The sequence below is a fragment of the Chryseobacterium sp. FR048 genome (genome assembly GCF_056844665.1).
In genome coordinates this window covers 175,159-232,829 of record NZ_JBXDSE010000004.1, presented here as the reverse complement: position 1 = coordinate 232,829, position 57,671 = coordinate 175,159, and the positions used below count along the sequence as shown (strand labels likewise).

At 34.6% G+C, this 57,671-nt stretch carries 52 protein-coding genes and 1 pseudogene; 13 read left to right on the top strand and 40 right to left on the bottom strand.

Annotation, left to right across the window (positions count from 1 at the left end):
- Positions 1-147: 147 nt before the first annotated feature.
- The 4 genes from AC106K_RS13550 to AC106K_RS13535 are packed head-to-tail and all read right to left on the bottom strand — an operon-like array spanning position 148 to position 2,255.
- Positions 148-765, bottom strand: coding sequence for a conjugal transfer protein TraD (locus AC106K_RS13550; RefSeq protein WP_123871821.1), 618 nt, complete (start codon positions 763-765; stop codon positions 148-150).
- A gap of 6 nt (positions 766-771) precedes the next feature.
- Positions 772-1,068 carry a DUF3408 domain-containing protein gene (locus AC106K_RS13545; protein ID WP_076351002.1) on the bottom strand — a complete coding sequence of 99 codons (297 nt, stop codon included), beginning with the start codon at positions 1,066-1,068 and terminating at the stop codon, positions 772-774.
- Between the two features lie 6 nt (positions 1,069-1,074).
- Positions 1,075-1,476 carry a DUF3408 domain-containing protein gene (locus AC106K_RS13540; protein WP_123871822.1) on the bottom strand — a complete coding sequence of 134 codons (402 nt, stop codon included), beginning with the start codon at positions 1,474-1,476 and terminating at the stop codon, positions 1,075-1,077.
- 11 nt (positions 1,477-1,487) lie between these two features.
- Complete coding sequence (locus AC106K_RS13535) at positions 1,488-2,255, bottom strand: ParA family protein (protein ID WP_123871823.1); 768 nt, start codon at positions 2,253-2,255, stop codon at positions 1,488-1,490.
- A gap of 705 nt (positions 2,256-2,960) precedes the next feature.
- Between AC106K_RS13535 and mobA the strand changes: the two genes are divergently transcribed.
- Both mobA and mobB read left to right on the top strand, forming a co-directional pair.
- Positions 2,961-3,386 carry a conjugal transfer protein MobA gene (mobA, locus tag AC106K_RS13530; RefSeq protein ID WP_076350994.1) on the top strand — a complete coding sequence of 142 codons (426 nt, stop codon included), beginning with the start codon at positions 2,961-2,963 and terminating at the stop codon, positions 3,384-3,386.
- Positions 3,386-4,663 carry a conjugal transfer protein MobB gene (gene mobB, locus AC106K_RS13525; RefSeq protein ID WP_123871825.1) on the top strand — a complete coding sequence of 426 codons (1,278 nt, stop codon included), beginning with the start codon at positions 3,386-3,388 and terminating at the stop codon, positions 4,661-4,663. The genes mobA and mobB overlap by 1 nt, the downstream gene beginning before the upstream one ends.
- Before the next feature lie 36 nt (positions 4,664-4,699).
- On the opposite strand, the gene AC106K_RS13520 is transcribed toward mobB, so the two are convergent.
- Both AC106K_RS13520 and AC106K_RS13515 read right to left on the bottom strand, forming a co-directional pair.
- A complete protein-coding gene (locus AC106K_RS13520; RefSeq protein WP_123871827.1) occupies positions 4,700-4,987 on the bottom strand; it encodes a hypothetical protein in 288 nt (95 codons plus the stop codon).
- A gap of 64 nt (positions 4,988-5,051) precedes the next feature.
- Complete coding sequence (locus AC106K_RS13515; RefSeq protein WP_076350988.1) at positions 5,052-5,306, bottom strand: hypothetical protein; 255 nt, start codon at positions 5,304-5,306, stop codon at positions 5,052-5,054.
- Positions 5,307-5,537: 231 nt separating this feature from the next.
- Here AC106K_RS13515 and mobC point away from each other — a divergent pair, with 231 nt between their 5' ends.
- Positions 5,538-7,523, top strand: a complete 1,986-nt coding sequence (gene mobC, locus AC106K_RS13510; protein ID WP_482446065.1) for a conjugal transfer protein MobC — start codon at positions 5,538-5,540, stop codon at positions 7,521-7,523.
- Between the two features lie 116 nt (positions 7,524-7,639).
- The gene (locus AC106K_RS13505; RefSeq protein WP_123871831.1) at positions 7,640-8,482 is read left to right on the top strand and encodes an ADP-ribosyltransferase-containing protein; all 843 of its coding nucleotides are present in this window, start codon (positions 7,640-7,642) and stop codon (positions 8,480-8,482) included.
- Between the two features lie 50 nt (positions 8,483-8,532).
- Here the strand turns inward: AC106K_RS13505 and AC106K_RS13500 are convergent, their stop codons facing one another.
- The 16 genes from AC106K_RS13500 to AC106K_RS13425 form a co-directional block, all read right to left on the bottom strand.
- On the bottom strand, positions 8,533-13,146 hold the full coding sequence (locus AC106K_RS13500; RefSeq protein ID WP_482446063.1) for a helicase-related protein: 4,614 nt from the start codon (positions 13,144-13,146) through the stop codon (positions 8,533-8,535).
- A gap of 19 nt (positions 13,147-13,165) precedes the next feature.
- Entirely contained in the window at positions 13,166-13,867 is a 702-nt protein-coding gene (locus AC106K_RS13495; protein ID WP_482446061.1) for a DNA methyltransferase family protein, read from the bottom strand.
- Positions 13,854-14,291 (bottom strand): DUF1896 domain-containing protein, encoded by a 438-nt coding sequence (locus AC106K_RS13490; RefSeq protein ID WP_123871835.1) that lies wholly within the window; start codon positions 14,289-14,291, stop codon positions 13,854-13,856. Before AC106K_RS13490 ends, AC106K_RS13495 begins: the two co-directional genes overlap by 14 nt.
- Positions 14,292-14,466: 175 nt before the next feature.
- Entirely contained in the window at positions 14,467-16,551 is a 2,085-nt protein-coding gene (locus tag AC106K_RS13485; protein ID WP_482446059.1) for a type IA DNA topoisomerase, read from the bottom strand.
- A gap of 11 nt (positions 16,552-16,562) precedes the next feature.
- Entirely contained in the window at positions 16,563-17,975 is a 1,413-nt protein-coding gene (locus tag AC106K_RS13480; protein ID WP_123871839.1) for a DUF3945 domain-containing protein, read from the bottom strand.
- Positions 17,976-18,047: 72 nt separating this feature from the next.
- Positions 18,048-18,347, bottom strand: a complete 300-nt coding sequence (locus tag AC106K_RS13475; protein WP_076350974.1) for a helix-turn-helix domain-containing protein — start codon at positions 18,345-18,347, stop codon at positions 18,048-18,050.
- A 317-nt stretch (positions 18,348-18,664) separates the two neighbouring features.
- A complete protein-coding gene (locus AC106K_RS13470; protein ID WP_076352060.1) occupies positions 18,665-19,507 on the bottom strand; it encodes an RteC domain-containing protein in 843 nt (280 codons plus the stop codon).
- A 1,433-nt stretch (positions 19,508-20,940) separates the two neighbouring features.
- Entirely contained in the window at positions 20,941-21,105 is a 165-nt protein-coding gene (locus AC106K_RS13465; RefSeq protein WP_482446056.1) for a PTS sugar transporter subunit IIBC, read from the bottom strand.
- Positions 21,092-22,582, bottom strand: coding sequence for a recombinase family protein (locus AC106K_RS13460; protein WP_482446054.1), 1,491 nt, complete (start codon positions 22,580-22,582; stop codon positions 21,092-21,094). Before AC106K_RS13460 ends, AC106K_RS13465 begins: the two co-directional genes overlap by 14 nt.
- A 90-nt stretch (positions 22,583-22,672) precedes the next feature.
- Positions 22,673-23,005 (bottom strand): hypothetical protein, encoded by a 333-nt coding sequence (locus AC106K_RS13455; protein WP_482446052.1) that lies wholly within the window; start codon positions 23,003-23,005, stop codon positions 22,673-22,675.
- An 85-nt stretch (positions 23,006-23,090) separates the two neighbouring features.
- Positions 23,091-25,415 carry an ATP-binding protein gene (locus AC106K_RS13450; RefSeq protein WP_482446050.1) on the bottom strand — a complete coding sequence of 775 codons (2,325 nt, stop codon included), beginning with the start codon at positions 25,413-25,415 and terminating at the stop codon, positions 23,091-23,093.
- Entirely contained in the window at positions 25,402-26,118 is a 717-nt protein-coding gene (locus AC106K_RS13445; protein ID WP_482446049.1) for a hypothetical protein, read from the bottom strand. Before AC106K_RS13445 ends, AC106K_RS13450 begins: the two co-directional genes overlap by 14 nt.
- Positions 26,115-27,404 carry a hypothetical protein gene (locus AC106K_RS13440; protein WP_482446047.1) on the bottom strand — a complete coding sequence of 430 codons (1,290 nt, stop codon included), beginning with the start codon at positions 27,402-27,404 and terminating at the stop codon, positions 26,115-26,117. Before AC106K_RS13440 ends, AC106K_RS13445 begins: the two co-directional genes overlap by 4 nt.
- A 321-nt stretch (positions 27,405-27,725) precedes the next feature.
- Positions 27,726-28,091, bottom strand: a complete 366-nt coding sequence (locus AC106K_RS13435) for a hypothetical protein (RefSeq protein ID WP_482446045.1) — start codon at positions 28,089-28,091, stop codon at positions 27,726-27,728.
- A gap of 92 nt (positions 28,092-28,183) precedes the next feature.
- Entirely contained in the window at positions 28,184-30,592 is a 2,409-nt protein-coding gene (locus AC106K_RS13430; RefSeq protein ID WP_482446043.1) for a hypothetical protein, read from the bottom strand.
- Between the two features lie 755 nt (positions 30,593-31,347).
- The gene (locus tag AC106K_RS13425; RefSeq protein WP_482446041.1) at positions 31,348-31,893 is read right to left on the bottom strand and encodes a hypothetical protein; all 546 of its coding nucleotides are present in this window, start codon (positions 31,891-31,893) and stop codon (positions 31,348-31,350) included.
- A 485-nt stretch (positions 31,894-32,378) separates the two neighbouring features.
- Here AC106K_RS13425 and AC106K_RS13420 point away from each other — a divergent pair, with 485 nt between their 5' ends.
- Positions 32,379-32,660: a helix-turn-helix domain-containing protein gene (locus AC106K_RS13420; RefSeq protein ID WP_482446039.1), complete on the top strand. Its 282-nt coding sequence runs from the start codon at positions 32,379-32,381 to the stop codon at positions 32,658-32,660.
- Positions 32,661-32,778: 118 nt separating this feature from the next.
- Positions 32,779-33,558, top strand: a complete 780-nt coding sequence (locus tag AC106K_RS13415) for an HNH endonuclease (RefSeq protein ID WP_482446037.1) — start codon at positions 32,779-32,781, stop codon at positions 33,556-33,558.
- 199 nt (positions 33,559-33,757) lie between these two features.
- Here the strand turns inward: AC106K_RS13415 and AC106K_RS13410 are convergent, their stop codons facing one another.
- The 5 genes and pseudogenes from AC106K_RS13410 to AC106K_RS13390 all read right to left on the bottom strand — a co-directional run.
- A complete protein-coding gene (locus AC106K_RS13410; RefSeq protein WP_482446036.1) occupies positions 33,758-34,078 on the bottom strand; it encodes a flavodoxin family protein in 321 nt (106 codons plus the stop codon).
- A complete protein-coding gene (locus AC106K_RS13405) occupies positions 34,075-34,290 on the bottom strand; it encodes a hypothetical protein (RefSeq protein ID WP_482446034.1) in 216 nt (71 codons plus the stop codon). The genes AC106K_RS13410 and AC106K_RS13405 overlap by 4 nt, the downstream gene beginning before the upstream one ends.
- A 366-nt stretch (positions 34,291-34,656) precedes the next feature.
- On the bottom strand, positions 34,657-35,871 hold the full coding sequence (locus AC106K_RS13400; RefSeq protein WP_482446032.1) for a hypothetical protein: 1,215 nt from the start codon (positions 35,869-35,871) through the stop codon (positions 34,657-34,659).
- Positions 35,872-35,945: 74 nt separating this feature from the next.
- Positions 35,946-39,029 carry a hypothetical protein gene (locus tag AC106K_RS13395; RefSeq protein ID WP_482446030.1) on the bottom strand — a complete coding sequence of 1,028 codons (3,084 nt, stop codon included), beginning with the start codon at positions 39,027-39,029 and terminating at the stop codon, positions 35,946-35,948.
- A gap of 760 nt (positions 39,030-39,789) precedes the next feature.
- Positions 39,790-39,949, bottom strand: a pseudogene (locus AC106K_RS13390) (IS982 family transposase); the annotation flags it as partial.
- Between the two features lie 136 nt (positions 39,950-40,085).
- Here AC106K_RS13390 and AC106K_RS13385 point away from each other — a divergent pair.
- Entirely contained in the window at positions 40,086-40,607 is a 522-nt protein-coding gene (locus AC106K_RS13385; protein ID WP_482446028.1) for a DUF6624 domain-containing protein, read from the top strand.
- A gap of 348 nt (positions 40,608-40,955) precedes the next feature.
- Here AC106K_RS13385 and AC106K_RS13380 read toward each other — a convergent pair whose 3' ends face one another.
- From AC106K_RS13380 to AC106K_RS13340, 9 genes are all read right to left on the bottom strand, one after another.
- Positions 40,956-41,510, bottom strand: coding sequence for a hypothetical protein (locus tag AC106K_RS13380; protein WP_482446026.1), 555 nt, complete (start codon positions 41,508-41,510; stop codon positions 40,956-40,958).
- Between the two features lie 151 nt (positions 41,511-41,661).
- The gene (locus tag AC106K_RS13375) at positions 41,662-42,522 is read right to left on the bottom strand and encodes a hypothetical protein (RefSeq protein ID WP_482446025.1); all 861 of its coding nucleotides are present in this window, start codon (positions 42,520-42,522) and stop codon (positions 41,662-41,664) included.
- Between the two features lie 104 nt (positions 42,523-42,626).
- A complete protein-coding gene (locus tag AC106K_RS13370) occupies positions 42,627-42,878 on the bottom strand; it encodes a hypothetical protein (RefSeq protein ID WP_482446023.1) in 252 nt (83 codons plus the stop codon).
- 119 nt (positions 42,879-42,997) lie between these two features.
- Complete coding sequence (locus AC106K_RS13365) at positions 42,998-43,246, bottom strand: hypothetical protein (protein ID WP_482446021.1); 249 nt, start codon at positions 43,244-43,246, stop codon at positions 42,998-43,000.
- 49 nt (positions 43,247-43,295) lie between these two features.
- Entirely contained in the window at positions 43,296-43,865 is a 570-nt protein-coding gene (locus tag AC106K_RS13360) for a hypothetical protein (RefSeq protein ID WP_482446019.1), read from the bottom strand.
- Positions 43,866-44,261: 396 nt separating this feature from the next.
- Positions 44,262-44,579 (bottom strand): hypothetical protein, encoded by a 318-nt coding sequence (locus AC106K_RS13355; RefSeq protein ID WP_482446017.1) that lies wholly within the window; start codon positions 44,577-44,579, stop codon positions 44,262-44,264.
- Between the two features lie 250 nt (positions 44,580-44,829).
- Positions 44,830-45,297, bottom strand: coding sequence for a hypothetical protein (locus tag AC106K_RS13350; protein WP_482446015.1), 468 nt, complete (start codon positions 45,295-45,297; stop codon positions 44,830-44,832).
- A gap of 117 nt (positions 45,298-45,414) precedes the next feature.
- Entirely contained in the window at positions 45,415-45,741 is a 327-nt protein-coding gene (locus AC106K_RS13345; RefSeq protein WP_482446013.1) for a hypothetical protein, read from the bottom strand.
- Between the two features lie 192 nt (positions 45,742-45,933).
- Complete coding sequence (locus AC106K_RS13340) at positions 45,934-46,206, bottom strand: hypothetical protein (RefSeq protein WP_482446011.1); 273 nt, start codon at positions 46,204-46,206, stop codon at positions 45,934-45,936.
- A gap of 583 nt (positions 46,207-46,789) precedes the next feature.
- On the opposite strand from AC106K_RS13340, the gene AC106K_RS13335 reads away from it, so the two are divergent.
- Positions 46,790-47,158 carry a hypothetical protein gene (locus AC106K_RS13335; protein ID WP_482446009.1) on the top strand — a complete coding sequence of 123 codons (369 nt, stop codon included), beginning with the start codon at positions 46,790-46,792 and terminating at the stop codon, positions 47,156-47,158.
- Positions 47,159-47,182: 24 nt separating this feature from the next.
- A complete protein-coding gene (locus tag AC106K_RS13330; protein ID WP_482446007.1) occupies positions 47,183-47,707 on the top strand; it encodes a hypothetical protein in 525 nt (174 codons plus the stop codon).
- A 167-nt stretch (positions 47,708-47,874) separates the two neighbouring features.
- Here the strand turns inward: AC106K_RS13330 and AC106K_RS13325 are convergent, their stop codons facing one another.
- Complete coding sequence (locus tag AC106K_RS13325; RefSeq protein WP_482446005.1) at positions 47,875-48,906, bottom strand: LamG-like jellyroll fold domain-containing protein; 1,032 nt, start codon at positions 48,904-48,906, stop codon at positions 47,875-47,877.
- A 133-nt stretch (positions 48,907-49,039) separates the two neighbouring features.
- On the opposite strand from AC106K_RS13325, the gene AC106K_RS13320 reads away from it, so the two are divergent.
- From AC106K_RS13320 to AC106K_RS13305, 4 genes are all read left to right on the top strand, one after another.
- Positions 49,040-49,576: a hypothetical protein gene (locus tag AC106K_RS13320; protein WP_482446003.1), complete on the top strand. Its 537-nt coding sequence runs from the start codon at positions 49,040-49,042 to the stop codon at positions 49,574-49,576.
- 77 nt (positions 49,577-49,653) lie between these two features.
- Positions 49,654-51,027 (top strand): sensor histidine kinase, encoded by a 1,374-nt coding sequence (locus AC106K_RS13315; RefSeq protein ID WP_482446001.1) that lies wholly within the window; start codon positions 49,654-49,656, stop codon positions 51,025-51,027.
- 4 nt (positions 51,028-51,031) lie between these two features.
- Positions 51,032-51,658, top strand: a complete 627-nt coding sequence (locus AC106K_RS13310; RefSeq protein WP_482445999.1) for a response regulator — start codon at positions 51,032-51,034, stop codon at positions 51,656-51,658.
- 22 nt (positions 51,659-51,680) lie between these two features.
- On the top strand, positions 51,681-51,821 hold the full coding sequence (locus AC106K_RS13305) for a hypothetical protein (RefSeq protein WP_482445997.1): 141 nt from the start codon (positions 51,681-51,683) through the stop codon (positions 51,819-51,821).
- Positions 51,822-51,980: 159 nt separating this feature from the next.
- Here the strand turns inward: AC106K_RS13305 and AC106K_RS13300 are convergent, their stop codons facing one another.
- The 3 genes from AC106K_RS13300 to AC106K_RS13290 all read right to left on the bottom strand — a co-directional run bounded on the left by AC106K_RS13300 (position 51,981) and on the right by AC106K_RS13290 (position 56,831).
- Positions 51,981-52,499 (bottom strand): DUF2911 domain-containing protein, encoded by a 519-nt coding sequence (locus tag AC106K_RS13300; RefSeq protein ID WP_482445996.1) that lies wholly within the window; start codon positions 52,497-52,499, stop codon positions 51,981-51,983.
- Positions 52,500-52,534: 35 nt separating this feature from the next.
- Complete coding sequence (locus AC106K_RS13295; protein ID WP_482445994.1) at positions 52,535-54,226, bottom strand: sodium:solute symporter family protein; 1,692 nt, start codon at positions 54,224-54,226, stop codon at positions 52,535-52,537.
- 100 nt (positions 54,227-54,326) lie between these two features.
- Positions 54,327-56,831 (bottom strand): PIG-L family deacetylase, encoded by a 2,505-nt coding sequence (locus tag AC106K_RS13290; protein WP_482445992.1) that lies wholly within the window; start codon positions 56,829-56,831, stop codon positions 54,327-54,329.
- Positions 56,832-57,671: the final 840 nt, after the last annotated feature.

Here is a 57,671-nt window from a genome sequence, read left to right as displayed (position 1 = left end):
AGTTTTTCTTAATTCCAAGACTGCTAAAATCTGCGGAAACAGGAAAAGGATGCACAGAATGAGATAATGAAGTACTAATTATTCCTATAGTGTCCCATTGATGCATTGTTTTCGTCAAGCTCTACCTTGCAATCGAAATTGATACTATCATAAAAAATTACCAATATCAAAATCGTCCAACTGGCCTTCAGATGGTGCCACAACGTTCAAGTTCTTGCTATCTAAAGTTTTATCAAGTAAAATTGCTACCCTTTGGGAAGCACCTTCAATTGTATTCTCTAAAACATTGTATAAATCCGTCCCCTGTATTTTTTGCATAATATCAATTACCTTATTTTGCTGCTCCGATTCGAGATCATTTTGCTGGAGAAGTTTTCCTACCGTCAACAACTCTTCAAGGGAAACACCCTGACTGAATCTTTCATCATAAGGTGGAAATTCATCCTCCAACCATTCTTCATCTTCGATCGGATCAATAGGTACTTCGTCCTCCAGTTGTGCATTTAATTGATTTTCCAAAACTTTGTTAGGTTGATCCAATTCATCAGTTTTAGGTTTTATCAATGGCCTACCGCTAATTCTGTCTTCATTTAACCTATGATCTGTGTCCTTATGGGTTTTGCCCATAACATCAGGTAATCGGGAAGAAACCGCCTTCGGTTCCGGTGTTTTCACGGACTTAACTATTTTAACCTTATCAATAGCAAGCAAAACGATAATTGTAAAAAGGCAGACCAGGATCACAATTTGTATTAAACCTTCCATAACACATCAAAAAAGAGGTTTACAGTTAGCTTCAAATTCCTCAATTATCATCGACTCAAATAGGTCAAAATGATGTGAAAGTATATTGTCGAGGTAGGCATAGAGAGGGATCTTATCTCCGCCAATGATTTGGGCAATCCGGGATAAACGTTGGTGGTACTCTTCCCGCAAATAGATACTTTTTTCACCTCTTTTTTCCATATTTTTTTTGTCTAGGAACAACTTTTCATACGTTCCCTTAGCAATTCCTGTTTCTTGATTTACCTTAATCGTAACTTCAACTTTGTTTTGTGTCTTTTTCATTGTCAATTATATTATTGGTTTAAATCGGTCATTGAAGTAATCAGTGATGTCACCCCCAAATTCCCTGAAATGATATTCCAAAATATTGTCTATGTAAGAGTACAGCGTTACTTTATCTTCCCTTGTCAATTGTACGATCCGAAGCAACCGTTCATGGAATTCCGATCGAATGTATACAACCTTACCACTTCTTCCCGAAGGAAAACGGTTGACCAGAAACGTTTCTTCATAATCAACTTTCTTAGCTAATGATGATTTTGCCCGTTCGCGGGGTTTACTCTCTTTTTGTTCATCCTGTTTAACGATAATCTTATCTGGAGCTGGCTCATCTCCACTCATAATCTGCATGAGATAATCTTCATCGACGACAGGTCTTTCAAAACTTTTTCGTTCCTTTCCTCTTGTCATTTTTTTAAAATTTATAAGTGAATGATCTTTAGAAACTCAGCTATAAAAAGGTCAAAGCGGGTAACCTTCAATAGCTGCAACTCAGCTGGTAGCAGACTGGATCTAAAAACGTAATTAATCGTGTCATCCGTCTCTTTTCTAAACCGCTTACTATCCCGAATACCTGCTTTCATTATAAGTAGACTAAGCTCCTCAATCACCTCTTGGTATGCTTTGTAGAGACCTGTCTTTTCACGACCGTCAACCTGGTTCCAAAACAGCCAGAGGGCTAACCCTTCATTGTGATCATCTGAGGTAGGAAGCTGAAGAAAGGCCTTACTGAACGCAAGTGTACTCTCCACAACAAGACGATCAGCTGTAATGGGAGAAAAAATAAAATCCATAGACTTTAACGCGGTTAACACGCCTTTTGTATTGGCTGTACCCGGTAAATCAAAGAATATAATATCTGGCTCAACAGAAAGCTGACTTATATTCTCTAAAGCTGTTTCCAGAGCTATATCCGCCTTACTTTTTATAATCGGGTACGCTTTCTTATTAATGGTCTGGAACTGCTTCATAGCTGCCTTCTTGTGATATTCACTATTCATGATACTTACTCTATCTCTTTCTCGCATATTACTCAGACTATGCTGTGGGAAGTCACAGTCCATAACCAAAACATTAAAACCTAATCGATAATGCAGCACACTTGCCAGCAAAGTTGTGATTGTGGACTTCCCCACTCCTCCTTTTTGCGTATAAATGCTGACCTTTAAAGTTTTCTTCTTTTTTTCCATTGCTTATATATTATTAATCATTTTACCATTTAACCCCAAAAGCGGGAATGCAGAAACATATTTTATCTCTTTACTTCGACAATTGCAGTGTGTAATACCTTGTATACAAGTTGTTATATTACTTTTTATATGATTACCAAGGTGGAAATATGACCATAAATGAAAATGTAAAACCATTCACAGGTAGATACAAAAGACATTTTGCCAACTTTACCGCTTTTACGCTTTTACACTTTTATGTTTTTATGTTTTTATGTTTTTATGTTTTTATGTTTTTAAAACCTAATACTTTTATTACCTACTTATTGACATGTTACATTCCTGACCAAAATGCAGGTTTACCAATCTTCCCCATTTGTTGTAAAGGAAAACAGTTTTAATAGGTATTAATGCTATCAGGGACATACTAACCTATCTTTTCCGAAATTGACTTAATCCTTTTAGGATTAACTTCTACTGTAGTATTTTTTTTATTTCTGTTCCCGTGAACAGAGCAAGTTGTGTTTTGAGTGCCTCAAAACTCGTTTTGTGCCCCAAAACGACTTGCTCCTGCCGAGAGCTCAGTACATCCTCCGAAGTCGGATGTACTATTTGAATATTTTATTAATTATTGTATTCCTTTCGGCTATCAAACGCCGACTTAGGAAAGAATAAGCAAAAACCTGGTTTGTTGCTTTCAAAACAGATAAGTTTTGTCAAAAAGATATGAATGCACAACACAAAGGCGGGAGAAATCCAAAATTAAACAGGGCGGTACACCGCTATGTTTTCAGATTAACAGAAACCGAAAACACAAGGTTTCTATCACTTTTTGAGCAGAGCGGATTGGATACAAAAGCAAAGTTTATTGTATCACTATTATTTGAGAGACGCATAAAATCAATTAAAATAGATGCTGGCGCAAATGAATACACAACCAAATTATCGCATTTCTTCGCACAATTCAGAGCCATCGGTGTAAATTACAATCAGGTAGTGAAGGTGATACATACGAACTTCAGTGATAAAAAAACGATACTATATGTTGGTAAATTGGAAAAGTACACCCTTGAATTAGCCAACTTATGTAAGGAAATACTGATTCTCACCAAACAGTTTGAAACAGAGTACCTGCTAAAAAAAGAAAATTAATGGTCGCAAAAATAGGAAGAGGAACTAATATCTATGGCGCTTTACAGTACAACCACGGCAAAGTTCTCAATAATAATGGCGAGATTTTGCACCTTCATCATATGAAGGAAACTGCTGACGGAAATTATACGGCAATGCAACTCTTAACTTCTTTTGCCCCTTATTTACTGGCAAATAAAAACACCGAAAAAACAGCCCTTCATATTTCACTTAATCCAGATCCAAACGATAGTATTTCTGATGAGGACTATATAAAGATTGCTGAGGAATACATGCAGAAATTGGGCTATGGCGAACAACCTTATGTCGTCTTCAAGCATACTGACATCGAACGTACGCATATACACGTTGTATCAACAACAGTTGATTGTAAGGGTATTAAAATTCCGGATTCATTTGAAAAGAAAAAATCAATGGATATCTGTAGAGAACTCGAAACAAAGTTTAACCTATCGCCTGCACCTGAAAAGCAGTTTGGCGATCCCAGCATCCCATTAAATCCAGTTCATTACATGACAGGAAACATTAAAGCTCAGATCGCATCTATTGTTCGTTATCTTCCCAAGTACTACCATTTCCAGACCTTAGGAAGTTATAATGCATTGTTGTCACTTTTTAATATAACGTCTGAGTACATCAAAAAGGAACACCGAGGGGAAATCAAAGAGGGATTGGTTTATTTCGCTACAGATGAAAATGGAAATAAAGTAAGCAATCCCTTTAAATCTTCATTGTTTGGTAAACAGGCAGGACTAAAAGAACTCAGGGCTCATTTTGATAAAAGTAGACCGAACAGCGCATCAGCTAAATCTTCCATTACAGAAGCTATCCAGCAGGCAATGCAGCTAAATTCAAACGAAAAGACCTTTAAGGAATATTTGATCCAACATGGAATTAACACTGTTATCAGGAGAAATGAGCAAGACCGAATTTACGGCATTACCTTCATAGACCATAATACAAGGAATGTGTTTAACGGTTCCCAACTAGGAAAGCAATTCTCAGCGAATGTCTTTCAAGAACTATTTTCTAGTCACGACTTAAAACTGAACCAAAATAAAATAGTACAGCCAATTATTATAAATCAGACAAATTCAACTAATAATACGGCCACATCAGATAACTTACATCCGTTTTTTGATTTTATGGTAAATCTTCCTAACATTGATGGTTTTGGGTTCCTCGAATCACTACTCACTGGCACATTTGCCGAAGATCCCGAAGAGCAAGCCTTTGAATATCAGATGAAGAAAAAACGAAAAAAACGCCCCACCTGATAATCGCCAGCAAAAGCGTCAGAAAGATGGTACAACCTACAAAAAACCGTAAGTGGCCCAGATTTCCTGAATACGGTCTTCTAATCTCTCTGCCATATATGAACTTATATAGACGCGATCCTGCCAAATTTCAACGCACCAATATCCCAGTTCATCATTCCACCATACAAGCCCGTGAAAATTACTGGCCGTAAATTCAGCACAGTAATTCTTTCCCTGTATCCACGATGCCACATTATGATCCACCTCATTATCAAAATTTGAAAAGACCGACCATTTTTGGTATATAACAAACTTTTTAGGTATCCTCAAATCTACTTTCATAAATGACCTATAATTTTTATTGACTGAATTCCCAAAAATGTAGACGATTAGGCTAACTTGGATATCATAACCTATAACGAAGAGCTATTTGGCGCCAGATGTCTTCTGCCAGATCCTTATCTTCGCCATGTGCAAAATGCCATTTTCCATCTCGCTTAATAAGAGTCTGAACCAGCCCATCTAATAAAACGGAAAATTCTTCTTGGTCCTTCGTTAAATCTTTTTTCAATAAAACAATCTGGAAATCACGGTTTTTAAATGTAATCCTAAAAGTCTGCTTATTAAAATGTTCTTCATATTGTCCGATTGTATCCAGCATGATAATATATTTACTTTCGAAATTCTTTTTAATAATATGAATTTTGTCTCAAAATAGAAATTCTCTGAAAATATTCCAATTTTAAAAACCCACATTCAAACCAATTTTTCGTGTCTCTAAAAACTTGTTTTTATCCTTGATATAAGACATTACAGGACAACTTATACCGCTTGGAACAACTTCCCAAATTTTCATCCGCAGAGATAATATCTATGGTGAAAATTTTCACTTATGCAAGAAGACGATTTGCGAGGATTAGCCAAAATTATGGCCTTTATGCGTGCAGTTAGTATCCTATTGGTACTTATGAATTTCTACTGGTTCTGTTATTCTTTTTTCTACGACCAGGGATGGACACTTGAGGTTCTGGAAAGGATATTAAAGAACTTTCAAAGGACAGCCGGCCTGTTCGACAATTCGCTATATAGTAAAGTATTTGCGTTGATCTTATTAGCGCTCAGTTGCCTTGGGACCAAAGGTGTAAAAAATGAAAAAATTAAATGGAAAAACATTTACATATACCTGATATCCGGTTCAGTTCTTTTTCTTTTAAATTTTCCACTCCTTAAAATTTCAAATCCTCTTTATATACTTACTACTTCAGCGGGATTTATCCTGCTGATGGTAGCTGGCTTATGGATGAGCAGGCTACTAAAAAACAGGTTAATGGACGACCCTTTCAACAACGAAAATGAAAGTTTCATGCAGGAAAGCCGTCTTATCGAAAATGAATACTCCGTTAATCTACCTACACAATTCTATTATCAAGGAAAATGGAACGATGGATGGATAAATGTTGTTAATCCTTTCCGTGCTGCAATAGTCGCCGGTACTCCTGGATCAGGAAAAAGTTATGCTATTATAAACAATTATATCAAGCAGCACATTGAGAAAGGATTCTCTATGTATGTATTCGATTTCAAATTCGACGATCTTTCATTAATCGTATATAACCATTTGTTAAAACATTATGATAAGTATAACGTCAAACCACAGTTTTACGTCTTAAACTTTGATGATCCACGTCGCAGTCATCGATGTAATCCGTTAAGCCCCTCATTTTTGAGTGATATTTCCGATGCGTACGAATCTGCATATACGATAATGTTAAATTTAAACAGGACATGGATTCAGAAACAGGGAGATTTTTTTGTAGAATCACCCATCATTCTGCTCGCCTCCATTATTTGGTTCCTCAAGATATATCAAAACGGTATCTATTGTACGTTTCCCCATGCCATTGAACTTCTGAATAAGAAATACTCCGATCTATTTACGATTCTGACAAGCTATCCAGAACTTGAGAACTACTTAAGCCCTTTTTTGGATGCGTGGGAGGGTGGAGCGCAAGACCAGCTACAGGGTCAGATCGCATCCGCAAAAATACCATTATCAAGAATTATATCTCCAAAATTATATTGGGTAATGACCGGAGATGATTTTTCACTTGACATAAATAATCCAAATGAACCCAAGATCTTATGTGTTGGTAGTAACCCGGACAGGCAAACTATATATTCCGCTGCGCTAGGACTTTATAATTCAAGAATTGTTCGTCTAATAAATAAAAAAAAGCAGCTAAAGTGCTCCCTGATTATCGATGAGCTTCCCCAAATTTATTTTCGAGGCTTGGATAACTTGATTGCCTCCGCCAGAAGTAATTTAATATCCGTATGCTTGGGATTACAAGACTTTTCAATGTTAACGAGAGATTATGGCGATAAAGAATCTAAAGTAATCCAAAATATAGTAGGTAATATTTTCGCGGGACAAGTGGTTGGCGACACTGCAAAAACATTGTCAGAAAGGTTCGGGAAAATTGTACAAAAAAGACAATCCATCAGTATAAACAGAAATGATACCAGTTCTTCCATTTCCACACAGCTCGATAGTCTGATTCCTGCATCAAAGATTTCAACCTTATCACAGGGCATGTTCGTCGGAGCCGTAGCGGACAATTTTGGTGAAAAAATAGAACAAAAGATATTTCACGCCCAGATCATAGTCGATACAGAAAAGGTAGCTAATGAAACGAAAAATTATAAGCCTATTCCACAGATACGATCCTTTCTATCCGAATCTGGGGCAGATATTATGGAACAGGAAATTAACGAAAATTACCGGCAGATAAAATTGGATGTTTCGATTATAATTTCGAACGAATTGACGAGAATTGAAAATGATCCTGAACTGGCTCATTTAATCCGACAGGAATGATTTCAATACGATGAAGGATAACCCGAGAGCATAGGCTGAGAATGTACCCTCCTATCTCCCACTGATCATAACGAACCTACCATTTACTAATAGAAATTAAAAAAAATAAATTTAATATGGATTCAATCAAACCTAAACAATCTACAACTAAAATCTTATATCACGGAACCAACAGCGATTTTAATGAATTTTCACTAGAATATCTAGGCCAAAATACAGATAGAGACAATTGTCATCGGGGTATTCATTTAACGGAGGAAATTGGTATAGCACAACTTTTTGGTGAAAAAGTTTTTGAGTGTCAGGTTCACCTAAAAAAATGCCTGAATTTGGATGATGTCTTTGGCTGCACTGACCAAGCACCCGACATTGTTAATATTATATTTGAAGAGGATATTACCGATCCTAATGAAGCTTTGGAATTTATAGATGATAATATCGGATTAGGGGAATATATGGAATTTATGGAAGCCTTTAACTCACAAGATAACCTCAATATGTTTAAAGAACGTGGTTACGATCATATTATAGCTGGATTCGCCAGGGATAAAGTAGAATATTGCATTTTTGAACCTGCTGAAATTTCAATTCTTAATAAGGATTTTATTTCTCTTTTTCCAAAGAATGCGTACCTTTCCGTATTGCCAGCGAATTCCCGTCAGATTGAAAATATTTTAAAAGCTCTACAATCAACGAATGATCGGGAATTAAATATACTGTATAAGCAACTGTTTAAAAATATCAATAGTATTCCCAACAAAATAGACGGTTTTGAAATAGATAATATTAAAAAACTAAAGATACTGGCTGGGAAAGATAATACAGAAGGTTCTCTGTGCTATTCTATAAATAAGGGGAAACTATATCGAGAGTTGCCTGGTACGCTGGACGGAAAATCACCGGTTCTAAAGCTGTCTGCCGATAAAGTCAAAAAGAACGGCTTAGGAATCTCACGATAAACCATTAATTGTACAGCAATTCACATTTTTCTTCTAAAGGAACTTTAAAATTAGATCTTATGCTTATTGACTACTTTAGTATTTTCTATTTTGTTTTGTCCGTCTTCTGAATTAACAATTCTGTTTTTGCTTTCATCCAACGAAATCTGAATGTTACGCTCCACTGCTGCAAGTTCAGTCTTTAAACCAGCTAGATTCTTTTCCTTATTCCACTCACCATTTACAATATCATCCAGTATAGTTTTGTCCTTTTTTATGACTTCTATCTGTACATTTTCTTCGTCAATTAAACGTGGTATTTTTTTTAGGGCATTAAGAAAATTCAAGCTAGCCTTTTCAGGATCTGCAGCAATAATTCCATTGTTATGAGTGTATTTTATATTCCCCTCTCCACAGATATAAAAACGGTTATCCCTTTCCATTATATTCTCCTTTTCCCGAATCTCCGTTTTTACAAGAATACGAAAACCATAGAGAGAACCAATTTCTTCGTAATCACCGCCTGTTCGGGCGTTTGAAGCAATTTTATTAAGATATGAACCAATTTCGGTAATTCCTGCATTTTTTGCCAGCCCATTTAATTGTATAGGATTTAATAGAGTACCGTCAGAAGATTTAAGAATACGATTTTGAAGATTATCCCTATCAACTATAAATCTTTCCAACTTTGAAATTCGCCCTTCCAGCTCCTCTTGCAACAATCCAAGTTTGGAGCCTGCACTCCATTTAGACCGTAAAAAAGCATTTTTTTCATTTTCCATCGCCACAATCTTCTTTTCTACTTTTGCCTTTTCCAATAGATCAGTATTTCCTGAGAGTAAGGCAACATACTCCGAAAAGTTCATCCCGGAAACCTCATCCATCCCTCCCTCATCGATAGTACGCACACTTAGACTATTACTTTTTAACTGACCAACAAATCGCTGTTTGTTAGCAAGCGTATTAAACTTATAAGCATCAAGCGATTTTTCAACAGCATAAATAAAGACATCCACCGTATTATTGGCAAAGAATTTCGCGATTTCATTTCCTTTGCGGACAGCGCGGCCATTGCGCTGTTCAAGATCTGACGGTCGCCATGGAATATCCAAGTGATGTACTGCAACTGCTCTTTTCTGTGCATTAACACCAGTTCCGAGCATATCTGTAGAACCAAAAAGAACTCTTACCCTTCCATCATTCGCGGCCTTTATCAATTCATTACGTTGATCCTCCGTCTTGGCCTCCTGTATAAACCGAATTTGATCAACTGGAATATCATGATCCTGCATAAGCTTTCGCTTTATCTCGGAATAGATATTCCATTCACCAGGCTTGTAGGTTCCTAAATCTGAGAAAACGAACTGCGTACCTTTCTGAGCATTATACTTTCTGTAATATTTAGCTATGTTTGCGGCACATACAGAGGCTTTATTTCCAGCATCATCGGCATATTTAGATGAAATCAACCTCATATCCAGCGACATTTTTCTCGCGTAATCTGTAGCAATCAGCATTTTGGCTTTTTGTTCTGTCGGACTTAATGGTGGCCTTCCAAGCAATTCTGCATTTCCAGACTTAGCAAATTCCATCAATTTTTTGATGAAAATCTCCTGATCCGGAGTTGGCGGGATATTATACAATATCTCATTTTTTACAGGCCGGTCAATACCAATGTCTTCAGCAGTACGGTAATCGGTTATCTCTGCATAGAATTGTGCCAGCTCGGGTACTTTGATAAAATGACGGAATCTCTCTTTTTGCACAATATTATTTGCAACAGAAAATTCATAATCAATGGACTTTCGCGCAAATATCGCAGCCCAGGCATCGAAGCAATTAATACCCTGACGTTCCAATGCTTTTGGACGTAGATACTTAAAAAGACAGTATAACTCGGTCAGTGAATTGGAAATGGTCGTTCCCGAAAGAAAAGTTGCCCCTAAGTCCTTACCGCTTCTTTCCTGGATTGTTCTTATGGCAAAAAGAAGATTAAGTGCTTTTTGACTGCCTTGCGAATTGCCCAGACCGGCAACACGCTCATGTCTTGTATTGAACATAAGGTTCTTGAATTTATGGCTCTCGTCCACAAAAAGGTGATCGATCCCCATCATTTTGAAGTCCACAACATCATCTTTTCGGTTTTCTATATCATGTTCTAAGGTCTTTAGTTTAACATTCAGGTTTTTCTTACGGATTTCTACTCCTTTAAGCATAGCACCCGAAATATCTTTACCCTGACTTCTTAAGACTGAAAGATTTTGCTCCACGCCATCCTGTTCAGCCTGTAGAATATCCTTTTGAAGTTCTGACGACTGGGGGATCATCCCAAATTGATCATGCGTAAGAATAATGCAGTCCCAATCGTTATTCTTGATATCGCCAAAAATCTTAAGTCGCTTTTGTGGGGTAAAGTCCTTTTTTCCGGGATAAAGTATTTTTGCATGGGGATAAGCTTCCCGATAGGTCTTGGCAATATCATGCACATTTGCCTTTAATGCAATAATCATCGGTTTATGGACAAGCCCTAATCGTTTCATCTCCTGGGCCCCTGCACACATAATCAGCGTTTTGCCAGCTCCCACTTCATGATCACAAATTCCTCCGCCATTGGATTTTATCATCCAGATAGCATCTTTCTGGCTGTCATAGAGGTCCTCAATGTTCACCGCCCTCCGATCCAGTCCGGGAAATCTCTGATGGCTACCATCATATTGCGGTCGTACATAACAGTTAAATAATTCATTATACCGTTCTGTCAGTTCATTTTTGAACGCATCGTCCTGCTGATAGAGCCATTCTGTAAATTCGTGACGGATTTCATCTATCTTCGTATTGGCAACCTGAATAGTCTCCATATCCCGCACCTTCACAGCCGTACCATCAGCCAAATATTCTGTTTTTGTAATATCTGGGGTAGTATTAACAAGTGCATGTCGCAATAAATTCAAACCGTCAAAACTGCGGCTTTCGGATTTCACCGCATACTTTTCTGTGATCTTCAGATTGCTGGATTTTGCACTGACAGAATAGTCATCACTACTTTCAGAATAATGAATACTAATCGTTGTGTCAAAAAGATGGGTAGCAAAACGATTATAGATATCGGTTCCGATCCAGCGTTCTCCCAGATTAAAGTCAAGAGCCTCAAACTTAATAGGCTCAGGCCGTACCTTTTCAAGCGCTTCAAGACTTACTAGAGCTTCCTGATCATTAGGATTATCGACAATGTAAGCTTTTACTTGTTTTGCTTTTTCAACGACATCACCAGAAAGAAATTTTTGAGAGACTTCCTGCTCGCCACTTATCGGATTATAGTAAATACTTCCCTGTAGGCTTTCTCTTAATGCATCGGAAGACAGACCACTGATCTGTTCCATATACCTCATATCAACATTACCGGAGCGGTTCAAAGAAGCCGACAAAGCTTCTTGCGGAGAAGCCTCAGAGATTTTCATTCTTGCAAAACTAACCGGATGGTCAAAAATATCCGACTTATGGATTACACCTCCGACAACCCGTTCAAGTGAGGGAATTTCATTGCCCGAGGGATCCATTTTTATAACCTTAATATTTTCGGCAGCATTTAGATGACCATATTTTCTGACAAAATCATCATAGAGCTTATTCAGAAGTCCCCGATTGGTACTATCCTCTTCCTGATTTTTAGCTTCGTAATGATACAGGTCATTATAACAGTCCCTTACTTTTATATAGGCATCAATTCGTTTTCGCTGGATCTCGCTAAGCGCTATTGGTTTAAAACTATGATTTCCCTCGTGTGCATTTCGTTTGATCCTGCCAACATGTCCCCTATAATAAACTAGGGTATCCTCTCGATAGTAGCTTTTAACTTCAGCATCAAAAACCTGCGGTTCCAAACTACGCTGTTCCTCATTATCTTGAAATAAGGAAAGCATGGAAACTGCTTTAACGTGTTTGTTCCCGCCATCTTGCTTCTTATCTACGCTGGAAGGCTTTATTTTTACTGTAGTATTCTGTGACCGCACCTGTTCATCCAAATTCTCCGCGAACAGTGACAACTGTTCAGTCACCATGGGCTTATTTGGCGTATTGCTTCGCTTTTTCCTATTTGTTGGTGACTTTGTAGACTGAGCAACCTCATCTTCTGTAAAAAGGTTGAGCTGAACTGCATTTGATGTGGTCGTATCAAGTAGATTGTATGATAATTTATCTCTTACCGTAGAAGTTATTTTTTTCTCCGAACCACTGACATCTGATAATTTGGCTCTTTGAAATTTTCTGTACAAATCAGGATTAAAATAATTTTTAAAATCAGCTTCAAGCTTTTTCGCAAGATCTTCACCGATACCAGCCAGTCCGCCTTCATGTAGATATACTGTGCCGGGTTTACCATATTGATCGGTACCGACAACAGCTTTTGTATAAACAATGTGATTAGGATTATAGAAAAGTAGATTGCAGTTTTCTCCGCCCGGTTTGACTCCGCTTTTTATAAAATCTCTGGCCCTTTGGGACAATTCCCTGTTTTCAGTTCTTTTCTGTAAAATAAGGAGGTCCGTTCCAACTGATGTGCCAGCCTCATCAAATAGGTTATTTGGCAATCTTACCGCAGAAACCAAATGATGTTCTTTCATCAACACTTCCCGGATCGGTTGATTGGAGGGACTATCCATCACTCCCTGAGAGGTGATGAATGCCAAAATTCCTCCTTCTCGTAACTTATCTGTGGACTTTAAAAAAAAAATAATTGTGAATTGCTGAAATAGAAGCTTTTCGGGCCAGATCCGTTCCTTTTGAATAAGAAAGATCAAACACAGAAGTTTTTCCAAATGGAATATTCCCAAGAATCACATCGTACTTACTATCTTCCTCTATACCTATATTTTCAAAACCTTCGACATTGACCTTAGACTGTGGGTACAATAATTTTAGGATCAAACCTGTGAGTGGATCTTGTTCATATACTGTAATTTCAAGATCACGAAGGTTTGAAAATGGTTTGATGAATGAACCTACACCCGCTGATGGTTCCAACAATGTCTGAATCTCTACATCATTATTAATTAAAACCTTTGAAATCGTTTCTGAAATGGGTACAGGGGTATAAAAGGCATCCAGAATTGATGCCTTTATTCCATCTATATATTGCTTATATGTTCTGTCATTCTCGCTGTTCTCCAATATCAGATCGTAGAGTGTCTTCGTTAACTCAAAAAGAGGTCGGTCAGCCACACTCCACTTCTCAATGTCATCAACAGACTCTGCTGGATTTAGGATAAATTTCAGTCCTCCAAATCCGGCATACAACGACATTTGTCTTAGCTCCTCCGAACTTCCTTCCCTTTTTTCTTTGTGCAACAGAAAAGCAATTTTCAGGGCATCAATATTCTGCTGGAGGTGCTGCCTCTTATTGAATGCCATTCTTTTCGATCCATATGGCGATGAAACCTGTCAGTTCCGTATATAGCAGGTCATAATCATTTGAATATGCAAAATCATCGCTTAGATCATACTTTGCAAAAACCTCTGCACAGATAGGAAGTATTTTTAATGCAAAGTCCCGATATTCAAAGTCAAAGAACAGATCTGTAAACTCATTGGTCAGGACATCAAATAGACTGTCGTATTTTGAAAAATGTAGACCTTCATACAAAATATAGTCGGCTATTTCATCACATTTGTGAACGCCATTGCCAGACCTGAATGCTCCTTCATACGCATTAGCTGCCCACCGCGCCCGTTGGCCGATAAATTTCGTATCCTCTAATTTCTCAGGAAAACTCGCTTCTATATGTTCCTGTAGCTTTAATTGGTAGTAGGAAAAATCCTTTTGCACTTTTTTCATGTGTCAATTGTTTACTTGTTAGGTAAACCTAGCCACAGAAGCCCTCGTAATGCAGTTTAGGGGGTATTCTAACCTAAGAAGTCCGTCATTTTCCTAATTGAAAAAATGAGTTAAAAAAAAAGAAGCCTGAAATCACCGGGGATCTCAGGCTTCACACCAAATCACATCATGAAAATTATCTGAACTTTCGTTTCTTTTTCTGCTCAAATTCAAAAGAAGTAGTACCGTCCTCCGATAACACAATATAGGCATCAAATGGCTTTCCACTGTGACCGACCATCTTGCGGATCAATGGTGTTCTTTTCTTGGTAAGCAAAGCTTCTACAATTTTATATGTTAATTGTATTCCGCACACCTTTCGAAAAAGTATCCATCCGCATTCATCACTACAGCATTTGATTACCTTTTCACGCAAATAGGCTTTACTACTACATTTTGGGCAGTATAGATCTTGAGGACCCGCTTCCGTAATTTTCTCGGTCAGGAGCTCCTTGGTAACCTCTTGTGTTAGCTTCTCAAGTTCAGCATGAAATTCCGTAGCAGACATTTCATTATTCTGTATCTTTTCAAATGCAAGTTCCCATTGCGCCGTCATAGCAACATCTGCTATCTTTTTATCCGCTACGATCTGATAAACAAGAAGGCCCTTCTCAGTAGGAATGATCGACTTCTTCTCCCGGCGGATATAATCCCTGTCGAAAAGCGTTTCAATAACCGAAGCACGGGTAGCTGGTGTACCTATTCCAATGGTTTTAAGTGCCTTTCTCTCCTCAATATCCGCAATGGTATTACCGGCATTTTCCATTGCTGATAAAAGTTCTGCTTCAGTATATAATGCAGGTGGCTTTGTTTTTTTGGAAAGAAGCGTCGCAGCGGTTACCTGTAAGAGATCGCCATTGTGGAGTTCCGGCAGGTCAAAAACATTGTCCTCCTCGTCTTCATTAAAATTTCCATTGATCAGCTTCCAGCCTGGGGAAGTAATCTTTATTGCTTTAATTGCAAAATTATAATGTAGGATTTCTAACGTTACCGAAGTAGTTTCCCTATGGCAGGCTGGTGAAATAGCTTCAAGAATTCGGCAGGCGATCATATCATACAGTGCATTTTCCTGCGCATTCAAAATACTAGGTATATTCTCCGTTATTAAAATTCCATGATGGTCAGTCACTTTCACATCATTGACGATATGTTTGTTATATCTCTCCCATTTAACTTTTTCAACCTTTTCTTTAAAAGCGTTGGAAGCCCCTAAAGCGACAATCAGATTTGGAATTTCGCTCCAGACATCTTCGGGAATGTACTTTGATCCCGTACGGGGGTAACTTATCAATTTCTTCTCATACAAGATCTGCGCTATTTCCAGTGTTTTTTCCGCGGAAAAACCCAGCTTCCTGTTGGCCTCTTTTTGTAAGCCTGTCAAATCAAAAAGTAATGGTGCCTGCAAGGAACCGGATTTCTTTTCAACATCCACAACAAGTACAGTTCCTGCACGCTCAATAGATCTTATTGCAGATTCTACTCTAGTTCGTTCTTCCCATTCATCAACCGATAAACTCTTGAAAATAATCCCCTCTTTTTGATGTTCCAGCTCAATCTGGAAATAGCTTTTTACTTCAAACGATTTATGATCTATATATCTTTTGCAGATAAGCGATAAAGTAGGTGTCTGAACACGTCCTAAAGAATATAAACCATCCCCTAAACTGATCGTAAGGGCTTGCGTGGCATTGATCCCTATCATCCAGTCAGACTGTGACCGCTCGCGTCCCGCATAATAAAGACCATCAAAATCAGCCCCGGACTTCAAATTGTTTAATCCGCTTATGATTGCTTTCTCTGTTAAACTACTGATCCAAAGCCTCTCAAATGATTTATGGCAGCCTAAATATTCATATATGTATCGGAAAATTACTTCACCCTCCCTACCTGCATCGGTAGCAACAATAATGCTGTCGCACTTTTCGAAAACTTCGCCAATTATTTCTAATTGCCGTTTTGAACCTTCATCGTAAACATAACCATTACCAGCCTTTACTTTTCTACAGGTAAGCATAAAATTTTCTGGTATGATAGGAAGGGATTCCCTGTTGAATCCCTTTATTCCATAGTCCGCAGGCATCGCCAGTCCTACAAGATGTCCATAAGCCCATGTGACCATAAAATCACCCCCCAAAAAATATCCATCTTTTCTTTCAGTCGCTCCTACAATTCGGGCTAGTTCATGTGCTACAGAAGGCTTTTCTGCTAAGATTGCTTTCATAATGGCTTACTTTAGTGAAGTTTCGGTCGTCTTGTAGGTGTCTTTCTTTCTTGCGCATCAGTCTTTGCAGTATTACGTGCGGCCTGTTTTGAATCATCTTTTTGCACCGGAGATTGTCGCTGTTTCTTCTCTTGATTTGTATCACCAAGGACTTGCTCCAGCTGATTTTCCAAATGAGGTTTCTGGAAGGAGAAGTCAACCTTTCCTTTTTGTTCATTGTAGAAGGCGTAACCTGAATATATTCTATTTTGATCCTTATTGACAAGATCTTCCAGATAAATAGCTTTACCCTCTTTTAGCTGATCCTGTTCTTTTTCGCTAAGCTGTCGATCTCTGAAGACGGGTGGAATTACCCTTGTAAGCTGTTGCTCAATATTTAGGGTTTCTTTATTGCCAGCAAATACAATTTTTCTGTCATCCGCACTGAACTGCAACGTTTGGCTGAACAGTTCCCCTGTTTTTGTATTTACCATACCATCAACAAGCACCGGCTTTCCTTCCATGAGTTCCTGTTTTTGTTCTTTACTTAACTTTACACCACCGAATTTATCATTGATTTTAATCCATTCAAGCGGATATGATACCGGCTCCTTTGTATATTTGTCCAAACTGATCAAGGACTTTACTGAAATACCCTGTGTATTCGTCAGTTCAGCCACCCGTCCCATATTTCCAGTTTTTATCAGGTTCTCCTTATCCTCTCTAGTAAATCTATGGCCATAAAAAGGATTTTCCAAAGGAGCTTTATGTCGTATACCATGCGTCAAAATAACAATCTTATTATCGACTTGTCTTAAAGAAAGGCGAGCATCACCTTTTAATGCCAGCCCTTCAAAATTTCCTTCAATCTTAAATATTGTATCTGATTTGTATCCTTTTAGCAATTTGTCCAATTGTCCATTTTTCTCTAACAGCTCCCTGTTCAAGCCAAATTTATGAGCTGTATTCCAGTCAATTTCATCTGCATTATAACGATACACATTTTTTGTATCATCTTTGGTTTTCCCTTGATTTACTTCTTGTTTCGTTTCCATATCCTGCTTTTTTTGTTTATTGTCATGTTTCACTTCCAATGCCTCCAGCAATTTATTTCCTTCTGGTGTTGGATTATCGAGCGCGGACTGTAGTCTTTTTGCAACTGCCTCCATATCAATGTCCGCAATTTTAAAGAACTTGTATCCTGTGGGATCGTTGAGCTTTCGCCAGAAATTAGAAAAGAAATTGCTGAAAATGTCATTTTTGTCTACGCGCATAAAATCCAGCAAATTCTTCTGCTTAGGTTCTCCTGTTTCCAGTTTCCCATCCTTATCTACTCCTTTTACTGCTTCAATCCTGTTCTTAACTTTGTCAAGAACCAATAGGATATCGGACAGCGGTTCTAACGCTTTGGCTACCTTTTCGTCAGTGATTGTTTGTTCGTTCATAATAAAAAAGTTTTAAGATTATCGAAAGTAGAATGGGAATTGTTGCAGTTTTATATCTATTCCGTTAGAAACCTATTTTTGCCTATATTTTCCGCCGTGATAGCTGTCTCTAATAAACTGTTGCACATCAGAACTCTTGTAATAAATTTTACCACTGATAGTGAAAAACTTTATTCTGCCGATTGTACGGTAACGCTGAAGACATCGGTAAGTGATCTTTAGCATTTGAAGCACGTCTTGATTATCGAGCAGTTCATCACCGTCGATACTCAATCTCTTTTTGTCGCGGATTTCAAGATCCCCTGCGAGTATATCAAATCGCTTCATGATACGATCCATCCACGCGAGGAATTCAACTCGATCTATATTCATAGCCTTTTACATTTGGTTTACATACCAAAATTGGCCTTGATTTTCCGCTAAATCGTACAAGGTACTACCAAGGATGTACCAAGAGAAATGAACTTTTTTTTCGTTATTTTTTTAATAGTGGCGCCAGTTTGCATTGGTATCCTATGACTAGTATATTGGTACATACTAAAAGTATGAACTGTCGAAGCCAGTTGTGTAAATTTCAGGTTAGTTATTCTACGAATGAATTCAGTATAACAGGACAGTATAAATTTCGGCAATAAAAAACAGGTCATCGATATGATTACCTGTCTTGTACAATAGATTTACTACCTACCTTAAAGTTCTCTATCCATATATTGTTCTAGAGAACTTTTTAAGAAAAGTAAATAGCTGGTTTTCTCTCCTGCCCTGAACTTCATCTGATGGAATGCATGATGAATATCCCCCAATTTGATTTCAAACACTTCCTCAAATAGTTTACTCATTTTTCGCAGGCCAGCTCTGCCATTAGACACACTACCTGCTGCATGTAGCGCATAAATCAGTTCAATTAACGCATTCTTGGAATCCGTCCAAGAAAAACTTCCATTTTCAGGCATAGGGGAACTACCGGTATTATTGGAGTCTTTCTGACTAATTTTCGATAAATAATAGGAAAAAAGCAAGTCCATCGCTATGATCTGAGCGACTTTATAATCATAATAGGTAGAAAAGTCAATATCAACTTCAAAGAAAAAACTGTCTACACCATCGAAGAAATTAATATTACCTAATCTAAAATATGAATTGTCTTTATCGCAGCGACCAGAACGATAATACCAGTAAAAATCCGAACTCTCCAGGTGCTTTTTATATTCTTTATTTAAAAGCTTGATCTGCTCGTTGTAATAAGCTTGTACCAAATCATAAAGTTCCGGGTTAATAACTTCCAAACGGACAAGCTTATTGTAGTAAATGAGTTTTCCTAAAATCTCGGGCTTGACAGTCTTAAAAAAGACTACTTCGTCGTCGGCTGTAGCAAAACCATTTTTTGCAATTTGGGTTTTAAGATCGCTTAATAATTGGCGAAGAAAAGAAACCATATGATAAGCTTCTTCAATGGTGCTTTTCGTACTTCGTTCTAGATTCTTCTCCTGTTGTTCGATTGATAATAGAATATTTTTATATAATTGTTTCATGGTTACTTTTTTAAAGTGAATAACCTCCACACAGTCGTTTTCCCTTTAAATTATATCTCTCCACGTTGAGATATAAAATTAAATATACAATATATTTTTTTTCTAATAATCAATAGTTTAGGCCAGTTATTATTCGCCGACACTAAATCAGAATTCGTACCAATATACTCATAATCTGCAATTGAATGAAATATGTTTGCTCATTAAAAAATTATTATTCTCCAATAAAACAAAGATTATTCTTTAAGATACTGTAAAAATTAAACCATTGAAATTTATTCCTTTTATCTAATATAAAATGAAACAAAAGATTTTTAATCAAAATTCTGGTTAGAATTAATACATAAAAGAGACCACCATTTAAGTAATCTCTTCTATTGTACCCTAATCTAATCTGGGAATTTTTGTAATTAAATCTTTCCGTTCAAGAATTTAATAGCCTTACTTGTATTCTCTAGCGTACCATGCGAGATGAAAAATATCAGATGGATCATATTCAAATCCTTCATTTGGCTCGATTTCCATTGTTAATTTATTAAATGTAACCTTGTACTTTATAAAAAAGCCAATTGGTTGGAGGCAGTCCTCTTTAGCGTCGTTGATAGCCTTGATCGCATCGCTACTTGGTAATGTTATTTTAATCATATTGCTAAATTACATTTGCAGATATTTTTATTTTTACGGTTACCCGTAAGATTATAATTTTTATTAAAATTTGAATTTTGATGGTTTAGGTTTTAGATCGATCTGCCCTAAAAAATGTAAAGCTGTTTCGTCCAAGTGCTCCAATTCATACGGAGAAAAATTCCTTTTTTGATTAGGAAATCTTTAGACTAAATAGGATAAGAATTTCAATTCTATCTTTGTTGACAGCCAATTTGTTAAATTAGTGCTACTTCTCTAAAAATATAGCAAACATCCATATAAAAAGGACAAATATTTTATAAGTCAAAACTCTTGCAGATTAATTTTAAAATTATGAATAAAAAAGAAAGGCCAAATCAGTGCTGGCAAATAATCACACTAAAAATTTACCATTACAGATAAAAATAATTGGTTAGTAGGCGCGCGAAAGATTCGAACTACGAATTGAAATATTTTAAAATTACAATCTCATGAAGATAACTTAACAGGAATCAAACAAAAAGAACAAAATCATAAACACTTTATTTTCAACCACATAACTCTAAGATATTTTCAATATCGTTATAAAAATAGTTTGGATAGCCTACCAGCGAGTTCACTTAAGGAGACAACTATTTGATAGTTGTCTCTCTTTTTTTATGCATAAAAATCTCTATATCAAACTTTTACAGTCTGATATTTTATGGTTTGATTTTTTCCGTATGAAAACCTTAGTCTATCTGAAATTGACAGTCTAAAAGTGCTCTATCAGAGATTTCATCGGCACTTAAGCTTGGTTTGAAATCCCATTAAGGTTCTAATATTTCTTTCTCTTTTGGCTTATCATAATTTTTGGATACTAAATATAATAATTCCAATATAATTTTAGCTTCCTTCTCATTTACCCGAATTCCATTCTTGGCCAGAAGAATAATTGCTTGCTCAACCGAAACATTTTTATCAATGAAATTCATTTTTCTTATTAGTTTTTCGGTTACTTTTCTTTAATAATATTTTTGAAAATGCTTGATTCAACCCTAAAGAAAGACTTCCTGTTTGGTAGTCAATATCAACCGGCGGAATAAGATTAACAAGATATCTTTTGTCTGAAGTATCAAACTCGGAAAATTTTTGAAAAATTTCAACTAGCGCTTTATCCTCTATTTGATTCTTTCTGTCGATAGCTTTTATTTTAAGAACAATATCACGCGTTTCCTTGCTAAGATTTCTAGTATTAATTTGATGTTCTTTTTTTAATTCATTATAGTCATCAATCTTCAATATTCCTGCAATAAATAGTTTTCTACCTCTAGAAAGGATTAGCTCCTCCTCTTTTATTTTTCTTTCCAATAATTTTTGAGTGTATAGATAACTCGCTTTCTGCGTCTTTGTATTCTGCCCTTCCAAAATATTCCTAAATAATTCAACTGCATTATTTGATAGTATCAACTGTTGAAGCTTATTTTGATAACATTCATTCAGAAAAACTGCATTTATCCTTGTCCTACAGCCATCCTGACAATGATAATATGGATATTTTTTTGATCGACCTTGTGAAATACTTGCACTAAGTTTTCGATCACAAATAGGACAAGTCAAAAAACCTCTAAGAAAAAATAGCTCTTTCAAATCATTTTTTTTAGAAGTAGTTTTTCTTTTTGTATTAATAACAGACTGAACCTGGTAAAATAACGACTCTGATATTAAAGGTTCATGCAAACCTTTTATCATTTGCTCTTCATTGGGTTCAATTCTGACTGATATAAGCCCACAATAAACTGGATTCCGTAAAATTCTAAAAAAGTGTGACCGTGAACATATCAATCCTTTTTCATTAGCCATTTTCATTATTTCGGAAATCTTATGATCGTTCTGGGCAGCTTGATGAAAAGACCACTTTATAATATCAGCTTCAGGCTCTTTAGGAGCAATAGCTTTTTTACCATCCATTAATGTCAAATTAATAAATCCAATAGGTGCTTTATTAGGATATCTACCCATCAGCTTCGCTCGACGAATACCATTTGCTGTATTTTGAGCCCTCCGAGTATTTTCCGCTTCCGGAACCGCTAAATATACAGCCAGCATAACGGTACTTTCCGGCACAGAGAAATCAATTGGTTGATCAATAGCCATTGCTGTCGTTTTATATTTTCGCAGCTTTCCAATCATTTCGTAAGCATATTCAACATTACGACTGAATCTGTCCCATTTTATAAATAGTATATTTTTATCTTCTCCTGATGATTTCTTTTTAATTTCTGAAAACAATTCTTTCCACTCAGGTCGATTGAAATTTTTGGCAGAATAATCTTCACGATAGATTCCTTTGACTTCGATATTGTTATATTTACAATACTTCAATAATCTATCCTCCTGCTCAGGCAGGGAGTAACCTTTTCTTTTTTGTTCGTCCGTACTTACACGGACATATAAATAGGCTGACTTCATATAATTAATGTATTTATTTGATTTACAAATTAATATTTTTAATCATATGAAATAATAAACCACATATTCTATATTAACGTTTTCACAACTCTACGTTTTCTTCTTAATATAGAATTTCTTTATTTTAAGTAATTGCTTTTTCTTTTCATCAATCAGGTTTTCTAATTCATCAAACATAAATTCTATTCTCTGGCTATTATCATCTGATAACTCAAAATTATTTAAATCCAAAACGCCATCATTAATATTATTATTCATTATATCAATAAGTCCAAGAAAGTTAATCTCATCTTGGGTAAGAAAGCTCTTATTTTCGTTTAGCCATTCTTTGCCTTTATATAATAAGTGCTTGCGCACATTTATTTCAACGAATTTGCTAAATATTTTCTCAGAATTATTTTTAACTAAATCAACGAATGACACCCACTCATTATTTCGAGGTAATGAATTGCATTCAAGCCAATGTGGTAATATACTTACCTCTTTTTCTTCTTTTAAAGCTTTAATTTTAATTCCATTCCCTCATATTTATGTTTTTATTGCTTAATCCAAACTTATCGAACTTATATCGTATGAATCTTGAATATTTGTCCTCGTGTGTAGATAGAACAATCTGTTGGTCTGCAAAATTGTATTTTAATAATTCAACCAGAGAATGTGCATTGATTTCATCTAGAGTCTGAAGTGGATCATCAATGAAAATCATTCCTAGCTGAGACTTATTAAATACTTTATTTAAAACCAACATCAGAGATATTACCGTCGCAGAAAGTTGCCCAGAACTTAATGTAAATGCTACTTCCTGATCTTTGTAACAAGGTGTTATGTACAACTGTTTCTCTTTTTTTTCCATTTCAAAATCTATATTTAAACCTGAGCCTAAGCTATGATTCTGCAAAATTTTACCTGTGTAGATATGAAATGGGATCTTTATCTTTTCAACAATACTATTTGTGTATCTATTAATCTGATTATTCATATTCTGTGACAATTGTTCAAGTTTGGATAGTGCGTTGCCTAACTTTGCAATTTTATTTTGTCTCAAAGTAATATTATGGCTTATAGCATTATAAAAAAGCCATTGTACATATTTTCGTTTTTCAACTAATAACTCTGAAGAAACCTTTTTCAATTCATCAATACTATCATTAAAATAGTATTTGAAATCATCTCTTATTGTAGACTGATCCAATGGAATATCAATAGCAGGTCTATTATGATTTAAAAGTTCCAAAAGACTTTCTTTCACTGCATCAATATTTTCAATATTCCTGTGATTAATTAAGTGTAATATCTGTTCTTTTACCGGACTATTAAATAAGTTTAAAAAAGTATCAAATTCAGTGACTCTTCCAGCATAATCCAAAAGCTGAGCAAAAATTTGAGATTCGACAAGGTTATTTTTTTCTTCATTTAATGATATCATTTCTGTTTCCAGAAACTCATCTATAGCCTTTAATACCGTTTCACTAAAACTTTTTTTTGTCTGCTCAAAAGTTACATTATTCTCCAAATAACCAGCGAAAATTTTTGATTCAGTTTCTTCTATATGTTTTATCAATTCTGTCGAAGTTTCCCAATCGTAACCGCAGGTAGGACATTCACTATCTTTGATTGGAATGGCTTCTCTATACTGATTATTTATGTTTACAAGCTGTTCACGTTTAGCTCTTAAATCTGACAAAATCCGGTTGTCCGTTGTAAGATGTTCCTCCATGGATAAAATAGATCTTAACGTAGTTGTAAAAGCCGTAAAGAGTTCACTTATTCCAGATTTTTGTGAAAGAAATTCTATTTCAGCAACCTCACCTAGTTCCCTAAATTCTAGTCTATTAATAAAACCCTGAATTACTAAATTTCTCTCTACCGTACGGTCTATAGCAATTCTTCTATCATTCTCCTCCTTTAATTTAGCCAAGTTTGTTATACTCCAATAATATCGTACAAAAAAATCATGAGCATTTGTATTGATGAATATATTAATTCTATGGTTCAATAAAATTTTACTTACTTCCTTTCTATTAAGAATCAAGTAGTCTAATTTATCTAATTCTCCCAGGTACAGCTGATGAACGTCTGGATTAGTATTTTTTATTTCTTCTCGATCCCATTCGAAATCCTTATCTTCTAATAACCTAAAATATGTCATGTTTGATATAGTACCAGATACTGTTGAAAGATTATTACTTTCTAATATGCTTACCTCATCAGTATAGGTTTTGATCTTCTTCTTTATCTGTTCTTTTGTATCATTGACTTTACTAAGTTGTAAGCGCTCCTCTTCTCCACCTAATAAAGACTCCAATGTTGTATATCTATTTTTGGGATCTTTCTTCAAAAAATATGTATTTTCGTCTTGCTCTACATAATTGAGTAAATTAAATAATGATTCAACATTCTCGAATTGTAAAAGTCTTTCGACTTCCTCTATGGTAGTTTCATCTTTATTATCATTAACATATAATTTCGACAATGTAAAAACCTTACCAAAATTATTATCAGCCGAAGAACTAGTACTTGCTGCAGGGAAAACACGTTTTATTTTTATAGTATTACCAGTATTATTCTTTAGAACTGCTGATATTATGATTTCTTGTCCGTTGTACTTATGGATTGGGCTATCTTTAAATTTATATCTTTTATCAACAAAAGAAGTTTTTGATTTTCTAGGATTTCCTGCAAATAAAATTTCTATTGCTTCAAAACAAGTGGTCTTTCCATAACCGTTAGGGCCATCATATACTACCAAATGTCTCCCATCAAAATTAAAATCCGACTCAGTAATACACTTGAAATTTTTTATATAAAGGCTAGATATTTTAAATTTGTTCATCAGAGTCAATTTTAAATTGTGATATAAAAGTTTCAACATCCATATTGACTTCATAATTATCATTGATAATTTTGAGTAAACTTTTCTCGTAATCAGATAAGCCATCTGCAAACAATTGTGATACAGTAGTGAGTCCAAAACTTCCACTTTTGTAATTCAGGAATGGTAATTTTATAAAAAGATTCATTATAAGCTGATACCAACTCTCTTCCTTATTATTAATAAAACCACTATTCTTAAGAGCCAAATCATTTATTTTCTCAGGTAGTTTTTCATCAGCCGTACCATCAATTTCAGAGGCCAATATTTCATAATCAGAACCGAGATATGGTAAAATATATTTCTTTGCAATCTTGTAATCCTCTTCAATCTTATGAATATTTTTCAAAACCCCTTCATCATCAAGAGTTACTAACTCAACTACAACAATACTTGACAAATTAAAATCAATAATATTCCCGAAAGCCTTTATTTGATCATAGCTTTTGATAGTATCTAAATAGGCATTAATAGCATAATCCAGAATTTTAATATCATCCTGAACTCCTATTTGTTGTAGTATATTATCATACGTTGAACAAATTAAAATGTAGAAATCATCTCTATCTTCAAAATATAATAAAGTGGGATTCAATTTATCATCAAAAAGTTTTAAAGTTTGTAATCCACTGGCTTCTGCGATCTGTTCAATTAATTTTTTCATGAGTTTAAGTCAATAATTGTTTCAGACAATTTTTTTAATGCATAGTTCTTTGTAGGATTTGTAATATCAATTGTCTCATCTAAAAAAGTTTCAGGAACATCCGTTATATTTCTTCTAAGATCAGTAACTTTTCCTTTATCATAAGAAATTTGTTCTGTAATAATATAATCTACATCACTAAGGTTATTTTCATGGATATTTTTGAAATAGCCTTGAAGCAGAATTTTATCAAAACTGGTTGGAGGGTTACTTATATTTGAGCTTATAAGTGATAATTGATATTTTTCCTTCTTATAATCGAAAGCGAGATCTTTATAAATTGGAGGTAAATCAATTCCTTCAATGGCTTTAAGTATTATACTATGAATAAACACTGCATCCATATATAAAGCTAAATCCTCTCGTATATCACGATCACTGATAGCTTTATGAGCATTGACACGTTCCTTGATTAGTTTCTTTACCCCTTCAAACCCCAAATTATCTAAGCTTTCACAACAATCAGATAACTTGGCATTTAATATTGCTTCATTATGATCATTTAAATCATATACAGCCATTGGCTCCGCAAGCTTTTTTAAAAAGGATTTTACAATAGTTAGCCAGAAAATATCGCTATTTAATGCAATATCCGACTTATCTATCCAAGTTTTAATTTCTCTTAGTGAAACAGATCTTATTCTTTTTGTTCGATGCCGCTCTTTAATCAGATTAACAATATTATTCAGGCAAAAATTTCTTTTAAGTACAATATCCCCAATAGGAGTCTTAGCTGGTAGTAACTTGGCTATTTCCTCATCAATCTTATCTGAAATATTTTTTAATTTATAGACCCCTTGTATTACACAAAATTTTTCAAATTCGATATTTTGATAACGCTGATTAAAAGATTGCAGATTTGTTTCATAATCGATGATCACTTTGTCGGTGATCAAAGAGCAATGAATTGGTCGCTTTCTTTTATTCAACCCATAAAACTCAATTTTTCGTCTTCCATCTTTTTGATCTTTTTTTACAGTTTTAGAATAGTGATATTTGTCTATTAGTTCCTCGATAATCCCCTTGTATTTGCTTAACTTATCAGCATCTTTGCTAAGGTATGCCTTAACCTGAAAAACTTCTAATGCATCTGTTTTGATGGAAAAGTCTTCATCTTGTTCAAGTCTTAAACAGTAATGTGCAGGAATATCATCTCCGCAAGTATTGATGATTTCAATTGCCTTACATAGGGCTACTTCTCCCTGAAAAATATATCCTGACCAACTTGGTGTAGCATCTGTACTCATGTAACTATCTAATAGAATTTTTATTACTTTAATTATGACTCCATGGTTACTGCAATCTACATTTTTAAACAATTGAAATCCAAATTTCTTCTCATTGTTACAAATTTGCTTCACCAAAGCGACAAAACAAGTCGCATTAAATTATTTGTATTTCCGGTTTATCAAGCCAGAATTCCATCTTACCAAATCTACAAACAATGTTCACTATAGCTATTACGGAAATCCGTAATTAATACATATAAAGCATTAAAGACACCTGCAATAGTAGTATACTTCGAAAAGTCTGCAACCAACAGATGAATATAATATTTTGGTTTACATTTATGTACGTTTCTTTTTAGTCCTTAAATCTGACGAGTTAATTGAAAATTTCATTATCATAAGCAACCGGAACTTTTTCTTTTTTAATTTACTGTTCAAGCCCAACCTAAAATACCTTCTCATCATTACTGTAATAAGCATCAAGATCATTGGACATAGAATATAAGCGTGAAAAGTCTCTACTGTAGGATTTAATTTATCTCCAAGTATTTTGCTATCATAATCTGCAACCAAGTAAAAGGTTAATCCATGATTCTTCACATCAGTATTTACCTTAATGATTTTAAAACTATTTCTTTGCGGGCTGATGAATGTAGCTAAGGAGAGTAAGTCGAACTTGTTTTTTAACAGAACTATTGCTTTCATAAAAATGTATTTTAAAATTATGTTGCAAATGTTCTATTGTTTATAGGGACTTATCAGGTCGGGGGGATAAAACCTGATAAAGAGGAAAAATACTACATATATGGATAATCGCAGATATATTTAAGTGCTTTCTTCTTGTAAATGTCTGAAGTATATGATGCATCTATTTTAGACCTAATTTCCACATTTATTTTCTCCGCAATTATACGATAGGATTTTTCCAGACTTAGAGATAGAATATTTGATTCAAGCAAAGCCTCTGCAACTCCACGTAATGCACTTTTTTTTCTTACAGAAATTATTGATTTCCCATTATTTGTTAGACTTAGATCTTCCAACATCTGTAGTATATATTTCTGTTTAGCAGGTAAAATTGTTTTTTCAAAAGTCACAACACTCTCAGTTTTATTATGTGGTAGCTTAGTAGTATTAACTTTTTCCAAGTCCGACTTATATCTTTTTAAAAAGCCGAGACAATCGTTTACAAAATTTAAAAACATATAATTGTTTACATTCTCTCTAATATCTTTCATTTTTTTTAATTCAAACCATTCTAATCCGTCGGTATCGAGATCAGAAAATGGTCTACGCATTTGTTTAACAAAATCATTATCCTTTTCGGAAGACCTGATAGCATTAATAAAATTTTGTCCATATTCCAGTTCCCAATCTTCAATCAGTTCTTTGTCATATTCTTTGTAGAAAGTCCAATCCGTAAACTCAGCAATTAATTTTGATAAATAAATATTTTTGTCAAATACATCCTGTAATTTTAAAAGATTACTAGAAACTTCCCAATCTAGCTCCTTTTTGAGATTTTGCCAGTTGAAATAATTGTCCGCTGGTATTTTACTTTTATGAAGTTTAACAGGCAGCGTTGACAAAGCTCGATATAGAACATCAGTTGAGATATTTAAAGATTTTGGCATAAAACTATCACCATACATTTCCTTTATATATGCCACTTCAATATTATCACTTTTCGTTTCAGTATTTTTACCATTATTTGAAACAATATCTGATAAGCCTTGAATTTTATTCTGAGTAAAAGCTGCAGCTTCACTCACGAACCTTCCTAGGTGATAGTTATAAAAAGTATGTTGCAAGTCGTTTAGATACTCGTAATAATAAGGTGGCATACTATTGTCAAAGATTATAACGTTAGATCTGATTGCGTTTATTAATTCATTATCAATGTTATCAGAGGTGAGAACATCCATTATGTTTAAATCGTACTCAATTAGCAAGCCTAAATAAAGTTGTTTTTGTACATAATTTCTATTTGTAAATTTTTGTAATGATAGGCTAACTTTCTCTAAATAATCTTGTTTATTCTCCGATCTCAGCAAACTTAAGTTATCTAGTATCTCTATCTTCAGTTCTTGCAATGAGTTTTCCCATTCATAATAAGATTTCAATGGTGGTTCCTTTGTAGGGTTCTCATTCTCAATTAATTTTAGAAATTTGGATAATTGTATATTTGCTATATTATTACCTCCGTTAGAATTTAATTGTGAAGAATTTGAATAAAACGTTCTGTATAATGACATAAATGATTCTTTCAAAAATTCAAAATTGCGGGTATAATGTTTCCAAAAATGGTTTGAATATCTTCTTTGCCATGTTTCATTTTCTTTATAGGGCATAGGATTGGGATACCAATAAGCATCATGAAACTTCAATTTGAAAGCTCTATGTCTTTTAGGAGGAGTAAATGTTTCAAACTGTTTAGCAGATAATGCTAAATATTTATTGATTTCAAATTGATTTAATGGTCGAATTTTCCTCATTATAAACTCTTCCATTCTCTTTGCTAAATCTGTTGCAATGAATCTTCCAAAATATCCCGGATCAAAACGATTTTCACTCCCGAAGTTTTCTATTTTCATTACATATCTCACTCCTTCCCACACCATCCAATCTTCTAATTCTTCGACAATGTATACTCTGTCGTCATTTTGGTTCGACTCTCGAACGGGAATTTCAGTATTAGTAATGTAGAAAGCCTGTTCCTTAGCAAACTTCATTTTGTTTGATAAAATATCTTTGACCTGCTCATTCCACTCCGGATCTTTTATTTCAGTTATACCATATTTATGGAATAAGTCTGCTTTGTTGAATTTTTCAAGCTGTTTAGAAATAGCTACAGACTTCTCTTTAGGTGAAAGCCTGTCTAAAGAATCGAGATATTTTTTAAGATAAGCAGTTCTTACCTTTTTGATATTATTAACAAAAGTAGTTGCATATCTTTTCCATTGTGATATATTTTCAATACCATAGGTAGCTTTAACATTATTATACTGGGGATTCTTTGGATCTGCAAGATATTCATCCAAAGAGAATGTGTTACTTTCATCATCAAATTGCCATACGTCATAGACATCAATAATTATTTGGGCTTGTAAATAATCCTTGCCTGCATCTTTTAAAGGTAACTTAGCAACCAACTGCATAAGCTGATCCACATATTTAGAAAGTTGTTCGTCTGAAAGTCTCGCCATATACCACAGTATTTAGAAAGTTAATTTACAAATTTATATTCTGCTACAAAAAAAAGTAAGTTCTTTAATATCGTAATTAACATGGATATTTCTCTATTGTCAAAAGTAAGCTCATAGCAAATCTTTTAAAAATTCAATCAATCTTAGATAAAGAAAATTTCAGACATCTTAGGAATCACTATTAATAATAACGAAAAATAAATGCCAATAATCTTAAATATATTATCAAATAAAGGATATTAAAATTATAAGAAAATATAACTTGACAGAAATCAAACCAAAACAAACCATTAAAAAACGACTGAAAATCAAGAACATATACACAAAACACTTTCAAGATCCCTTAAAAACTGGTTCGATGTTCCCACCAGCAAGTTCACACACAACAAAAAATCGTTACTTTTTAAGTAGCGATTTTTTTTTATTATTACCCATGATAGGATTAATTCCTGCTATACTATACAATTCTGTAAATTTTTTCGAATCAAACCCAAAATCTACACTTTTTATTAAACCAACAGGTCTTTTTTTAATCGCAAAGAAAGATGATTCAAATGTTTTATTTTAGGGAGCAAAGAAGAGCGACTTTGTCGCTGAAGAAGCTTCATGGATATACATTCGCTTAGAAAGAATCAATTTTATTGATTCATCCTTTGCTCCCTTGAAAATATGAGATAAGGGATCAAATCTTTGCGTGAAAAACACACCATCAGCACATTCCTTATCTGTATCAATAACCTTCAACTTTTTCAATCTTATTCTGAATGGGTATCAGCCATTTTCTTTTCTCTCTTTCTTTGAAGAATAAGGTGTGCGGCATCCAGCATTTTCACCGTATGAATGTAGGGCATCACGATATTTCTTTCCGGGAGATTTTCATAGACGCCCATTGAAAAATAGACGATTCCGGACATAAAATAATCAAATTCTTTGAGGGTGTATTCCCTGAATGCTTTTTTGAAAACCAGCAGTGGGTTTCGGTATTCCTTCTCCGAAAGCAGGCCAAGAACCCACGGGGAAATCTTTTCAGTCTTGGTATCGACCGTCCATTTCCTTTCCTTCAGCATGATGAGATAGCCTGCCCGGAAGAACCACCGCATCGACTGGTAAAACTCAAAGATCTCCGCCGAATCTTCATTGATCCAGCTATTTCTCTTTACGGCATAATTCATAATGTTGCTGAGCCTTTCTTTGGAAACATCCAGCTCATTGAACTGAAAGAAAGTTTCCATCTGCTGTAGCCCGGAGCGTTTCTTCCCTGCCCGAAACCGGGGATTGAAATCTGTTTTTATTTTTTTCATTGGTTTGTATTTTTAGAATGCATGAAACCACCAGCCTACCGATGTACGCTGAGTTGTATGGTAAATGATGAATAGAAATAAAATCTGTGTTCCCGTGAAAGCCCTGAAGCCGCAATGGATTGTACACTCCACTGTACCCTATCATGATACTTTATGTAGTGAAGCAGCTTAGAAAAAGATGATTGTAGAAAAGCAGAACAGCATGAAATAAAAACGGCATGAGACTCTACAATATCTAAACTGAGGCACTGGTATACCTGGAAACAGATAAGAGAGCCCACGCCTAGGTCGTGAGCTTACTTACTTATCCTCTCGTTTCCGTAAATTACCAGTTTTCAGTTTGAGATTCTAAGCAATAGCTTCTATTATTCTTTGAAGTATCGCAAAACTACTTTATTGTAGCTTATTGGACAAATATAAAACAATTTTCAAAATATGTACTATAGTACATAATATTTTTTGATGTTTTTTATTCACTTTGGCTTATGAATGAATCATTAGACGAAATAGAAAGGTTTGTTATCAAGCGTATAAAAGAAATACGTGAAACAAAAGGAATTACTCAAGAAGAACTCTCTCTTTCTATTGGTAAGAATATTGGATTTATTTCACAGATAGAAGCTCCTTCGAAAAAAGCTAAATATAATTTGATTCACCTAAACTTAATTGCAATAGCATTAGGTTGTTCTATTAAAGATTTCTTCCCTGAAGAACCAATTAAGGAGAAGAATTATGATATTAAAGAAATTAAAACAAAAAAATTCTAACGATATTTTGGATTTAAGTCAAATTTATTCTCGAAATAGCAAACTTCTAAACCAAGATTAAACTAGATCTTAAGATTGGTGTCAAAGATTAGCTAATAAATCAGTAAAACATTTTGTGATGAACTTTTTAATTATAGCTGAAAACGACGAATCTCAATGGGATGACAAAACCGGTGAATACTATCATTTTCCTTCTAAGTATCAAAAACTATTGACTCAAGGATCAAAGGTCATATATTACAAAGGAAAAAGAAAGAATAAAAATTTTACTAGGCTATCAGATGATCCACATTATTTTGGTATTGCAACGATTGGAATAATTGAAAAAGATTTATCTGAAAATTCAAAAAATTCATTTTATGCAACTGTGGAAAATTATCAGCCATTTATTTATGCTGTGAATTTCAAAGATACAAATGGTAATTACTTAGAAAACGTATTAGCCAAAAACCATTTTAGAAATGGAGTAAGGCAAATAAATGAAGAAACCTATCTTAAAATCTTATCAAACGCCAGTCTGTTACAAAACAAGAGCATTGAAGATGAAAATAATAGTGAAAGTTTTTCAAGTTTTGGAACTGAAGGAAAAAAGAAAGTTAGGTACACAACAATATATGAACGAGATCCAAAACTACGTCGAAGAGCAATAGAAATTCATGGTATAACTTGCAAATGTTGTGGTTTCAATTTTGAAAAATCGTATGGTGAACTCGGAAAAGACTTTATACATGTCCATCATGTAAAGCCGATTTCAGAATCAGGTGAAACTATTGTTAATCCAGAAACCGACCTGGTTGTTTTATGCCCTAACTGCCATTATATGATTCATAGAAAACGTAATCATACTCCTTCTGTTGAAGAATTAAAAAGCACCTTATTACATACTTTCAATTATTAAAATAATAATTATACAGATTAAATTAAATAGATTATATTTTTACAACAACCTTATAAAAACAAGCATTATGCTTACTTCTGCGTTCTGAGATCTCACTAATTAGGAGCAATTTTAAAGGAAATTATCTTATTTACCAGCATCGCCAACTCCTCCGTATTCATCTGCTGGGTCATTCTCCCACGAACGCTATAGACGTGTTTTAAAAAAGTGCCACCGTTTTTTCAATAATCGCTTTAAAATCATCAATATATTTCTGTTCAAATTTGCTATTCATGGAGTTGAAGAGAATGACTTTCTTGCCTGTAAAGTTGTTGTTACGGGCAAACACAAAAATTTGAGGAGCCGGGCTGTACAGCCAGATTGGAGAACCGATGTAGATTGTGTCGTACTTCGATAGATCAATTTTACCGGGAGTAATCTCAGAGGCTGTATTTCTTGCATCCTGTAATGCTTCAATCCAACCGGTGAATCCGATACGATCTCTGTCTGATTGGATAGGTATTACTGCTGCATGCTTCATTTCAGCAATCTTTCGGGCCATTCTGAACGTGAAAAGAAGACAACCAGATTCTTATGGTGATCTTCATTTTGGCTCAGCGACTTAATGATATTTTTATTTCGATGATATTGGTAGCTGTCGATGCTCACAATGGTTATTGAAAATATAAAAAAACCTGTGATGATGATTCCTAAAGCGATCCAAAACATTTTTTTAAGATTTTGTTTTTTCATCCATTACTATGCTTTATTACTGAAAAAAGACCTGTAAAATATCACAGGCCTTTTATACCAATAGCAAAACGTTATCATTCAAAATGACTTTATGTACTCCTACTATTTCATGTTAATTAAAATTAAGAACTAACTCAATAGGATTCAAAATAAAATAACCAATATATTCACTATCAACAATGTGCAGCCAAAATACATTTAAGGTCTTTTAAAAATTGGTTCGATGCTCCCGTCAGCGAGACCTAAGGAGGTTTTGCAACAGCCACTTTGAGGGTGACCTCTTTTTTGTTGATAATTTACTTCTTAAGAAGGTTATTACAAGACAAGAACTGTAACACAATAATACTTCCGATAAGCGAAAGAAAATTAATGACACTCTTCATAATTCATAATGTCCATTAGCATATTAAAGAATTTTTTCCTGTCTGTCAAACCATTTATAGGAGCATAGTTTTTTGTTTCTAACGCTTTAGGATAATTAATAGCTGCCGTGACTCTTTCAACAAAATCATCATTAAAATACTTTTGCACATTTTGGCTATTAAGGTACCAGACAGCGGCTTTTGCCGCGTACTCTATAGAAGATGCAATCTTACGAACAAACTGTTTCAGCTCTGCTTCCGTAGCGTCTTTTTTATATAAAAATTTGTATAGTGCTGTATAGTTTGTTTGTTTTGTAAGCATTACTAATCCTCTTCCTCGATAGAAATCTTCACCGGATTTTTCTGCGCTTGAATCTGATTCATAACTACTACTGAATCGCTGTGTTTCATGATAAAATTGACATAATATATGTATTTTATTAATGCATTTTATAGCCTTTGTTTCTCTAAAAATATAATTCAACCACTTCACTAGTTCGTTATAATTTCGTTCTCTTTCAGCTATATTTTCAGTTACATTTAAATAAAATAGTCGATCTCCGATCGGTTTTTCTTTTTTATCATCTAAGGAATCGAATATGGAAAGCTCTTTTTTGATTATATTACCCTTGGAATCTTTCATAGGCTCTCCCATTGCATAATTTTTTGTGTTAGATTTATCTCTCATAGTCTGTACTAACCCTGTTCCTTCTTTTTTTCTCAATTGGGACACTATATATTTTAAGTCATTTGCATCCCATTCTTGATTTTTACAAAAACATTTACTGGGGGGAGCTGACTTTTCATTTTCCGTCCCTGTTAGTGAAAAGGGGCCTGTTGTACTACTTATCCCATCACAAGTGACTATTACTTCAAATTTTAAATCCTGTTCTATCAATAATATTTGAGGAATGCTTATCGTAATAGTTCTACTTCCATTATTGTTTATTGCAGCTGTGTAAACTTTATAAGGTTTTTTGAAATAATTATTTTGTAATGAATATAATTGAAATGTTGCATTTCTTGAATTTAAATTGCTGCCAGTTACTTTAAACTCCAATGTTACCGTTTTTATTCCACCCTGAATATTTATAGTGTTTAATTCTGCTGACACATATTCAATAAGTAAATATTTTGATTGATCTCTATTTGCATCGCCTTGCCATTCAAAAGAAGGATCGAAAACGCTGTTTTCACCCAAAGGACTGTTAATCGCCATAGCTTTATAGTTTAATAAAATTAAAAAATGGCAAGGGAGTTTTATAATCTCCCTTGCTTAAAAAATTATAAGGTTTACAATCCAGAAGGATTGCAAGGTAACCCGCTTTCCTCAATACCCTCTGCATCTTTTTGTAAGATGGTAAGAGAAGTAGGGATCCGGATTTGCCACGGCTCGCCTTCGGCAATGCCAACAGGATCTTCCAGTTCGTCAATTAATGATACATAATATGGATCGTCAATACTTGGTGCATCACCGCCATCCCAGATGGTACCATCTGCAACATAGCGTAATGCAGCTTTCTCAAAACCTTCTCTCACAGGTACAATTACACGAGCGTAACCTGCCTGTAAAAATTGCGTGAAAATAGGATCGGCATCCTCTAAACGGTAAATAGTCTTCCATTCACTCTTACGACTCCAAAAGTAAGGATAGAAATTGTAGCTCATCAAACCAAAATCAAAACAGTTTTCAATAAACTGTACCAATTTTCCATCAGCTATAGCCTGGCAACAATGGATGTCCGGGTAGTCTACACCATCACCCGGATAATCAGCTTTCATGGCCTCACTAGGTTTAAATTTACATTGGCTCAATAGTCTTACCGAATGCTTCCGCAATTCTGTTTGTTCTATGGATCTGTTTAAGATAGGATTTTTGCTTAACAAGCCTTCATTCATCTGGGTTTTGGCTTCTGCAAGAGCGATATTGAATTCCGATAATTGTCTTTCATAAGCTGATTTGATCGCTGCAAAAGTTTTAAGCTTCCATGCCTCTAGGTGAGCGGCTGTCCTGATACATTTTAAGGTGACGGTAATTGTGAAGCTTTCTACCCGCCCTGTCACAGTAAAAGGAATTTTCCCTTGCTCACCGTTCATTGCCAGAGGACCGCTGTGCCCCCAATTATTAGTCCATAAGCCAGCTTTACCACAACACCAATATACCCATCCCGTCGTCGGTACGGATGAATACCCCATAACAATGTGGGCATCGGCAGTATGTGCCGCATATCCTTGCGGTACTTCTAATTCGTCAGTAGCAATGTTTCCTAATTTACCACCATCATTCGGAAAATTCATTGCACCTTTTGCAAGGCCTATAATGATCTCCGATGCTGGCGGGGCTTCCACTTCTGCATTATATAAACCCGACCAAAGCATATAATTAGATTCGGTGATATCCGCCGCAGATTTCATAGGAGTAATACCGGCAAACACCCTTCTGATAGCCGTAATGTCATTAATCGGGTCTAACGGCTTTTTTATGCTAATGGCATCAGCAATTTTTCCGCCAGCCATCGCAAAACGGTGAAATGCCGCCGGGTCAGGGATCATCATTTCAAACATTAGTCTTTTACCATAATTCACTACCTGCGCTTCATAAATTTTATCTACCCAACGGTAAATCCCGACCACATGTGAAGTACCTCCTGAATTGTCGAAAAGATGCTTATTGGTTTCTTCAAATTCATCAATCACCTTCCGGGTTTGCTCCGTATGGTTCCGCTCAATAACCATCTGACGGGCTTTTTCTGTCACGTCTTTGGCGTAAGAGGTCGCTTGCTGAGTAGACTCTGTGCTGCTTGTGGCCGAAGAGTATCCTGCGGATGCATTAATACTTACCCCATAGCCAGCGCCCCCGAAGTTAGAGCTGATCGTAACGCCCACATCAAAGGACCGTTGCTGATTCACTACTTTTGCGGTTGCTTTTTCCATCTGGAAGCGGTCGGTCGTAATGGTATCCCTCTCTTCCTGTGATTCCCGTTCGTAAATATCAGTTGTAGTTTCTTCCACCCTGTTCAATCTTCTTGTAGCCCTTTCTTTAGCCTCTGCTTTCAATATATTCTCAATGTGTGCAATTTCACCGGGAACATTGCAGATAAGCTTCTGCTCTACTCTACGTAAATCCGCTATACCTAAAGGCTTCACTTTACAACCTTTATCATCTGTAAATACCGTACTGCCCGGATTGGTTCTGGTATCATCAGAAATGGCAGAATCAGCTCTGGTAATACCTTCTATAAGATGTCCACCAGGTAAAACAGTTCCATTTCCCATTGGAGCAACGCTGGTTTCTCTCGAAGAAAGGACGATGTCTGCCTTAGATGGAGCAATCAATACATTCCCATTAGTCACATAAACCGTCTGAGTAAGATTAAGCTTCTGACTGATTATTAAACCTAAATCTCTTCTGTCATTTTCTAATAGGTTTAAAGCATAGCTAATTGAATCTTGGTCTTTAACAATTTTTCTTTCTGCTAAAATACCCTGAGTTGCTTTGGAAAGCTTATTGAAGATTTTGTCTGTTAAAACGCCTGTGTTTTTAATTTCAGCATCCAGTGGCGGCGTATCAGGGAAAATAGGATTACCTTCATTATCAAAAGTAACAGATTCTTTATGCAGATATTTATAGCGCATATTTTCAAAATCCTGTTCTTCTGCTTTTTTCAATTCAGTTAATGCTGTGTTGATTTTTTCAATGTTATCTGCGGCATCTTTAGCGGCATCAAAATCCATAGTGAGTTGCTCAATCTCATTGTAACTATCTTTTTCCTCTCCATTTTCATGATCATCAGCCTCCGGCCTTGGTAAAGGAAAAATTGTTTTTGGCATCAATATATCTGTTTGCAATCGCCATTTTTTATCTAACAACACTACTCCAGCCTTTAAATCACGTAGTATATCTACTATTCTAAGGATGTCAGATGCATATTGTATTGTCTCATTCCTGGCTCCAATAATATTGTATACGATAAGGTTTTCCCAGGCCTGCTGTATTATTGAGGGGTTAATATTACTTTTAAGGTACTGACTGAGCAATTCCTGTATGTCGGTCTGAAAATTGGTATTGTTCTTATTCACAATCTCCCTGACCTTACCTGCAATATCAAAAATTTCGCTCCAGCGCTTAGTAGAATCAACAAAAGTATCTGTGTCTACAAAGATCTGTATTCTGTCTTTTATTTCCTTCAATTTTTCATTAGCCGAAGAATTTGTTTTCGCAAGAATGGCGCTCAATTTTAAAATAAGTTCACTCTTTTCCATAACATTTTCAGAAAGCCGGACAAATCTGTTTTCTAATTGTTCTGTGGTAACAGGTTTAGGATTTCTTACGGTATAAAAACGTAGTAATTCACTTTTAATCGGTGTATTTTCCATAATTCTAAATTTTCTTTGTTAGTGATTAGATGATTTAATTATTATATTTGAAGTAAAACTAGCACGGAGGTACGACAAAAGGTGACGTTTTATAAATCAATTTATTTTTTATTGATGCTATTCGTCTACTCATAATTTACGAACAGGCATTGCCTAGAAATTTACCTTCAACTCTGCTCGCACTTTTTCTTATCAACCATCTACGACCTTGCTGTTTGTGACATCATCTATAATGGAAAGGAAAAGCCCTAATGAAGAATAATTCATAGAAAGACAATGTTTGCAAAACCTATAGTTTAGAAAATTGTACAGGAATATCTGATGTATTTTTTCCGGCATATATACATCCATAATGCAATTATTAAACATCGCTAAATTTAGATAAGTTGCAATGCTAATAAAGTAGCAACAACTAATAACTGCACCTGCTGATTAAGCATGTGCAACATTTTTTCAGACCATACAAAACAGTGAACAAAGTCTAGGAATTATGGGCAGCCAAAGTGTAATATGGGAAAAACAAATGTTCTTCAAACAGTTTAGAAATCAATCATAAAATGGTTCAAAAATTGTCCTGATAAGACTTAAAGAGACACTATTCGATAGTAGCCTCCTTTTTATACTATTGAGACGTTTAGAGTTCAACTTTTGAAGCTCGAATTCTTTTACTCTTTCAAAAGAAGTCTCCCGACTTCGGAGCCAGTTTAAAGGAAATTATCTTATTTATCAGCTCAAAGTCAGGAGACTTTGCGCAGCAGGGAATATCATGAATAGATACCGGACTTGGGTCTATACTTTGAAAAACACCGTTCACAGAACAAACCACATGAATTTTGTAGCCATAAAAAAGACAGTTGCTGTGATGCGCAAAAACCTCTGTTTGGATAACAATACTGTTTATCTTTACCTATTTTATTCCGACACTTAAGAATAATTCCTATTTTTACAATTAATTTTTAACCCAAAATGGTCAATCTATTTTAAAAATGAAAATAAAAAAAAATATTATTTAGCATATTAACCGCTCTTGTTTTAATGATATCAATATTCCTTTATATGAATAAGGATAAATTTGTCTATGTAGGTTCAGTAGATATTATTGAAGTCGATTGCAGCAAAAAACGTCAAATCTTGAGCGAAGTTTTGGAAAGTGACCAAAGGATTAGAAAATCAAATGAACTCATCAAATACGCTAAAGAAGACCATAGGAATCAAGAATTAGTGATTAGCATTATTGAAAAGTGTGGCATGCCAACATTAAAGGAGGTGGATCAAAAACAAATGGATGCAATCTGGTTGGGACTGCAACATAGTACTAAAGAAATCAGAAAAAAGTATTTTCCACAAATAGAGAAAGCGGTAAAAAATGGAGACTTATCTAAACAACAATACGCATTGATGAAAGATAGGATTTTAATGGATGAAGGAAACCCCCAAATATATGGTTCACAAATAGAAAATGGTAAATTGTATAAATTAGAAAATCCTGAAACTGTGAACGAAAGAAGAAAAGAAATGGGAATGGAACCAATAGAGGATTATTTAAAGAATTTCAATATTCAGTTCAATCCGAATTAACAACACAACATATAATCACGTAGACGACTCCGTTCATAATTAAATGGAGAGTGTCTTTTACATCAATTTTATTAAAAAAACATCAACCTAGAGCAGTATAATACAAAAAATCATTAAGTCTAAAGGAGGCTTCAACTCCGAACAGGCACTAATAAAATTGATATATCTGATCATAAAGGATATCGCAAAAAAATGGACGATGCCAATGCATAACCGGGGCTTGACCATAATACTATTTATAAAACACCCACTAGTTTTCCTCAAAAGGATTTGTGCGGTAGCAGCGCCTATCTTTTAATATAACATCATAACGATCAAGCTTTTCGGCAAAAGGCAACTATGCATATTTTAAAGAAACTTATACTCGTATTTTGTATGAACATTACCAGACAGAATTTCTTCTATTACATCAAGTTCATGATAATCATCTGTATAATAATCTGTTTTTTGGGTAGCTGCTATTACTTTAGCTCGTTTGTTTATTTCTGCAAAAACTCTTTTTAGCTCTTTTTCGTGTGCCATTTCAAAAATATTTTCCTTTACATAAAAAATGACTGCTTCTATATTTTTGTTATCAAACGATCGAAAATCCACCGATAAATAATAACCAAGTTCTTGGCCATCTTCATCATATCCCCAAAACCTATTGTATTCATAGCTACCACCTGTAGGGTTTTTCTTAAATTCCTCCAAAGTTTTTAAAGCATCTTCTATAGTTTCTGCCTCTACTCTTTTTGAATCATCAAAGTCACTATCCGGGTTGGTATCTTCAAAATAAAAACGGCTATAACCGTAAGCAATGGTGAAATCATTTTCTATCATGATTTTATCTACTATACTTACAATATCTTTAGTAAGTGTTTTTTCTATGACAAGAACTGTGTCGGTTGTATAATTTCCCAAAGTATTTAAATTAAATTATTAAAATCTTCAGTCTATGAAACAAATGGTGCGTTTTTAAGCTTTGTTGGTTTTACCTCTATCAAACAGGATTCGCAAGGCAACAAGGGGAAACTTTGAATAAATTCCCACTTTTACAGGAGCTTAATCAGGTTTAATTTATATCATAATCAAACACCAACATTTTGTCAGAATCATTGGGGTCCAGTTCTGATAATAACACCTGATGATCATTGAGTTTCTCCAATCCCCAATATCTGCTGTTTTCTGCAGCCGGCCTTGTTTTTATAATATTACCATCATTATCTAAAACATAGAGCATATGCTGATAACATAGTATAATCCTGTCTCCTACCAGACAGCCTTTTACGTTACTGTAAACTCCTGTATTATATTTATCTATTGTATTATTATAAAAGTTAAAACGATCTATGGATTCCGGGGCTTCAAACAGGATAATCATTTTCTCCTCAGCAGAAAGATAAATCCCTATTTCACTCTTTGTTTCATAATTATGATGATGACACAATATCATTTCGTTATCATTTGTAGTATATAAAGTATTACTATAAGCAAGATTACTAGAAACTGATCTAAAAGTGGGGATATTTTTTAAAACTAAAATAGATGAATAACCGGCAAGTTTAAAGCTATTTAAGTCTAATACATAAAATCCGTTTCCATCTCTGGTTGTTATAATTACTTCTTCGGAGTTAAGACTTTTAAAAAGATAAGTTTTAGGAACTTTTCGATCTTCATATCGGTCTTCAAACACCATCTTATGTATCGTTAAATCACTTTCTATACAATACAAATCGGCATTTTGTAAATCGGTTATGAAAATACGCCCATCTTTTTGTCTAACATCATAATGATTAAGGTCTTTTTTAAAAGTACAGTTTACCGTTTGTATAGCTGAAGCTTCGTCTAAGCTCCATTTAGTGACAGCATTACTCGTTATAGTCACCGGAGTATTATTGAAAACACCTAATAATCCTTTAGTTGTATGTATCATTAATTTATTTCTTAGTGTAAAATTTAATTTTCTGCCACCTTGCGCAAGTTTGATTGAAATAGAGTACTAACCCACAAAAAACTTTTGGATTGAGTGACATCCATTTAAATTTCTTTTAATTTCAATATTATATTTTGACCTTTAAAATCTAATTGTTCTTTATCAAAAAAGCCATTATAAGAAAAAGATCTATTTTTTGTTTCCATGTCACTTTTAGTTAATGGCAGATTTTCATTCTCAAATTCAATGGTATCAAAATAAATATCATTAATAAAAATATCCCATTTTGATTTACCATGAATAAAATTATTAATATTTTCAGACTCACCAGTAAAAAATGTTTTACCAAAAGACATATTAAATTTTCTTTATTAAACTTGTATGTAAACTGAGTAACTGCCGATAGAGCATACATTATTTTTTTTGCTTTCATTTTTAATATTCACATTATGTATTCAAATGGTTTTATTAAAATCTAATTTTCTTCTTTATCTATTATTTTCATGATCTCTTCTGCCTTCACCTCATCTATAAACTCACCAGGACTTGGGTCCGGGTAATAGCTGTTTATTTGAGGAAATTCATGCCATTGTTTATTGTAATAGGTTTCTCCTGTTTCTCCTGCTTGATCATATATTACCCTTCTGTGCAATTCTTTGAATCCGGTTTCATCATGAACATAAATGAAATCAATTATTTTGATTATTTCTTTTTCTTTATTCATTTTATTATTAATTATTTTAAAATATTAGAATATAGAAACAGTTGCTTCATTAAATATTTTTTGATTGATGATAGTTTATAATCTTATCCATCACTATAATAAAATCTTTTATGCGATTCTTTGGAATAAATAATTTTTGTATAATTCTATTATTTGGTGAGTGCTGAAGAAATAGAGTATCTTTTTCTCCTGCAAATTTCCAATCATCAAATATTAATTGAGTTTCTTTATTTTGCAATACTTCATTCAACAAAAACTGAACACTAATGGCTTGTTCATAATTTATCCGAAGTTCAAACATAGAGTAAAATTCATTTATCCAATACTCTGATTGATTTTCTTTATATATTATTAAAAAATTTAAATCAGAAAAAACTATGTCATTTAATCCATCTTGGATTTCTATAGTTTTTGCTAATTTGAAAGCTGCATATGCTAACTCATCACGTAGTTCCCAATTATCAAAACATTCTCTATGAAAAAAAGCTTTATTATATTTTTCTAAATGAGGAAATTCATCGCCATTGATGTAAGGGGTAAAAAGTGCCAGTTCTCTTTTTTCTATTGGCTTATTGCAGATTTCACATTTTGTTTTATTTTCAAAAAAGAAATATGACATATTTTTATTATTTTTTAGTAGTTTTATTAGGTCCAATCTTCTATATGTTGATTCTGAGTTCTATCATTTCCAGTTAAAGACTCATCTCTTTCTATTACAAAATCCAACCCCTCCATTTTGCGACCGTCTTCTTGCCAAATTTAGTAAATCACCCTGGTCTAATTCTTTTTCTCTCTCTGCATTTACAATTCATTGTTTTGTTTTTTTCGTTTGCTATAATATATTTTTGAGTTCTTTCTTCAATATCTTTAGAATCTTTTTGATAAAATGATTGAAAATAAAAACTGCACGAAAGGATTCGTGCGGTAGAAAGGGTATTAATTTCTTCTATAGTATTGTTTTAAAGTGTTACTTGAAATTTTTCAATCCACTCGTTTAAAAGCCTATTTTTTCTAACTACTTTTCCAAATTAAATTTTATTGCTTCTTTTATTAATTCATTTAAGTCATTCCATTGATTACATTTTTTTAGATAGAATGGTTCCATCCAGTCATAATCTTTTATTACACAAACGTTAAAATATCCTTCAATATCAAATGAAGGATTCCATCCAACATCTAATAAATTGCCATTTACCAATTCAACTTGCAGCAAATCTTCCTTTAAATTATCAATATTATTTTCAATGTCTAGTGATATATCTATTGTACTTAGGTCATCAAATACTATTTTACCTTTATTTCCAATGATTTCTTTTATGTCAAATGATTTCATTATAAATTTATTTAGTCAATTTTAAATATTCTGCTTCAGGTATCGGATGTCCATAAATTCTTCCTGCACTCAATTCTACTCTCAAAACATCCTGCCAACCTACAACAGCAAAACTTATGAAATATGATCCTTCAGAACTGTGAGACTTGTAATTAAAAAGACTCCGCAAATATATACGGAGTCTTTGATATTAATACTTTATTTACCAAGTTATATTGTCTGTATCAGATAACTTTTGTATCAAGATTTGTTATTTTAAATCATCATAACTCAAAGAATAGGAAACAAATTTATCTCCATATTCATAAAGAATAAAAAATGTAACTATGTTATTTTGAAAAAAAACCATACATGACATATTTAAATATAAATAATTCTTTTCTCCTTCTGAATGTATAAACTCATTATTTTCATATTTAAAATTCCCATACATAGCTGAAGAATATTCTAACCTAGGAGGCAACATTTTATTTTGTTGCAATTTAATAAAAGTATCTTGAGAAATGACATTATATTTACATCTAGATAATTCTGCATAAGGAAACTCTTCTTCTGCAAAAAACATAAGTTCATCGTCTATAAGCTCTACGATCAATGCATTAACTGTTTCTAAAGAATGATCTCCCGACAAATATTTATTAACTAATTCTTTTATTTCATCATAATAAGATCCTGATCTAGGATTATATAAATCTATTTGTATTATACCTATTGCCATATTATTATTTTTATTGTTAAAATTGTTAAGCCCAATATACTTTATTCTTATAAAACATCTTTGAGTTTACCCCTTAAACTCCCCCGCTGCCGCACGAATCCTTTCGTGTGGTCAATATTATAAATTAAACATTCTAAAAACAACAATATGATCTAAAACTCCTTTTTCATCACAATAATCTATTGCGCTGCTGTATCTGTAATCTTCTGCACGGAAAACTAAACCCGTTTCTACCGGATTTTGATGTACATAATTTATCCTCTCCCCAATCACTTTATTGCTCCATAACTCAATAGGCTTATTATCATGTCTCCAAAATTGATATTGAGTAAAAGTATAAGATAGAACTTCTGAAATTCCACCTATTTTAATACTATTTTTCATAGCAAGTCGTTCTTTTAAAAATTGAATAATGAAAAAATATAAGTTAATAGGGTGTTTCATGGGATTATTTTTCGTTATATCAGCGACTGTAATTATCCTGAGACTTCATTGAGCCAACTATCTTCCCGTGTTATTTGTCCTGTTATTTTTTCCTTTTTTAATCTATCTTGGGGGTTAATTTAGCCTTTACCTCTTCAGCCTACATTAAAAAACATCATATTGATCATATCAGCGTATATGAGAAGAGGTTAATTATTTTTTTAAGGCAGTAGTAATCTGTTGAAAAATTCTTTCTCCCAATAGTGCATCTCCTACGAATGAATCCCATTGACAAGTTGGGGCAAACCATATCCATAAATCTTCCAGAACGGCTTCGTTGCCATTTTCTAATTCAAAAATGCGGTCTTTAAAGTCTTTATGAAATTCTTCAGCAGAAGTATATTGACCCGAATACCCACCTGAATATTCGGACAGAATTTTTTCAGCTTCTTTTAAATGATTGATTAAGGATAGTTTTTCTGACATCTTTTTTTAAATATTATTGCGGAAAATTATATGACAGCCATGTTACAAAAGATATTGTCAGGATCATAGAAGTTAACGAACCCAATAATAAACCCCATCCCATATCTCGTATTGTTGGCCTTTCCTTGTATTTTTTCCTGATTATAAATCCGGATATAATGCAACAGGCGAATATCAATAGGATCAAATCAAAACGATCCAGTAGTTTTAGTACACCAACCAATAAAAATTCAGCCAAAACAGTTAGAATAAAAGAAAATATTTTCAATTTTTCGCATTTTTTGTAAATATAATAAAGTTAATTATACATTCTTTACCATTTTGTATGCTTTTAATTCAAACGAACAAAATCATCTATAACAGAGTTTGAAGATATGCTCGTCTTGGCTACAGAGCCTACATTTTTCAACATATGCCCAGGAAGAAATGCTGATTTACAGGCAATATAATTTTTAAAAATCATTCTTACTAAAGTTAAATAATTACACTAAATATTCAAAAAAAGTTAAAAATATACTATTCAACACATAGTGTATTATTTTTTTTACTATTTTTAAGCACTATCAAATTAATTTATTAAAATATGAAAAAAGCATTTTTTTTATCTTTCTTATCTTCCCTATCAATGATCTCGTGTTCATTAGAAGGTTCTGAAGAAAACAACCTGATGAAAAATCAGTCAGAAGAAAGTATTAACAAATCAATTATGTCTAAGAGCCAGGCAATTGAGGACTTCAAAAAAGCATTAGCCGATGCAAACAACCCAACACTTATTAAAGAAGAAATTAAAAACAATTCAGGAAGCCAGGGATTTAGTCCTTCAAGAAAGAAAATTTTATTAGAACCTGCGAAAATGGTTTTACGGTCAACAGGAATGACTACGGATAAAATTAATGGTTTAGATGATGATGCAATTATTTCACAAGCCTTTATTACAATTTCAAATCAATAAAAACCATAATACATCACCTACAATATGAGAAAAATTCTTCCATTAGTTTTAGTTCTTTTAGCTGTAATCATTAAAGCTCAGCAATATCCATTGGTAATTTATAATTTTAGTCCTGTTACGGTTACTAAAATGAAAATTAGAGTCACAGATCCAACAACATGGCCACAGGACTGCCATCCGATTGCTTATGGAGAGACAGCAGGGCCCCTGTTACCAGGTACCACTGTTACTTATGATCTTATGGAGAAAAGTGGAACAAAAACTCCACCCATAAATCAATGGGATATTATGTCCCATTATATAGGTATTCCTGATGCTATATATAACGTAAGTCCCGGGATGGGAACAGTCATACCACCTGCTATAACATCTATTATTAACTGGCAGAGTATTATAATAGAATTTGCAAATGGTGAATCCATAGATTTAGGAAGAGGTTGTGTACAGCCTGGTACTCCTACATTCAATTCGGGGCCTACTCCATCAGGTAGAACTGCGTCTACTAATCTTTTACTTACACCTGCCCAGCAGATTATTACTATATTCTAACAGCTATTTATTCAAAATATAAAAAACCAAATGGCGTTCACAGCTTTAGTGGACGCCATTTTTTAAAGATACTTATTAATCAATTTTCGATTCCCGAAATATCAAAATACAGATTATCATAATCTTAGCTTAAAATACCTGACTAGCCTATTCTGGTTTTGAATTTATTATTTTTTAATGATTTTTATGGTCTCAAGACCTTGTTCAGTTTTTACTCTGATCCAATAAGAGGCCGGAGTGAGAGAAGACAGATTAATTTCTGCTTCAGCGCTGTTTATTTTTTGTTTTATAACGGTTTGCCCTAGAAAGTTAATCACCTCAACCTCTAAAATGGGCTGTTTGGAGGTCAGAAACAACTTGTTTGCAACAGGGTTCGGAAAGAATTTAAAATTCGTTTTTTCTACTGAGGATACATTTAAATAAGTAGTACAAGTAGTTCCGGTATTTATAATACTATTGCCCACCCAGTTAGAAGCATTTCCGTTTAAAGCAAAACCAGCAAGAGTTCCATTGTAATTATTTCCGCTGCTGTCCTGCAAGGTTGTTACGGAAGCATTATTCGCATTAGCAATGCCCTGATTAAATTTATAATACGCAACCAATCCTGATATGGGACCTGGCAACTCACAGTTCATCCTGTTTGCTATTTCAGTGGGAGACAAAGCTCTGTTCCAGATTCTTACTTCATCCATCGTTCCTGTAAAACTGTTTGCTCCATTATTAAAAGCACCTAATCTAACCATTTTTTCGCCATCTACCGGATCAACATCAGTATTGGTCGCTCTCAATTGTCCATCTTTGTACAATTTCATGGTGGTAGTAGCTGCATCATACGTTACGGCAACGTGATACCAGGTATTAACAGACAATGGAACACTGTCTTCTAAAGCAAACCATTCCCCGTTATGTCCCGCAGTAAGTTTACCGGAACTATTGGGCACCCAGAAAGCATGCAGCCCATCAGAATCACCACCAGAGATAATATTATTCTGGCTGCTTAAACTTTTCACATAGATCCACGCTTCTTTGGTGTACGACACAGGCAAAATGTTTCCACAGTTTACATAATCATTTACCCCATCAAAATCTAGCGCCGCGCCTTGCTGAGAAAATCCGATTTGGAAAATCAGAAGAAAACAGACCACCCAATTTTTTTTAAAATTCAGTTTGAAAGGCACTGAAAGTATTTTTCTTTTCATAATAATAATTTTTATTAATTACTTCACAAAATTGTATCATTCTTCCGGAGATTCATACAAGGGTAAACCCTTGAATTGAAGATTACATAATTTTCAATATTAGAAATTGATACATTTGTAAAAAAATACAGGTATGCCTACGATTAAGAAAATCATATTCTTATTCATTACTTTTTTCATATTATCATGTAGGGAGAAAAAGGAGAATTTTTATTTTGAAAAAGTAAGTCCGCCAAAAGAAGAGCCTACAAAAGTCTGGTTAAGAAAAAATGAAAACTATAATGCAGATAAAGAACGCTACCTGAAAGTTTTCTTGGACTTCTATCAAAGTAAAATGGCGAAAAATGATTATTCGGAAGCCTCCAAAATCCTGGATTTGGTGACTACAAAATATGTTTATTTTTATGATTTTGATCCTCACCTTACCAAAGTTGTAAAAGAATTTGATGAAAGGTACAGAAGTGAATTACCACCCATCAAAACAATTTATATTGATAGTTATTTCGGCAATTTAGAATTTGACAGAGACCATCTGAACAAGGCTAAGGATTACTTTTTAAAAATTACCGCTTTAGAGCCTGATGATTATAAGAGTTGTTACAAAATAGCCCGCGCTTATTATGATTTATCCTATACTTATTTTGTTTTAGGAGATTTAAAAACAGCATAGAAGCGAATGAAAAATCAAGAAACTACTCCATAAGAATCAGAGATCAGGAAAGTATCGCTTCTGTAGAATCCAATTATGTGAATATCTACAAAGCCAATGGTTCTTTTGAGAAAGCCGTCGCAAGTGCGGATGAAGTGATAAAGATCTCTAAAGAAACCGGGAATACCTATGATTATTTTATGGGTAGATATAACAAATGTTCTGTGTATGGTTTCTTTAATAAGCATCAGCTGAAAAATAAATACATCCACGAAACTTACAAAGAATACATAGCCAGCCGATATGATAATGATGTCCTTCTGCTTTGTATTTCCGATTACGAAGTAGAAGCTTTAACTGAAGAACATCAATTAAACGATGCCCAAATAGTTTTAGGCAGAATAAAGCCTGTAGCAGAAAAAAATACTTCTCAAAATTGGCAAAAGGATTATCAGGCGACCTTAGCTTTATATCAAATCGCCAGAGATGTAAAAACCTGTAACACGCAATATATAGAAAATTCACTGCCCAATTTGCTTGAACATCAAAACTACGAAAGAGCCAACCTGTTTTACAATGTTTTATTAGAAAAAGCCATTCAAAGCAGAGATCTGGACAAGGTTGTTTTTTATAATAATGAGGTTTACCGTACAAAAGACAGCTTATCGAGCGCAAAAAGTAAACTGATCAATTTAGAACTCGCCGCAAAATATGAAACGAAAGAAAAAGAGCAGGAAATTAAACTGCAACAGGAAACTATTCTCAATAAAAATGCTGTTATTATGACTTTAATACTCGTTTTTATCGCATTGTTATTAGCCATTATTATTTATTATCTAAAGCAAAAACAAAAGAAATTGTCTTTAGAAAAAGAACAATCATTGCAGTTTACCAAAAACCTTCTGGATAAAACCGAGGAAGAGCGCAAAAGAATTGCATCTGACCTACATGACAGTGTGAGCCATGAACTATTGTCACTTAAACATTCGTTTGAGGTAAACCAACTTCAACTCAACGAAAAAGTGGATAGCATCATTAACGACATCAGAGCCATCAGCAGAAATCTACATCCCGTTCTTTTTGAAAAAATAGGACTTGAAGCCAGTTTGGAGCAATTCATAGAACGTATCCAGAATACTCATCTTTTTATGATCTCCTCCGAAATCAATTATCAGAATGGTCTCACGACTGAAAAAGAATTACAAATCTATAGAATTGTGCAGGAAGCGGTTTCTAATATTATAAAATACGCAGATGCTATCGCGGCAAAAGTTATTTTAACGGAAAATAAAGACACCGTTGTTTTAGAAATTATGGATAATGGAAAAGGCTTTAATGTAAAGGAAACTCTGGAAAAAAAGGATGCTTTCGGTTTACATAATATGATAGAAAGAAGCAAAGCAATTGGTGGGCAGGCTCATATCACGTCCACTGATAAAGGTACAAAAATAGTGGTACAAATAAAAAAATAATACAATGAAAATTCTGGTTGCAGACGATCATCCTTTAACTCTGAATGGAACGGTTTCTTATCTTACCAATTTGGGGTATAACGTCGTGAGTGCCTGTTCTAATGGGACTGCAGCACTTAATTACATTCAGATTTATTTGCCGGATGTCGCTGTTTTAGATTTAAATATGCCGGGTCTGGACGGCTTGGAAGTGGCCAAAAAAGTAATGGAAAATAAATGGTGTACCAAAGTGATCATCCTTACCATGCACAATGAAATTGGCGTTCTGAACAAAGCCAAAGAGTTTAACGTAGATGGGTATATTTTAAAAGAAAAGGCCTGTCCTGATTTAGAAAAATGTATGAAAGAAATTACGTTAGGAAAGAAATATTATTCCGGAGCTTTACTCCAGAATTACACGATAGAACACACCGATGACCTCGGCAAACTCAACCTATTAACCCTTTCTGAAAGAAAAATAATAGAATTAATAGCGGCTCAAAAAACCAGTAAGCAAATTGCAGAACTTCTTTTCCTATCCGAAAAAACAGTGGAAGGACACCGTACCAGAATTATAGAAAAACTGGGTATTCCCAAAGAAAAAAATGCATTACTGATCTGGGCCATACAGAATTATAAAAAATCCTTGTAGATGTAAAAAATAATTATTAGAAATGAAAAATATAAAAAGCGGAAATCTTATTTCAGCTATTAAAATTTTCAGTCTTAATGTTTCTGTGTTTCCCCAATCTGCCAATGTTTATGACAGTCTTGGCGAAGCTTATTTCAATAAAAAAAATATCAGGTATCAATAGATCATTATAAAAAAGCAATCTGCCTTGGTGGAAGCAATGGTAATGCAGAGAAAATGATAGAAAAAATTGAAAAAGAAATGAAGAAATAAAATTTCCATCTCAAAATTTCATACAAAAAATCCCGGTCAAGCCGGGATTTTAATTTTGTTCTATTTCAATTTATTTGATCTCTACAGGAACTGAGATTTTATCCCAATCCATTGTAAATCCATTGCTGTTTATTTTATACACTAAAGCTTCCTGTGTTGCCGGTAAAGCCTTTGTTTTTACATCCACACGTAAAGCATCTTTTGATTCCTCATATTTATAAGCTCCCCATTGTTTTGGCTCTTTGTTGAAAATCGCAGTCCAGGTTCCGGATTCTTTAGGGATCAAGAAAAAGCTGTATTTACCTGCAGGCAGTTTTTTACCCTGAACGGTAATGTCTTTAGTCGTTTCGAAAGTCGTTGCTTCATTAGCTCCTGCACGCCACACTTTATTGTAAGCTTCTAAACCGCCCCAGATGGTACGGCCTTTTACAGAAGGACTACTATAGTTTATTGTAATGGTGGCATCTTTAATTTTTCCCGTAGCAGTAGCCGGAGGACTGGCAGGTTTTTTAGTGTCCTGTGCAAAGGCATTCATAGAGATTGTCATTGTCGCAACAAGCACAGCTGCAGATTTAATGATTGTTTTCATACTATTTTTATTTGTTTGTTTTTATTATTGTTCGTTTACGAATTTACAGCTTTCGGCTTATAAAACAATAAACCAATTGCCGAAAATAGAATCACCGCTGCAGCCCCGATTACATTAAGCCAAAGAAAGGAAACAATATCGAACTGATAAACGGCAATCACTGTAATTTCTGATAAAATTGCGGCAATAAACACATTCGGACCAGTAATTTTTTTATAGTAAAATGCGACCAGGAAAATCCCCAATATCGGACCATAGAAAAGAGAACCTAATACATTCACTGCTTCAATAAGCGAACCCATCTGAGTCGCAAACATCGCTACACCAATTGAGAAGATCCCCCAGGCTAAAGTATGCAGGCGGCTGTACTTCAATTCTGTGGCATCATCGGGCATTTCTTTTCTGAATATCAGATGAACATCTTTTAATGAGCAGGCGGCAAGGGAATTCAGCGCTGCCGAAATGGAACCCCAGCTGGCCAGGAAAATAACCGCAAACAGTAACCCGATCATCCCAACAGGTAAGGTATTTTTCACGAAATACAGGAAAATGTAATTCGTATCTGTTTTTTCCGCATTAAAGTTGGATTTATTGATGGCCTCCTCTACCCTTCCGTGAAGTGCTTTTACTTCTGTTTGTGTATTTTTAAAATCCTGAATCGTTTTTTGCAGTTGCGGAGATCGAGCTTCTTTCTGCTTTAAAATTTCTTTCGATTCTGCATTAAATTTTAATTGCAAATCCTGATGTTCTTTTTCAAAAACGGCAGCCTGTTCAGGTTGTGTATCCTTTAAATACTGATAAGAGCGTTCGTTGAAATAAATCGGAGCCGGTTTTAGAGAAAAGAAGGCAAAAAGTAAGGCACCAATCAGGAGAATCGCAAATTGCATCGGAATTTTAACCAATCCGTTCAACAGTAAGCCCATTTTTGCATTGGTATTGTCTTTTGCTGTAATATATCTCCCAACCTGGCTCTGGTCTGTACCAAAGTAAGAAAGTGCCAGGAAAAAACCTCCGATTAAGCCGCTCCAGATATTGTATTTGTCTTTCCAATCGAATTCTGTGGTGATCACATTGAGCTTTCCGGATTTCCCAGCCAGGTACAGTGCATCACTAAAACCAATTCCATTCGGCATATTCTGAATAAGCAAATACCCTGCAAAAGCCATGGTTCCCAGAATAATGAGAAACTGAAGCTTTTGGGTGTGAGCAATCGCTTTTGCTCCACCAACATAGGTATAAATCAACAGAATACCGCCTGTTAAAACATTGGTTAAATAAATATTCCAGTTTAGAACGCTTGATAAGATGATACTCGGAGCGTAAATACTGATTCCCGTTGATAAACCTCTGGAAAAAAGAAAAAGCAGTGACGTGAGTACCCTTGTTTTCTTGTCAAAACGGTTTTCCAGATATTCATAAGCCGTATAAACATTTAAGCGCTGAAAAATCGGGATAAAAGTGATACAGATCACAATCATCGCCAAAGGCAAACCAAAATAATACTGAACGAAACGCATCCCGTCCGTATAAGCCTGTCCCGGCGCTGAAAGGAAGGTAATAGCACTTGCCTGAGTAGCCATAATCCCTATCAACACAATATACCATGGCATTTTGTTATCTGCTTTCAGATAAGATTCGTTGCTTTTCTGGCCACGCCCGATGAATACGCCGTAAACCACCACTGCAACAAGTGTAAAAATAAGAACTGTCCAATCTATAGTACTCATGCCCAGAATTTAGTAAACCAATAATAAAATGCGATCTGCAATACCAATGCAACGGCTAATAGTATATACCAGATATTCCAATTTTTAAGTTGTTTGTTCATCAGTTTTTCTGTGCAGATAAAAAGTTAAAAAATAAACGTGCAGCACCCACATTTCCCGCAGGCAGCTGTCTGAAAAATGCCAACGGTGTATAAATGAAATTACCTTTTCCATATTGGGCATATAAAGTTGATCCCTTCAGCGGCTCTTCGTCCGTATCATGCATTTCAAAAAGCGGTTCATATGCAGCATCCCATTGAGCAGGGAAATACGCACCACGCTCCTGTACCCAGCCTTTAAAATCTTCCGAAGTAATTTTGTTAGGGAAGTTCAGTAGTTTATGATTGGGATTTAAAAACTTAACCTCAGCATTTTCTTCTGTCACACGTTTATTCGCAATACTGAAGTTGTACATTCCCAATTGGTCAACGGTTGTATCCTGATTGGTGTTATACTGCATCACCAGATTACCTCCGGTTTTTACATAAGACCACAGGAAAGGCATCCAGCGACCCAGCTTTTTCTCTGTATTGTTAGCACGAACACCAAGAACGATGGCATCATATTGTGACAGTTTGTTTTGATTCGTATTTCCAGTAGATTCATCTATGTTACCATAAAAATCTTCGTCTTTCAACACATCTACCTGAATCCCTGAAATGCGTAGGAAATCAGGAATAAAATCGCCAGCACCTTCTATGTAACCCACTTTTTTAATCTTCGCCTGAATATCGCCTTTCATTACAATGGCATTTGCGGTTGTAAAATATTGTAAGGAAGGCAAATGCGGATACTGGATTAATACTTGTTTTTTATTATAAGTGACTCCATCTGCAACAAAATTGGCATCCAATTGTAAACGAGATGAATTAATTGCAGCAAGCTTAGTTTTTGTAATCACGTAATCGACGGTAAAGTCTTTCCCATTGAGAGTATTTAATTCAGTGCCACCTAGTCGTTCTCCGTTATACATGAGGTTGAGAAGGCCTTTACTGAATTTTTTGTTAGAATTAACCTTAACATTTAAACTCAAATGTAAATCTTCATTTTCTTTAGCTACATAAAGCTGTTGTGTAAATTTCAGTTCCAATGCAGGAACAATGCGCAAGGCTTCAACGACATCACCACGCACCGGATCTAATTTCTTGAAAGACAAAGGAAGTTTAACCTGAAATTTCTCCGAACCTATTTTTAAACCAAGTAAAACATTCAGTGGTGATTCTGCCTCAGGCAAACCGATTAAAGTATCATTCGGAACCGAGAAAGTGGCTGCGTTCTTAGCTGGTTTTGCCAACCAGTAAGGTTCTGTGAGTGCTGCATCTGCAGGAATCTGAATATCATGCTGAATGGTAATTAAAGAATCTTTTGATAGTTTTCTGTTGAAACTTTCTGATTGATTTAACCATTTTACATCTTCTAAAACGACAGGATTTTCGGCTCTTGAAATCAGATTCAATCTGAAATTGTAATGATCCCCGGCAACGGCCTCAGCCTGATTGGTAACCACCTCACCCATAAATCCGGCACAGCTTAAAATGATATTGTCAAGAGATTTAATTTTATCCTTCTTCAGATCTCCATCTTTTAATGCCATCACTTTTTTTCTTAAAGCAAGCAAAGCGGGTAAGCTAAGATCAGGATTATTGAAATTGAAAGTGGAAATAATTTTATCTAAGGATTGGTCAATATCAGCGTTTCCTTGTGAAGTCCAGGTTTTGGTTACTCCATCAAAAAGTGTTGTTTTTGCAGGTTCACCAATAACGTGGGAGAAATATTCAGTTCTGATTCCGGCTACAGACTGTGTTCCTGCACCCTGACTTTTATGTAAACTTCTGCTTAATCCTGCCAATTCACCATAGCCCATTCCCAGTTGTGCATCATATTGTCCAACGGTAACTTTCAGTTGGTTTTCAGCCGTTGTATTGACTGCTCCAAAGCGGAAAGTATTCCATAAAACGCGTTTTGGCTGCCATACATTGACATATTTCAGCTGATCCGGGAAAGCATTTTTATCGCCTGCGAGCTTAAAAGCTTTTTCAGCAACCACAGCCGAAGCTGCATGCTGCCCGTGCCCTGCCGCAGCAGTAGGAGGAAAACGACAAATGATAACATCCGGACGGAATTGACGGATTACCCAGACTACATCTGCTGTAATGCTGTCCGCATCCCATTGTTTAAAGGTATCGGTCGTATTTTTTGAGAATCCAAAATCAATTGCACGGGTAAAAAACTGTTGAGCACCATCTAGTTTTCTGGCCTCTAAAAGCTCATGCGTTCTGATTAAACCCAATGCAGCACCTTGCTCTGTGCCTAATAAATTCTGGCCGCCATCGCCTCTGGTTAGAGACAGATAACCCGTTTCTACATTTTGATCGTTGATTAGCCAGGAGAGTAATCCTGTATTTTCATCATCGGGGTGAGCCGCAAGGTATAAAACTTTAGGGAGATGTTTAAGCGTTTTTATTTCGCGGTAAATTTCAGATGATTTTGAGGGCCGGACCTGTTGGGCCGAACAAAAAACCGTATACAATCCAAGGATCAATACAGTGCTTACTTTTTTGAACATTTAATTTTACTTTGCAGAGCAAATATAAGTAAATCATCTTTCTTTCAACACTAAAAGAATGATACTGTGAATTTCACAGAAAAACTATTTATTTTTTTATTAAATCACAAAATCCTTAAACATTTAAGTTATTTTAGTTATATACTTTGTGTATAAAAAGTACACTAAAGTTTTGTTAAAAATCAAAGATTTTCATCTTAAGTGAACTTAATTATGATTATGTATTAGCAATATAAAATTTTATCGGAGATAAAATCCTTGCGCCTTATACCCCGTAAAGCAAGTAAAAAAATAGCGTCTTTGCGTATTCCAAAAAAACTGCGTCATCTGATAAATCCGCTAGAATTTTGATTTTTAAATTTGATATTTATTGGTTAAACGCTAAGGCGCAAAGGTCATTTTAATGCTTATTCTTTTAGGGCGCAAAGGCGTTTCACTCAGCAAGGGCTTGATGGAAAAATACAAAGGGGCTTGGCATTTATTTTTATTGCTAAATATCTTAAAAACAGAAGTTCATTTAAAATTATGTATTTGCCGTATAAAATTTTATCGGAGATAAAATCCTTGCGCCTTATACCCCATAAAGCAAGTAAAAAAATAGCGGCTTTGCGTATTCCAAAAAAACTGCGTCATCTGCTAAATCTGCTAGAATTTTGATTTTTAAATTTGATATTTATTTGTTAAACGCTAGGACGCAAAGGTCATTTTAATGTTTATTCTTTTAGGGCGCAAAGGCGTTTCACTCAGCAAGGGCTTGATGGAAAAATACAAAGGGGCTTGGCATTTATTTTTATTGCTAAATATCTTAAAAACAGAAGTTCATTTAAAATTATGTATTTG

Excerpts from the sequence above, each read along its gene's own strand:
- AC106K_RS13550 (WP_123871821.1), bottom strand. The coding sequence starts at position 765 with ATGGAAGGTTTAATACAAATTGTGATCCTGGTCTGCCTTTTTACAATT.
- AC106K_RS13545 (WP_076351002.1), bottom strand. The coding sequence starts at position 1,068 with ATGAAAAAGACACAAAACAAAGTTGAAGTTACGATTAAGGTAAATCAA.
- AC106K_RS13540 (WP_123871822.1), bottom strand. The coding sequence starts at position 1,476 with ATGACAAGAGGAAAGGAACGAAAAAGTTTTGAAAGACCTGTCGTCGAT.
- AC106K_RS13535 (WP_123871823.1), bottom strand. The coding sequence starts at position 2,255 with ATGGAAAAAAAGAAGAAAACTTTAAAGGTCAGCATTTATACGCAAAAA.
- mobA (WP_076350994.1), top strand. The coding sequence starts at position 2,961 with ATGAATGCACAACACAAAGGCGGGAGAAATCCAAAATTAAACAGGGCG.
- mobB (WP_123871825.1), top strand. The coding sequence starts at position 3,386 with ATGGTCGCAAAAATAGGAAGAGGAACTAATATCTATGGCGCTTTACAG.
- AC106K_RS13520 (WP_123871827.1), bottom strand. The coding sequence starts at position 4,987 with ATGAAAGTAGATTTGAGGATACCTAAAAAGTTTGTTATATACCAAAAA.
- AC106K_RS13515 (WP_076350988.1), bottom strand. The coding sequence starts at position 5,306 with ATGCTGGATACAATCGGACAATATGAAGAACATTTTAATAAGCAGACT.
- mobC (WP_482446065.1), top strand. The coding sequence starts at position 5,538 with ATGCAAGAAGACGATTTGCGAGGATTAGCCAAAATTATGGCCTTTATG.
- AC106K_RS13505 (WP_123871831.1), top strand. The coding sequence starts at position 7,640 with ATGGATTCAATCAAACCTAAACAATCTACAACTAAAATCTTATATCAC.
- AC106K_RS13495 (WP_482446061.1), bottom strand. The coding sequence starts at position 13,867 with ATGGCATTCAATAAGAGGCAGCACCTCCAGCAGAATATTGATGCCCTG.
- AC106K_RS13490 (WP_123871835.1), bottom strand. The coding sequence starts at position 14,291 with ATGAAAAAAGTGCAAAAGGATTTTTCCTACTACCAATTAAAGCTACAG.
- AC106K_RS13485 (WP_482446059.1), bottom strand. The coding sequence starts at position 16,551 with ATGAAAGCAATCTTAGCAGAAAAGCCTTCTGTAGCACATGAACTAGCC.
- AC106K_RS13480 (WP_123871839.1), bottom strand. The coding sequence starts at position 17,975 with ATGAACGAACAAACAATCACTGACGAAAAGGTAGCCAAAGCGTTAGAA.
- AC106K_RS13475 (WP_076350974.1), bottom strand. The coding sequence starts at position 18,347 with ATGAATATAGATCGAGTTGAATTCCTCGCGTGGATGGATCGTATCATG.
- AC106K_RS13470 (WP_076352060.1), bottom strand. The coding sequence starts at position 19,507 with ATGAAACAATTATATAAAAATATTCTATTATCAATCGAACAACAGGAG.
- AC106K_RS13465 (WP_482446056.1), bottom strand. The coding sequence starts at position 21,105 with ATGAATTTCATTGATAAAAATGTTTCGGTTGAGCAAGCAATTATTCTT.
- AC106K_RS13460 (WP_482446054.1), bottom strand. The coding sequence starts at position 22,582 with ATGAAGTCAGCCTATTTATATGTCCGTGTAAGTACGGACGAACAAAAA.
- AC106K_RS13450 (WP_482446050.1), bottom strand. The coding sequence starts at position 25,415 with ATGAACAAATTTAAAATATCTAGCCTTTATATAAAAAATTTCAAGTGT.
- AC106K_RS13445 (WP_482446049.1), bottom strand. The coding sequence starts at position 26,118 with ATGAAAAAATTAATTGAACAGATCGCAGAAGCCAGTGGATTACAAACT.
- AC106K_RS13440 (WP_482446047.1), bottom strand. The coding sequence starts at position 27,404 with ATGAGTACAGATGCTACACCAAGTTGGTCAGGATATATTTTTCAGGGA.
- AC106K_RS13435 (WP_482446045.1), bottom strand. The coding sequence starts at position 28,091 with ATGAAAGCAATAGTTCTGTTAAAAAACAAGTTCGACTTACTCTCCTTA.
- AC106K_RS13430 (WP_482446043.1), bottom strand. The coding sequence starts at position 30,592 with ATGGCGAGACTTTCAGACGAACAACTTTCTAAATATGTGGATCAGCTT.
- AC106K_RS13425 (WP_482446041.1), bottom strand. The coding sequence starts at position 31,893 with ATGAAAAAAATAAAAACAGATTTCAATCCCCGGTTTCGGGCAGGGAAG.
- AC106K_RS13420 (WP_482446039.1), top strand. The coding sequence starts at position 32,379 with ATGAATGAATCATTAGACGAAATAGAAAGGTTTGTTATCAAGCGTATA.
- AC106K_RS13415 (WP_482446037.1), top strand. The coding sequence starts at position 32,779 with ATGAACTTTTTAATTATAGCTGAAAACGACGAATCTCAATGGGATGAC.
- AC106K_RS13410 (WP_482446036.1), bottom strand. The coding sequence starts at position 34,078 with ATGAAGCATGCAGCAGTAATACCTATCCAATCAGACAGAGATCGTATC.
- AC106K_RS13405 (WP_482446034.1), bottom strand. The coding sequence starts at position 34,290 with ATGAAAAAACAAAATCTTAAAAAAATGTTTTGGATCGCTTTAGGAATC.
- AC106K_RS13400 (WP_482446032.1), bottom strand. The coding sequence starts at position 35,871 with ATGGCGATTAACAGTCCTTTGGGTGAAAACAGCGTTTTCGATCCTTCT.
- AC106K_RS13395 (WP_482446030.1), bottom strand. The coding sequence starts at position 39,029 with ATGGAAAATACACCGATTAAAAGTGAATTACTACGTTTTTATACCGTA.
- AC106K_RS13385 (WP_482446028.1), top strand. The coding sequence starts at position 40,086 with ATGAATAAGGATAAATTTGTCTATGTAGGTTCAGTAGATATTATTGAA.
- AC106K_RS13375 (WP_482446025.1), bottom strand. The coding sequence starts at position 42,522 with ATGATACATACAACTAAAGGATTATTAGGTGTTTTCAATAATACTCCG.
- AC106K_RS13370 (WP_482446023.1), bottom strand. The coding sequence starts at position 42,878 with ATGTCTTTTGGTAAAACATTTTTTACTGGTGAGTCTGAAAATATTAAT.
- AC106K_RS13365 (WP_482446021.1), bottom strand. The coding sequence starts at position 43,246 with ATGAATAAAGAAAAAGAAATAATCAAAATAATTGATTTCATTTATGTT.
- AC106K_RS13360 (WP_482446019.1), bottom strand. The coding sequence starts at position 43,865 with ATGTCATATTTCTTTTTTGAAAATAAAACAAAATGTGAAATCTGCAAT.
- AC106K_RS13355 (WP_482446017.1), bottom strand. The coding sequence starts at position 44,579 with ATGAAATCATTTGACATAAAAGAAATCATTGGAAATAAAGGTAAAATA.
- AC106K_RS13350 (WP_482446015.1), bottom strand. The coding sequence starts at position 45,297 with ATGGCAATAGGTATAATACAAATAGATTTATATAATCCTAGATCAGGA.
- AC106K_RS13345 (WP_482446013.1), bottom strand. The coding sequence starts at position 45,741 with ATGAAACACCCTATTAACTTATATTTTTTCATTATTCAATTTTTAAAA.
- AC106K_RS13340 (WP_482446011.1), bottom strand. The coding sequence starts at position 46,206 with ATGTCAGAAAAACTATCCTTAATCAATCATTTAAAAGAAGCTGAAAAA.
- AC106K_RS13335 (WP_482446009.1), top strand. The coding sequence starts at position 46,790 with ATGAAAAAAGCATTTTTTTTATCTTTCTTATCTTCCCTATCAATGATC.
- AC106K_RS13330 (WP_482446007.1), top strand. The coding sequence starts at position 47,183 with ATGAGAAAAATTCTTCCATTAGTTTTAGTTCTTTTAGCTGTAATCATT.
- AC106K_RS13325 (WP_482446005.1), bottom strand. The coding sequence starts at position 48,906 with ATGAAAAGAAAAATACTTTCAGTGCCTTTCAAACTGAATTTTAAAAAA.
- AC106K_RS13320 (WP_482446003.1), top strand. The coding sequence starts at position 49,040 with ATGCCTACGATTAAGAAAATCATATTCTTATTCATTACTTTTTTCATA.
- AC106K_RS13310 (WP_482445999.1), top strand. The coding sequence starts at position 51,032 with ATGAAAATTCTGGTTGCAGACGATCATCCTTTAACTCTGAATGGAACG.
- AC106K_RS13305 (WP_482445997.1), top strand. The coding sequence starts at position 51,681 with ATGAAAAATATAAAAAGCGGAAATCTTATTTCAGCTATTAAAATTTTC.
- AC106K_RS13300 (WP_482445996.1), bottom strand. The coding sequence starts at position 52,499 with ATGAAAACAATCATTAAATCTGCAGCTGTGCTTGTTGCGACAATGACA.
- AC106K_RS13295 (WP_482445994.1), bottom strand. The coding sequence starts at position 54,226 with ATGAGTACTATAGATTGGACAGTTCTTATTTTTACACTTGTTGCAGTG.
- AC106K_RS13290 (WP_482445992.1), bottom strand. The coding sequence starts at position 56,831 with ATGTTCAAAAAAGTAAGCACTGTATTGATCCTTGGATTGTATACGGTT.